55 protein-coding genes (2 of these 55 cut by a window edge) are annotated in these 57671 nt (G+C 49.5%); 48 read left to right on the top strand and 7 right to left on the bottom strand.

Features of this window, described 5'->3' with window-relative positions:
• From AC4EHB_RS10030 to AC4EHB_RS09975, 12 genes are all read left to right on the top strand, one after another.
• Positions 1 to 780, top strand: partial view of an ABC transporter ATP-binding protein gene (locus AC4EHB_RS10030; protein ID WP_490975410.1) — the 3' portion only. The gene continues 177 nt to the left of window position 1, outside the view; only the last 780 of its 957 coding nucleotides appear in the window; the start codon falls outside the window, past its left edge; its stop codon occupies positions 778 to 780.
• A 94-nt stretch (positions 781 to 874) separates the two neighbouring features.
• Positions 875 to 1888 carry an ABC transporter permease gene (locus AC4EHB_RS10025; protein ID WP_490975409.1) on the top strand — a complete coding sequence of 338 codons (1014 nt, stop codon included), beginning with the start codon at positions 875 to 877 and terminating at the stop codon, positions 1886 to 1888.
• A 17-nt stretch (positions 1889 to 1905) separates the two neighbouring features.
• Entirely contained in the window at positions 1906 to 2721 is an 816-nt protein-coding gene (gene nikC / locus AC4EHB_RS10020) for a nickel transporter permease (RefSeq protein WP_241666135.1), read from the top strand.
• Between the two features lie 90 nt (positions 2722 to 2811).
• Positions 2812 to 4443: an ABC transporter substrate-binding protein gene (locus tag AC4EHB_RS10015; RefSeq protein WP_490981365.1), complete on the top strand. Its 1632-nt coding sequence runs from the start codon at positions 2812 to 2814 to the stop codon at positions 4441 to 4443.
• A gap of 105 nt (positions 4444 to 4548) precedes the next feature.
• Complete coding sequence (locus AC4EHB_RS10010; protein WP_490981364.1) at positions 4549 to 5499, top strand: M14 family metallopeptidase; 951 nt, start codon at positions 4549 to 4551, stop codon at positions 5497 to 5499.
• 3 nt (positions 5500 to 5502) lie between these two features.
• Positions 5503 to 6873, top strand: coding sequence for an amidase (locus AC4EHB_RS10005; RefSeq protein WP_490981363.1), 1371 nt, complete (start codon positions 5503 to 5505; stop codon positions 6871 to 6873).
• Between the two features lie 43 nt (positions 6874 to 6916).
• Positions 6917 to 7654, top strand: coding sequence for a creatininase family protein (locus AC4EHB_RS10000; protein WP_490981362.1), 738 nt, complete (start codon positions 6917 to 6919; stop codon positions 7652 to 7654).
• Positions 7651 to 8919 (top strand): hypothetical protein, encoded by a 1269-nt coding sequence (locus AC4EHB_RS09995; protein ID WP_490981361.1) that lies wholly within the window; start codon positions 7651 to 7653, stop codon positions 8917 to 8919. The genes AC4EHB_RS10000 and AC4EHB_RS09995 overlap by 4 nt, the downstream gene beginning before the upstream one ends.
• Before the next feature lie 39 nt (positions 8920 to 8958).
• Positions 8959 to 10689, top strand: coding sequence for a M28 family peptidase (locus tag AC4EHB_RS09990; protein WP_490981360.1), 1731 nt, complete (start codon positions 8959 to 8961; stop codon positions 10687 to 10689).
• Positions 10690 to 10875: 186 nt separating this feature from the next.
• On the top strand, positions 10876 to 11532 hold the full coding sequence (locus AC4EHB_RS09985; RefSeq protein WP_490981359.1) for a potassium channel family protein: 657 nt from the start codon (positions 10876 to 10878) through the stop codon (positions 11530 to 11532).
• Positions 11533 to 11673: 141 nt separating this feature from the next.
• Positions 11674 to 12330: a GntR family transcriptional regulator gene (locus tag AC4EHB_RS09980; protein WP_490981358.1), complete on the top strand. Its 657-nt coding sequence runs from the start codon at positions 11674 to 11676 to the stop codon at positions 12328 to 12330.
• A 2-nt stretch (positions 12331 to 12332) separates the two neighbouring features.
• Complete coding sequence (locus AC4EHB_RS09975; RefSeq protein WP_490981357.1) at positions 12333 to 13679, top strand: MmgE/PrpD family protein; 1347 nt, start codon at positions 12333 to 12335, stop codon at positions 13677 to 13679.
• A gap of 49 nt (positions 13680 to 13728) precedes the next feature.
• Here AC4EHB_RS09975 and AC4EHB_RS09970 read toward each other — a convergent pair whose 3' ends face one another.
• Together AC4EHB_RS09970 and AC4EHB_RS09965 are read right to left on the bottom strand one after the other, a co-directional pair.
• Positions 13729 to 14061: a hypothetical protein gene (locus AC4EHB_RS09970; RefSeq protein ID WP_490981356.1), complete on the bottom strand. Its 333-nt coding sequence runs from the start codon at positions 14059 to 14061 to the stop codon at positions 13729 to 13731.
• A 119-nt stretch (positions 14062 to 14180) separates the two neighbouring features.
• Positions 14181 to 14537 (bottom strand): hypothetical protein, encoded by a 357-nt coding sequence (locus AC4EHB_RS09965; RefSeq protein ID WP_490981355.1) that lies wholly within the window; start codon positions 14535 to 14537, stop codon positions 14181 to 14183.
• Between the two features lie 131 nt (positions 14538 to 14668).
• Between AC4EHB_RS09965 and AC4EHB_RS09960 the strand changes: the two genes are divergently transcribed.
• The gene (locus AC4EHB_RS09960) at positions 14669 to 15046 is read left to right on the top strand and encodes a DUF2179 domain-containing protein (protein WP_490981354.1); all 378 of its coding nucleotides are present in this window, start codon (positions 14669 to 14671) and stop codon (positions 15044 to 15046) included.
• 138 nt (positions 15047 to 15184) lie between these two features.
• Complete coding sequence (locus AC4EHB_RS09955) at positions 15185 to 15421, top strand: hypothetical protein (RefSeq protein ID WP_490975396.1); 237 nt, start codon at positions 15185 to 15187, stop codon at positions 15419 to 15421.
• Between the two features lie 58 nt (positions 15422 to 15479).
• On the opposite strand, the gene AC4EHB_RS09950 is transcribed toward AC4EHB_RS09955, so the two are convergent.
• Positions 15480 to 16217: an IclR family transcriptional regulator gene (locus AC4EHB_RS09950; RefSeq protein WP_490981353.1), complete on the bottom strand. Its 738-nt coding sequence runs from the start codon at positions 16215 to 16217 to the stop codon at positions 15480 to 15482.
• A 140-nt stretch (positions 16218 to 16357) separates the two neighbouring features.
• Here AC4EHB_RS09950 and AC4EHB_RS09945 point away from each other — a divergent pair, with 140 nt between their 5' ends.
• The 12 genes from AC4EHB_RS09945 (at position 16358) to AC4EHB_RS09890 (ending at position 31204) form a co-directional block, all read left to right on the top strand.
• On the top strand, positions 16358 to 17263 hold the full coding sequence (locus AC4EHB_RS09945; protein ID WP_490981352.1) for a dimethylarginine dimethylaminohydrolase family protein: 906 nt from the start codon (positions 16358 to 16360) through the stop codon (positions 17261 to 17263).
• On the top strand, positions 17256 to 18017 hold the full coding sequence (locus AC4EHB_RS09940; RefSeq protein ID WP_490981351.1) for a dimethylarginine dimethylaminohydrolase family protein: 762 nt from the start codon (positions 17256 to 17258) through the stop codon (positions 18015 to 18017). The genes AC4EHB_RS09945 and AC4EHB_RS09940 overlap by 8 nt, the downstream gene beginning before the upstream one ends.
• Positions 18018 to 18063: 46 nt before the next feature.
• The gene (locus AC4EHB_RS09935; protein ID WP_490975392.1) at positions 18064 to 19482 is read left to right on the top strand and encodes an amino acid permease; all 1419 of its coding nucleotides are present in this window, start codon (positions 18064 to 18066) and stop codon (positions 19480 to 19482) included.
• 13 nt (positions 19483 to 19495) lie between these two features.
• The gene (locus AC4EHB_RS09930) at positions 19496 to 21115 is read left to right on the top strand and encodes a M20/M25/M40 family metallo-hydrolase (RefSeq protein WP_490981350.1); all 1620 of its coding nucleotides are present in this window, start codon (positions 19496 to 19498) and stop codon (positions 21113 to 21115) included.
• Positions 21116 to 21507: 392 nt separating this feature from the next.
• Positions 21508 to 23004 (top strand): amidase family protein, encoded by a 1497-nt coding sequence (locus AC4EHB_RS09925; protein ID WP_490981349.1) that lies wholly within the window; start codon positions 21508 to 21510, stop codon positions 23002 to 23004.
• 419 nt (positions 23005 to 23423) lie between these two features.
• The gene (locus tag AC4EHB_RS09920) at positions 23424 to 24677 is read left to right on the top strand and encodes an MFS transporter (protein WP_490981348.1); all 1254 of its coding nucleotides are present in this window, start codon (positions 23424 to 23426) and stop codon (positions 24675 to 24677) included.
• A gap of 54 nt (positions 24678 to 24731) precedes the next feature.
• On the top strand, positions 24732 to 25700 hold the full coding sequence (locus AC4EHB_RS09915) for an aldo/keto reductase (protein ID WP_490975388.1): 969 nt from the start codon (positions 24732 to 24734) through the stop codon (positions 25698 to 25700).
• Positions 25701 to 25875: 175 nt separating this feature from the next.
• Positions 25876 to 26604 (top strand): GntR family transcriptional regulator, encoded by a 729-nt coding sequence (locus tag AC4EHB_RS09910; protein ID WP_490981347.1) that lies wholly within the window; start codon positions 25876 to 25878, stop codon positions 26602 to 26604.
• Positions 26605 to 26833: 229 nt separating this feature from the next.
• Complete coding sequence (locus tag AC4EHB_RS09905; protein WP_490981346.1) at positions 26834 to 27934, top strand: tartrate dehydrogenase; 1101 nt, start codon at positions 26834 to 26836, stop codon at positions 27932 to 27934.
• 169 nt (positions 27935 to 28103) lie between these two features.
• A complete protein-coding gene (locus tag AC4EHB_RS09900) occupies positions 28104 to 29306 on the top strand; it encodes a CaiB/BaiF CoA transferase family protein (protein WP_490975384.1) in 1203 nt (400 codons plus the stop codon).
• A gap of 15 nt (positions 29307 to 29321) precedes the next feature.
• Positions 29322 to 30170, top strand: a complete 849-nt coding sequence (locus AC4EHB_RS09895) for an HpcH/HpaI aldolase/citrate lyase family protein (RefSeq protein WP_490981345.1) — start codon at positions 29322 to 29324, stop codon at positions 30168 to 30170.
• The gene (locus AC4EHB_RS09890; RefSeq protein ID WP_490981344.1) at positions 30167 to 31204 is read left to right on the top strand and encodes a LacI family DNA-binding transcriptional regulator; all 1038 of its coding nucleotides are present in this window, start codon (positions 30167 to 30169) and stop codon (positions 31202 to 31204) included. Before AC4EHB_RS09895 ends, AC4EHB_RS09890 begins: the two co-directional genes overlap by 4 nt.
• A 57-nt stretch (positions 31205 to 31261) precedes the next feature.
• On the opposite strand, the gene AC4EHB_RS09885 is transcribed toward AC4EHB_RS09890, so the two are convergent.
• The 3 genes from AC4EHB_RS09885 to AC4EHB_RS09875 form a co-directional block, all read right to left on the bottom strand.
• Positions 31262 to 31477 carry a helix-turn-helix domain-containing protein gene (locus tag AC4EHB_RS09885; RefSeq protein ID WP_490975381.1) on the bottom strand — a complete coding sequence of 72 codons (216 nt, stop codon included), beginning with the start codon at positions 31475 to 31477 and terminating at the stop codon, positions 31262 to 31264.
• 1 nt (position 31478) lies between these two features.
• Complete coding sequence (locus tag AC4EHB_RS09880; protein ID WP_490975380.1) at positions 31479 to 31958, bottom strand: DUF2975 domain-containing protein; 480 nt, start codon at positions 31956 to 31958, stop codon at positions 31479 to 31481.
• Between the two features lie 224 nt (positions 31959 to 32182).
• A complete protein-coding gene (locus tag AC4EHB_RS09875; protein ID WP_490975379.1) occupies positions 32183 to 32710 on the bottom strand; it encodes a DUF6241 domain-containing protein in 528 nt (175 codons plus the stop codon).
• A gap of 206 nt (positions 32711 to 32916) precedes the next feature.
• On the opposite strand from AC4EHB_RS09875, the gene AC4EHB_RS09870 reads away from it, so the two are divergent.
• A complete protein-coding gene (locus AC4EHB_RS09870) occupies positions 32917 to 33603 on the top strand; it encodes a FusB/FusC family EF-G-binding protein (RefSeq protein WP_490981343.1) in 687 nt (228 codons plus the stop codon).
• 45 nt (positions 33604 to 33648) lie between these two features.
• Here AC4EHB_RS09870 and AC4EHB_RS09865 read toward each other — a convergent pair whose 3' ends face one another.
• Positions 33649 to 34746, bottom strand: a complete 1098-nt coding sequence (locus AC4EHB_RS09865; RefSeq protein ID WP_490975377.1) for a CdaR family transcriptional regulator — start codon at positions 34744 to 34746, stop codon at positions 33649 to 33651.
• A 144-nt stretch (positions 34747 to 34890) separates the two neighbouring features.
• Here AC4EHB_RS09865 and AC4EHB_RS09860 point away from each other — a divergent pair, with 144 nt between their 5' ends.
• The 21 genes from AC4EHB_RS09860 to AC4EHB_RS09760 form a co-directional block, all read left to right on the top strand.
• Complete coding sequence (locus tag AC4EHB_RS09860; protein WP_490975376.1) at positions 34891 to 36051, top strand: glycerate kinase; 1161 nt, start codon at positions 34891 to 34893, stop codon at positions 36049 to 36051.
• Complete coding sequence (locus AC4EHB_RS09855; protein ID WP_490975375.1) at positions 36048 to 37172, top strand: 2-keto-3-deoxygluconate permease; 1125 nt, start codon at positions 36048 to 36050, stop codon at positions 37170 to 37172. Before AC4EHB_RS09860 ends, AC4EHB_RS09855 begins: the two co-directional genes overlap by 4 nt.
• 86 nt (positions 37173 to 37258) lie before the next feature.
• Positions 37259 to 38539, top strand: a complete 1281-nt coding sequence (gene larA, locus AC4EHB_RS09850; RefSeq protein ID WP_490975374.1) for a nickel-dependent lactate racemase — start codon at positions 37259 to 37261, stop codon at positions 38537 to 38539.
• 22 nt (positions 38540 to 38561) lie between these two features.
• Complete coding sequence (larE, locus tag AC4EHB_RS09845) at positions 38562 to 39395, top strand: ATP-dependent sacrificial sulfur transferase LarE (protein WP_490975373.1); 834 nt, start codon at positions 38562 to 38564, stop codon at positions 39393 to 39395.
• Between the two features lie 119 nt (positions 39396 to 39514).
• A complete protein-coding gene (gene larB, locus AC4EHB_RS09840) occupies positions 39515 to 40210 on the top strand; it encodes a nickel pincer cofactor biosynthesis protein LarB (RefSeq protein WP_490981342.1) in 696 nt (231 codons plus the stop codon).
• Entirely contained in the window at positions 40191 to 41564 is a 1374-nt protein-coding gene (larC, locus tag AC4EHB_RS09835; protein ID WP_490981341.1) for a nickel pincer cofactor biosynthesis protein LarC, read from the top strand. The genes larB and larC overlap by 20 nt, the downstream gene beginning before the upstream one ends.
• A gap of 21 nt (positions 41565 to 41585) precedes the next feature.
• Positions 41586 to 42245 (top strand): HoxN/HupN/NixA family nickel/cobalt transporter, encoded by a 660-nt coding sequence (locus AC4EHB_RS09830; protein WP_490981340.1) that lies wholly within the window; start codon positions 41586 to 41588, stop codon positions 42243 to 42245.
• Between the two features lie 237 nt (positions 42246 to 42482).
• Positions 42483 to 43448: a sugar kinase gene (locus AC4EHB_RS09825; protein ID WP_490975369.1), complete on the top strand. Its 966-nt coding sequence runs from the start codon at positions 42483 to 42485 to the stop codon at positions 43446 to 43448.
• 18 nt (positions 43449 to 43466) lie between these two features.
• Positions 43467 to 44117, top strand: coding sequence for a bifunctional 4-hydroxy-2-oxoglutarate aldolase/2-dehydro-3-deoxy-phosphogluconate aldolase (locus tag AC4EHB_RS09820; RefSeq protein ID WP_490981339.1), 651 nt, complete (start codon positions 43467 to 43469; stop codon positions 44115 to 44117).
• A 17-nt stretch (positions 44118 to 44134) separates the two neighbouring features.
• Positions 44135 to 45283, top strand: coding sequence for a galactonate dehydratase (gene dgoD, locus AC4EHB_RS09815; protein ID WP_490981338.1), 1149 nt, complete (start codon positions 44135 to 44137; stop codon positions 45281 to 45283).
• Positions 45284 to 45597: 314 nt separating this feature from the next.
• Entirely contained in the window at positions 45598 to 46635 is a 1038-nt protein-coding gene (locus AC4EHB_RS09810) for a TRAP transporter substrate-binding protein (protein WP_490975366.1), read from the top strand.
• A gap of 133 nt (positions 46636 to 46768) precedes the next feature.
• The gene (locus AC4EHB_RS09805; protein WP_490975365.1) at positions 46769 to 47293 is read left to right on the top strand and encodes a TRAP transporter small permease; all 525 of its coding nucleotides are present in this window, start codon (positions 46769 to 46771) and stop codon (positions 47291 to 47293) included.
• A gap of 12 nt (positions 47294 to 47305) precedes the next feature.
• Complete coding sequence (locus AC4EHB_RS09800; RefSeq protein ID WP_490975364.1) at positions 47306 to 48586, top strand: TRAP transporter large permease; 1281 nt, start codon at positions 47306 to 47308, stop codon at positions 48584 to 48586.
• Positions 48587 to 48636: 50 nt separating this feature from the next.
• Positions 48637 to 50871 (top strand): dihydroxy-acid dehydratase domain-containing protein, encoded by a 2235-nt coding sequence (locus tag AC4EHB_RS09795; protein ID WP_490981337.1) that lies wholly within the window; start codon positions 48637 to 48639, stop codon positions 50869 to 50871.
• Positions 50872 to 50887: 16 nt separating this feature from the next.
• Positions 50888 to 51838, top strand: a complete 951-nt coding sequence (locus AC4EHB_RS09790) for a U32 family peptidase (protein ID WP_490975362.1) — start codon at positions 50888 to 50890, stop codon at positions 51836 to 51838.
• Between the two features lie 81 nt (positions 51839 to 51919).
• Positions 51920 to 52696 carry an IclR family transcriptional regulator gene (locus AC4EHB_RS09785; protein ID WP_490975361.1) on the top strand — a complete coding sequence of 259 codons (777 nt, stop codon included), beginning with the start codon at positions 51920 to 51922 and terminating at the stop codon, positions 52694 to 52696.
• Positions 52697 to 52766: 70 nt separating this feature from the next.
• On the top strand, positions 52767 to 53657 hold the full coding sequence (locus tag AC4EHB_RS09780; protein WP_490981336.1) for a fumarylacetoacetate hydrolase family protein: 891 nt from the start codon (positions 52767 to 52769) through the stop codon (positions 53655 to 53657).
• An 86-nt stretch (positions 53658 to 53743) separates the two neighbouring features.
• Complete coding sequence (gene gucD / locus AC4EHB_RS09775; RefSeq protein WP_490981335.1) at positions 53744 to 55210, top strand: alpha-ketoglutaric semialdehyde dehydrogenase GucD; 1467 nt, start codon at positions 53744 to 53746, stop codon at positions 55208 to 55210.
• Between the two features lie 113 nt (positions 55211 to 55323).
• On the top strand, positions 55324 to 56187 hold the full coding sequence (locus AC4EHB_RS09770) for a fumarylacetoacetate hydrolase family protein (protein ID WP_490975358.1): 864 nt from the start codon (positions 55324 to 55326) through the stop codon (positions 56185 to 56187).
• 545 nt (positions 56188 to 56732) lie between these two features.
• Complete coding sequence (locus AC4EHB_RS09765; protein ID WP_490981334.1) at positions 56733 to 57491, top strand: SDR family NAD(P)-dependent oxidoreductase; 759 nt, start codon at positions 56733 to 56735, stop codon at positions 57489 to 57491.
• Positions 57492 to 57553: 62 nt separating this feature from the next.
• Positions 57554 to 57671, top strand: the start of a protein-coding gene (locus AC4EHB_RS09760) for a nickel pincer cofactor-dependent isomerase, group 22 (RefSeq protein ID WP_490975356.1). 1133 nt of this gene lie beyond the right edge of the window; the window shows 118 of its 1251 coding nt (coding positions 1-118); its start codon is at positions 57554 to 57556; its stop codon lies beyond the right edge, outside the window.

Raw genomic sequence — 57671 nt, 5'->3', positions numbered from 1 at the left:
CTGCGTTTGGTGGAACCGACGGAAGGCAGTATTAAATTCGAAGGGGAAGAAATCGTGGGCATGTCCGCTAAGCGGCTGAAGGAATTGCGAAAAGAAATGCAGATTGTCTTTCAGGACCCTTACGCTTCGCTCAATCCACGTCGGACGGTGCGCCAAATCCTCGAGGCGCCGCTGATCATCCATGGCATCGGAGATAAAAGGGAACGAAAAGAGCTGATTGAGAACTTGTCGGGCAAAATCGGTTTGCGGAAAGAGCAGCTCAGCAATTATCCCCATGAATTTTCAGGCGGCCAGCGTCAGCGCATCGGGATTGCCCGGGCATTGGCGCTCAATCCGAAATTAATCATCGCCGATGAGCCGGTTTCAGCGCTGGATGTCTCCGTTCAATCACAAGTGCTCAACCTCATGCTCGAATTACAGCAGGAGATGAATCTCAGTTATATGTTCATCTCCCACGATTTGTCCGTTGTGCAGCATATCTCGGATAAAGTTGCGGTGATGTATTTGGGCAAAGTTGTTGAAATCGCCGATGTCGGAAAGGTTTACGACACGCCGATGCATCCTTATACGCAGGCGCTGCTGTCTGCATTGCCGGTTCCGGATCCGACACGTGTAAGGAGCCGCATCATCCTGCAAGGCGATTTGCCGAGTCCGTCGAATCCGCCGACTGGCTGCACATTCCATACGAGATGCCCCATGGCGACAAAGGAATGCGCAGAGATTGTGCCGCCGCTGGAAGAAAAAGCACCCGGACATTTTGCGGCATGCATCCATGTTTAAATCTTCAATTCTCTGCTCGATAAGAAATAACAGTTTCATCAATTTGCTTGAGGAAACGTAAATAGCTTGAATGCGAATGGAGGGGGACAGCTTAATGGACGCCTTGCGGTTTATCGGTAAACGCTTGGTGCTGATGATTCCGATTCTGATCGGTATCAGCATCTTGACTTTCGCTATCTCAAATACCATCCCGGGAGATCCGGCGCGCCTGATCCTAGGCCCGAAAGCTACGCCGGAAGGACTCGAGGCGCTGCGGGAAGACATGGGGCTTAACGATCCGCTTTATGTGCAGTACGGAAATTACATGGCAGGAATTTTTCAAGGAGACCTTGGGGAAAGCACTTATTCCCAGCGCCCGGTTGTAGATGATCTGCTCAGATATTCACCTGCCACATTTGAACTGACTATGTTCGCGATGTTCATCACGCTGGTAGTCGGAATTCCGTTCGGCGTCATCAGTGCCAGCAGGAAAGACAGGATCGCCGATCAGTTCACCAGGATCTTCGCATTGATCGGCGTCGCGATGCCGGCGTTCTGGCTTGGGTTATTGCTGCTACTTTTCTTCTATCTGAAACTGGGCGTGCTGCCGGGTTCTGGAAGGCTGGACGGCGGCATGTCACCTCCAGAATATATAACCGGCATGTATACGATCGATGCGTTGTTGACTGGGAATTGGCCAGTACTTTATGCAGCGGTCATGCACATGATCCTGCCAGGCATCACGCTTGCGGCGGTGACAGTCGGAATGATTACTCGGATGACCCGTTCAAGCATGTTGACGGTGCTCCAAAGCGATTATATCCGAACGGCTTTTGCAAAAGGGGCTCCAGAGAACCGGGTGCTTTATGGCCATGCTTTACGAAATGGCATTATGCCGGTCATTACGCTCCTCGGAATGGCATTTGGCCATGCGCTGGGCGGAAGTGTCCTCGTAGAAGCGGTGTTTTCGTGGCCAGGCCTTGGCCAATACGCGGTCAACGCCATCAATTACTTGGATTTTCCCGCTGTCATGGGCGTCACTTTGCTTATAGCGGTCATGTTCATCATTGTCAATTTGATTGTTGATACCCTGTATTTTTTCATCGATCCGCGTTTGAAGCATAACTAAGGAGAGTGATCGAGTTGATGCGAAGAGTAACAAGCAGCCCGTTGACAATGCTCGGGCTCTTCATAGTAGTGATCATCCTGATAGCGGCATTATTTGCTCCGGCCATTGCGACGCACAGCCCGACCGAAGTAGATCTCGTAAGCAAATTGGAGGCGCCGAGTGCGGAGCATTATTTCGGTACCGATGAAGTAGGGAGGGATATTTTCAGCCGCATCATCTACGGCACACGAATTTCTCTTCGCATCGGCTTATTGGTGGTGCTGATCGCATTTCCCATCGGCACGATTCTCGGCGCGATTGCCGGCTATGCAGGCGGACGCATCGATCAAGTCATCATGAGGATTACCGATGTCTTTCTATCATTTCCCGGCATTATTTTGGCAATGTCCATTGCGGCTGCGCTCGGGCCGTCAATTGAAAACGTCATGCTGGCACTCGCCGCCACCTGGTGGCCATGGTATACGCGGATTGTCAGGTCATCGGTGATGTCGATCAAGCATTCAGAATTCATCGAAGCTTCGCGGGCGCTCGGCGCGAACCCTTTCCGGATTTTGTTCAAGGAAGTGATTCCGAACTCGATTGCTCCGGCAACCATCCAGGCTTCCCTCGATCTGGGATTTGTCATCTTGTCTGCAGCTGGACTCAGTTTCATCGGGCTTGGTGCACAGCCGCCTTCGCCTGAATGGGGCGCAATGTTGGCGAATAGCCGCGAGATATTGCGGGAAGCTTGGTGGGCGGCGACATTCCCAGGCTTGGCAATCTTGTTTACCGTACTCGGATTCAACCTGCTCGGTGACGGGCTGAATGACGTCATGGATCCAAAGCAACGTTAAGCCGTACGTGAATTCATTGAAAGGGGGATAGAGGTTGTCTGCTTATTTTGTGTCCGGAAATCAACCACACCAAATAAAGGGGGAAATACAGTGGAGTTCAAAACTCGTTGGGCAAAATTTTTCTTATTCCTTATTATTGCTGTGTTAGTGCTTGCAGGCTGCCAAAATTACAATGAAGAAACAGAAGGAGAAGGTGCGGCGTCACCTGAAGGCACAGCCGCTGAATCGAATGAAAACTTCGATGCCGAGGTCTTTAATTTTGCGACCAACCAGGACATACCGGGCTTGGATCCGCATGGTGCAGCGGCGAATACGACGTTTCGTGTAATTTACATGACGTACGACCGCTTGGTGACGTATGACGGGACATTGACAGAGCCACAGCCGCAGCTTGCGGAAAGCTGGGAAGTTTCAGATGACGGCAAGGAATATACCTTCAAATTAGTGGAAAATGCGAAATTCCATGACGGTTCGCCGGTGACCGCGGAAGCAGTCAAATATTCCTTCACCCGAGCGATCGATGTCGGAAAATCCGCAGCCGGAATCTTCAGCAAGGTGATTGATGAAAACAGCTTCGAAGTTATCGATGACCATACGATCAAGATTACACTGAAGCAGCCTTTTGCTCCATTTGTCAGCACTTTGGGGACGGCGTTCGGCAATATCATCAACCCGGCACTGGAAGAAAACCACGGCGATGATTTGGGCGAAAGCTTCCTGTCAGAAGAAGTGATGGGTTCAGGCCCTTACATGCTGGACAGCTGGGACCGCGGCGAAACGCTGGTCTTGAAAGCGAACCCGGATTATTGGGGAGAAGCCCCAACGATGGAAACGGTGAATATCCGTTTCATCACGGAAGCATCCACTGCACGTTTGATGCTTGAAAAAGGGGAAATCGACATGATCGACAATACCGTCATCTCTCCTGAAGTATTGGGGCAGATGGAAGGCACTGAAGGTGTGGAAATCCTGGAAGCGGATGGCTATCAAATTGATTATATGCCGATGAATACGGAAAAAGGCGCGCTTGCCGATGTTCGTGTACGCCAGGCGATTGCCCACAGCATCAATTACGATGCATTGTTGGAAAGCGTTTATCTGAACAAAGCGGAGCGCATCGTAGGAGCAGTTCCAAAAGGCATGTTCGGCTTTAATCCCGATGCGAAGCTTTACGAATACGATTTGGACAAAGCGAAAGAATTGTTGAAAGAGGCAGGCCATGAAAGTGGGCTGGAACTTGAAATCGCAATTTCAGAAGACAACGAAGTTCGCAGCAACACCGCATTGCTGCTGCAGTCCGATTTAGAGAAAGTTGGTGTTACGTTGAACATCAAAACCTACGCGTGGCCGACATTCCTGGATCTCGTAACAACGGGCAAACATGATTTCGGGCTAGTTTCCTGGACACCGGATTATCCGGATCCGGACTATAACCTATGGTACTTCGCACATTCATCAAGCAAAGGCCCGGGATTCAACTTGGCGTTCTATGAAAACAGCGAAATCGATGCGCTGCTTGAAGAAGGAAGAACTTCTACAGATGAAGCGCTGCGTGAAAAGAATTACATGGAAATCCAGAATATCATGGCAGAGGAAGTTCCATACATCTTTGTCGCCCAACCTAAGCTGCAGGCTCCTTTAAGAAGCTGGGTCAAAGGCTATGAATTGAATCCAATGAATTCCTGGTATGTACCGTTCCATAAGATCACGAAAGAAGAATAGGATACGAGGGTGGGAGCGGCTGTTGCACAACAGTTGCCTCCCTCTTTTTTAGAAAAATGGCAGGTCCGGAGGATTCATAAAATCACATAAGGTGGGAATACGGACATGGAGAAAGAATGGAAGGTCTCAAATGTATCCGCTGCTAAAGGAGAAAAAGTGAAATCTTACCTTGAATTGCCATCTATAGAAGAAAAACTGCCGGTTTTTCTGGTCAACGGTTCGCAAGGAGGCCCAACAGTTCTGGTCATGGGCGGCATTCATGGCTGTGAATATACCTCAATCGACGCGGCTCTAAAGATAGGCGCAGCGCTTGACCCTGAAGAGATGAAGGGAAAGGTAATCGTTTTGCCGATTGCAAATCCTGCCTCATTTTATGCCCGCAGCATTTACGTCCATCCAAAAGACCATAAAAACCTGAACCGCATGTTTCCTGGAAATCAACAAGGAAGTGACGCGGAAAGGCTAGCTTATTGGCTCAATGAAGCAGTGCTGAAGAAGGTCGATTACATCATTGATCTCCACGGCGGCGATATGATCGAAGCGCTGGTGCCGTTCACTATTTACCATGCCGCTGAAAATCAGAAAGTGCTCGAAACTTCAAAGGACATGGCATCGTTATTTGAAATCAGCTATGTGATCGGCAGCAGCGGCCAAGTGCCGGGATCTACTTATGGCTGCGCAGCTGAACAGGGCATCCCTGCAATAATTGCAGAGGCCGGGCAGCAAGGGATTATGAGTGAACAGGACTCTCAAATGCTGCAGCGGGGCGTCCGCAATGTTTTGGCATCTTTAGGCATCCTGAATGATGAAGTTCGGAAAGCTGATTCTGTTTATATCTCTGTTTTTGACTGGTACCGCTCCGATAGACGCGGGCTTTGGTATCCGTACATCAGAGTAGGTGAAGAAGTCACCAAAGGCCAGCTATTGGGAAAGCTGGCAGACGAGTTCGGCGATACCCTTCAGGAAATCCGCTCGCATACGGATGGCATCGTGTTATTTTTGGTCAGTTCCCTTGCCATAAATGACGGCGATCCTTTGCTGGCAATAGGAGCGTGAACTATGGAGAATGTGCTGAACCTTTCAATTACCGAGCTTGCTGCTTTGTATCGCCAGAAAAAAGTGTCTCCGGTGGAAGTGGTGAAACTGTCCTTTGAACGCCAGGAAAAAATCGGGAAGGCATTGAATGCGTTTATAACGGTGACTGAGGAAACTGCGCTGCGCCAGGCAAAAAAAGCGGAAGAGGGATTTTTGGCGAACAAGCCAAGCCATCCGCTTGCGGGGATTCCGTATTCCGCTAAAGACTTATTTTATACGGAGGGAATCCGTACTACTTGTGCTTCCCATATCCTGAAAGATTTTGTGCCGGATTACAGTGCGACAGCCATCAGCAAGCTGGACGCAGCCGGTGCTGTCATGCTTGGAAAAACCAATATGCTTGAATTCGCTTATGGAATCGTCCACCCGGAATTCGGCAAGACGAACAATCCGTGGGGCCTTTCGAAAACGTCCGGTGGTTCATCTGGTGGATCGGCGGCTGCCGTTGCAAGCGGCATCGGTTATTTTTCACTTGGCTCGGATACCGGCGGATCTATCCGCATCCCCGCTTCCTATTGCGGGGTTGCCGGACTCAAACCGACGCGAGGGCTGGTGAGCGTGCACGGGGTCTTTCCATTAAGCGGGTCGCTCGACCACGCTGGGCCACTTGCCCGCAATGCGCTTGATGCGGCGCTGGTGCTAGAGGTGATTGCGGGCTTTGACCCGCAAGATCCCCATTCATTAACGGGTGGCTCCGGTGAAGTGGACATCAGCAATTTCAGTGCGTTGGACGCTAAGCACGTCGGCGTTCTGCCGGAGCGGCTTCTACGCGGACTTGCGCCTGAAGTGGCTCGCGTTTATCAGGAAACGCTGCAGCATGTCCGGTCGCTTGGCTGGCATATCGATGAGGTGGAAATTGAAGGATGGGCGCGGATGGAGGAAATCATCATGGCGGTGCTGCTGCCGGAAGCGGCGCAGATTCATCAGCAATGGCTTGGCCGAAAAGAGGAATACGCAAGTATGACGTATCGTCAGATCGAGCAGGGTATGGCTTCGAAAGCTGTTGATTACTTGAACGGCCAACGGGATCTGAAAGGTTTCACATCAGCCGTCTCAACCCTTTTCAACACATTTGACCTGTTATTGATGCCGACGGTGTCGTTTGCAGCCCTTGCGGAAGATCCGGTTATCGGCAGCGAAGAAGACGAGATGCTGTTCACAGGGCCTTTCAATATCAGCGGCCATCCGGCAGTATCAGTGAATATGGGTTTCACGGCCGATGGCTTGCCAGTAGGCATGCAGCTTGCCGCTCCGCATTTTCAGGACATTGAATTGCTGCGCGCCGCGCATCAGCTTGAAACGATGCGGAGCGCTCGGACGCCTAGCTTTGATTAAGAAATAGATCGAATGGCACAGAATGAAAGAAAGGAAGCGGCCTATGGATATGATGACAATGAATTTAAACGATTTTAAAGAACTTCAGAAAAGCATCAATACGGTGCTGATTCCGATTGGCATGATTGAAGCGCATGGACCACATTGTGCACTTGGCACGGATGTACTGATTCCAAGGGAATTCGTCAGGCGGCTCGAAGAAGAGGCTGGCGACAGGATTTTAATGGCGCCTGAAGTTGCGTATGGCCATTCCTGGGGGCTTGCGCCGTTTGCCGGAACGATTGATGTTCCTGGAGAAGTTTTCGGAAATTACGTTCTTGAAATTTGCAAAGGCTTTTACCAGAACGGATTCAGCAACATCATCTTGTTCAATGGCCACGGCGGCAATATTTCAAGCCTCGATCTTGTCACTGAAAAATTGGCGGACTTCGGGATCCGAACACTGACCATCAATTGGTATATCGATTATCGAGAAGACATCAAAGGGATTGCTCCGGATCCGGGCCATGCAGGCGAAGACGAAACGTCGATGGTCTTGGCGATCGATGAGCGGTATGCGTATACAGAAGGCGTCGGCAGCCATGAAATTCCCCTGGCCAAACGCTTCCGGTTTAAAGATGGCGGCGCCACGCTGTACCCGGAGGCCTTTTCTGGAAATGCTGGGGCAGCAACGGCTGATAAAGGGGAAAAACTTTACGCAATGATGGTGAAGTTAGTGCTCGAAGACATTAGCACATTATGGGACATTGAAATGCAGTACGAAAGGGGAAATGAAAGATGACCTTACGTTGGACTTCAGAACCGGTCGGAGAAGCGATAGTGGATATCGTTTTAAGCCTCAACGAACAGACCTTGAAAATGCATGATACGGAAACGGCGTCAGCCAGCTACAGCAGCGTCAAGCCTTCACTCCGGAACTTTGATGACATTGGACGCAAAATCGATGAGGTGGAGAAGGAAATCCAGGGGCTTGCAGGCCATCCGGGAAGGTATTTGCGGTCTATGGTCAATGCTTACCGCTATTTTGGCCGCAGCCTTCAAGGCGACGATTTGCCATATGCAGAATACATTGCCAATATCCAGGAATTGCCGGCCACACTTATCCCGGAAGAGACGATGGCTGGGCATCGCGAGCTTGTGGAAAAAGGGTTGGGGGAGCTCGGCTATAAAGGCAGCCTGCAAGAAAAAGCGCAAAGCTGGCTCGCAGAGACATTGATTGCGCCTGATAAAGTAATCGAAGTGGCAGAGTCGATGAAAGACAAAAGCAAAGAAGGAACATTAAAGCGGGTCATCGACTTGCCCGAAGGAGACGGATTGGATTACATCAAGTCGATCCAAGGAGTGTTCTGGAGCGGGTATTCCAAATATACTGGGAATTTTCGCGGCAATCTGACGTTCAATATTGACCGGCCATGGACAGAACCGGTGCTGGCGCAGATCATGGCGCATGAAGGCTATCCGGGCCATCAGGCATTTTACTGTCGCTGGGATTATCTGTTTCAGCAAGGCAAGCTGCCGATCGAAGCTTCTTATTACCTGATCAACAGCCCGACGAACGCGCTATTTGAAGGGGGGCCTGAAAGTGCGCTGCATTTCCTTGGATGGGATCGGGACGAAGAAGAAACCGAAGGGATCAGCCTCCAAACGAAGCGCCATTACAAGCTGGGGCGCGATTGGATCGACATGCAGCGAATGGCCATGACCAATGCCTGTTATCTGTTCAATGAAGGGAACATGAACAAAGAAGAAGCTATCGCTTATATGATGGAAAAAGGGATGCTAGGCCCCATCGAAGCGAATAATTGCTACCGGTTTTTCTCGCATCCCATTCAGAAAACCTATTATCCTTCCTATTATTACGGCCGTTGGATGGTAGGAAAAGGCTATGATTCGGTTGCAAAAGAACAGCGGGCGGAGTTTTTCAAGATTCTTTATGATACGCCGCATACAACCAATACGTTTATCGATGCCGTCAGTGATTTGAGCGGCAACCGCTTTCAGCCGTTTGAACAAGTTAAGACTGCGGCAAAGGATTTTGTCCTATAGCAAAACGAGGCATGTCACCGCCGGAAAAGGAGGTTTTCTATGGTTGTCGAGTTGAATAAAACACACCTGGATTTGAGTAGTGCGGTATCGGCCGCAAAATTGATGGCGTTTACGGCAGAAATTGCCAAAGAAGTTCGGCTCTCCGGTTCGCCAGAAGAGCTGCGCGCGTTCCAATACGTAAAGGGCGAGCTGGATGCTCTGGGGATTGAAACCGCTTTGAGCTTTCATGACGGCTTTATCAGTTTGCCGTTGTCGGCAGAATTGCAGGCAGGCGGCATGGAGTTTCCATGCATCACCCATTCGATGTCCACATCGACCGGAAACGAGGGGCTTAGCGGAGAGCTGCTTTATGTGAAAGAGCTCGCCTCTGGCATGGAGACAGCCGGAAAAGTGGTTCTGACGGAAGGAATTGCAACGCCGGGTGGGGTGGAAATGCTGGAGCAAGCAGGAGCGATTGCCGGAGTTTTCATCAACGGGTCCATCACCCACGAAATGACGGTATCCCGGGTCTGGGGCAATCCGACACCGGAGACGAAAAAAGAGTTTCCGAAAATTCCGGTGCTTTCCATCACGGAAAAAGAAGGATCCCAATTGCTCGGGCAACTGGCCCGATCCGGTGAACCGGTGAAAGTCTGGCTAAAAACGGAAGTCGATACCGGCTGGCGTAAAATTCCTACGTTAATAGCAGACATCAAAGGTGAAATAGAACCGGAAAAATTCGTGTTGTTCAGCAGCCATATCGATTCCTGGCATTATGGCGCAATGGACAACGCCAGCGCCAATGCAGCATTGCTTGAAACGGCAAGGGTTCTAATGAGCCAGCCATTGCCGCTGCGCCGGACTCTGCGCTTGGCGTTTTGGTCAGGGCATTCCCACGGCCGCTATTCAGGATCAGCCTATTATTGCGACAGCCACTGGGAAGAGCTGCATGAACATTGCCTGTTGCATGTCTATGCAGATTCTTTGGGGGGAAAGGGGGCGCAAATCCTTGGCGAAAGCAACTGCATGGCCGAAACACGCGATTACGGCGGCTCGTTCGTCGAAGCACTGACAGGCGAAGCTTTTATCGGCAAGCGCTTTGGAAGGGGGGGCGATCAATCTTTCTGGGGGCCGGGAGTTCCCGCGGTGTTCATGGGTCTTTCCGAACAGCCTCAAACTGACGATGCAGCGTCGCGAACGTTAGTGAAGCTTTTCGGCGGAATCAAATCCGGAGGCTTCGGCTGGTGGTGGCATACTGTGGAAGATACGCTCGACAAGCTCGACCCTGAAAACCTGCGCCGAGATTGCCAAGTTTACGTGTCACTGATCTACGATTCCTGTTCGCGCAAAGTGATGGCGCTCAATCATGCCGCAGGCGCCGCTGAAATCGCAGCGGCATTGGAGGGCTATGCAGGGATGGCGAAAGGGCAGCTGGATTTGTCGATAGCCTTGGAACGTGCTAAAAAGCTCCAAGCACTGGGGGCACAGCTCAACAAACTAGCTGACCGGAAAGAATGGGAAGACGGCGAAGCAAAAAAATTCAATCAATCAATGCTCACGATTTCCCATGAATTGATTCCGCTGAGTTACGTCAGCGGCGATCTTTTCGAGCAGGACCTGGCGGTGAATCTGCCAACCGTGCCGTTGTTGAAAGATATCCGGCGGCTGTCGGAAACCGATCCGGGGAGCCCGGAAGCACTTGAATGGCAGACTTTGCTGAAAAGGCGGCTCAATAAAGTCGAATTCGCTCTTTTAAAAGCAATGCGGATTGCCGAATCGCTGTTGGAATAATGGGCGCAAAGAGAGGATGTCTGCGCATAGGCGCGAACATCCTCTCTTTAACTGTGTATTGGCAAAATTAACTGTGTTTCACCCTTGGTGTGCAAAGAATAGATGCCATTTGACAATAGAGGCTCGCAGGGGTAGATTTTAGCTATTAGGCATGATTGAAGGATAGCGCAGAAAGAGGGAATTAAAGTGAAAAAACAAGTCGTGGTAATTGGCCTTGGCCGTTTTGGCAGCAGTGTGTGCCAAGAGCTTTATAAAATGGGCCATGAAGTGCTGGCAATCGATTCGAAAATGGAGAGAGTGGATGCGAACCGTGATCATTCTTCCCATGCTGTCATTGCCAACGCGACGGATGAAAGCGAATTGAAAGCGCTTGGTGTGCGGAATTTCGACAACGCCATTGTCGCCATCGGGGATGATCTTCAGGCGAGCGTGCTTTGCACATTGATGTTGAAAGAGATTGGCGTTTCGAAGGTATGGGTGAAGGCCCGCGACCTGCAGCATCAGAAAATCCTTGAAAAAGTAGGTGCTGACCGGGTCATCCAGCCGGAATATGAAATGGGTGTCCGCGTCGCGCATCATATGGATTCGGAAAAAATCATCGACTATATCGATTTGTCGAAGGATTACAGCATCCAGGAATTGACTGCATCAGGCAAAATTGCGAACCGTACATTGGCGAAGCTTAATTTGCGGGAGCGCTACAAGATCATTGTACTTGCGATTAAACGCCAAGAAGATGTCAATATTGCTCCTGTGCCGAATGATGAGGTGCAAGAAAACGACGTTCTTATTGTCATGGGGCATCGGGATGACCTGAAGCGCTTCGAAGAAAAAGGCATTTAACTGAACTACTCAACCACCGTTCCCGTGAACGGTGGTTTTTTATTTGGTATACAATATAGATTATTTATTGCTAAATAATAATTAAAAGTCTATAATTCTGTTAATATGGTATACCATTTGAATGGGAGGTAGGACCGCGCAATGATGGAAATGACCAATGTGAAAAAGAATTTCGTTTATGAATATCTCTATAATGCCATTCGGACCGGCGACATCCTGCCCGGACAGACGCTGACGGAACGGGGCTTGGCCGAAAAAATTGGCGTCAGCCGCACACCGGTGCGGGAAGCGATTCGTAAGCTTGAAGAGCAGGGCATCGTTACGCATGAGCCGCATAAAGGCGTCAAGGTCATCACGCTGTCGGTCGACAAAGTGGCGCAGCTGTATGATGTGCGCGAATTGCTGGAAGGGCTCGCGGCACGGAAACTGGCGGAACGCCATACGCCGGAAGGGATCAGCGAACTGAGTGGGCTTATCGATGAAGCGGAAAAGAGAGCAGTGGCGAACCATGTGCATGAACTGGCGCGCATCAATTCGGAGTTTCACCTGTCTCTGGCGCGGTTGTCGGGCAATGTCTATCTCGAAGCCATTATGAACATGCTGCAGACGCAGATCGGTTTGATGATGTCGGCTTCGCTGTCGACATCCGGCCGGCCGCTGCAGAATATCAGCGAGCATAAGATGCTGATTGACGCGATTCGTTCAGGGGACGGAGAGTTTGCCGAAAGCATCGCCAAACACCACGTACGGAATGCGCGCGAACACGCAATGCAAAAATTGACAGAGGGCGGGGAATAGAAATGGTGACAAAACAATTGGTGGAAAATATCCTGAAGACGAAAATGGAGGATATCCCGGAAGAAGTCAAAATTCATGGCAAAAAAAGTTTGTACAATTGGATGGGCGTGGCAATCGGCGCTGCTCATCATCCATCGGTCGATATGGTGCTTGGCTTGAAAGAAGACATCCAATCGGCGGAACAAGTCTCGATTTTCGGCCGTACGGAAAAAACCGATTTGCTGCTGGCCTCTTTGATCAATGGCATGTCTTCCCATATTTTCGATTACGACGACACGCATCTCGATACAATCCACCATCCGAGCGGACCGGTGGCGCCTGTCGTTTTGGTGCTTGCTGAAAAAATGAAACTGTCCGGCGAAGAGGTGCTGCATGCGTTCATTTTAGGATGCGAAGCGGAACTGCGCATCGCGAACGCCGTGTACCCAAGCCATTATCATTTGGGCTACCACATCACCAGTTCGACAGGTGTCTTTGGTGCTGCAGCGGCGGCGGGAATCTTGCTGGAGCTGGATGCCGAACAGATGGCATGGGCGCTTGGCATCGCCGGCACCCAATCGTTCGGCTTGCGCGAGATGTTCGGCACGATGACAAAGCCGTTCCATCCCGGAAAGGCTGCACAGAATGGGCTGATGGCGGCATTGCTCGCCAAGAAGAACTTCACTAGCTCTACAGAAGTGCTGGAAGCGAAACGCGGGTTTGCCAACGTCTTGGCGCCAAAGCATGATTTATCGAAAGTGAATGTGGCATGGGGCACTGAATGGGAATTGCTGAAAAACGCATTCAAGCCGTATGCGTGCGGTATCGTGCTCCATCCTTCGATTGATGCTTGTATCGCACTCGGCAAACAAGTGAAAGCGGAAGAAGTCGAGCGCATCGAGCTGACCGTCAATCCGTACGTTTTGGAGCTGACAGGGAAACCGACGCCGCCGACAGGGCTCGCCGGCAAATTCAGTATTTACCACACTGCTGCTGTCGCGTTCTTGGAAGGCGATGCAGGGGAAGCGCAATATTCGGACGCCAGTGTCCACAATCCGGAAGTCGTGGCGTTCCGCAGCAAAATCCAGCCGCAGGTTGATGCCGCTGTGAAAGAAGAGGAAGTGCATGCGGTAGCTTACCTGAAGGATGGGAGAACAATCGCCCATACGGTGAAAAACGCTACAGGCAGCATTGAAAATCCGATGGACGACACTGCATTGGAGCGTAAATTCAATCGATTGGTCCACGCCATCATTGGCGAAGAAGCGGCGAAAGCTTTGCGGGAAGCGATGTACAGTCTGGACGAACTGGAAAATCTGGATGACTTGATCGCATTGACGAAAGGGAAAGCGGAGAGAATATTGAATTGATAAACAAAGCCGGTTCCCAGGATGGAGAACCGGCTTTGTTTATGAACCCTTAAAAATCGAAGTCCACTTCGACGAAATATTCATTTACCCCGACGCCTCCTTCATAAAAGGGCAAAGTAATCCCTTCGTTGTCCCCGTGGAACGACAATGTTCCGATAGGCTCCGGGAGCTCCCACGTATGGGTTTCTTCACGGTTGGCATTGTTAATCAAATCAACGAACGCCTCAATTTCACGGGCTTCACTTGCTTCATGAACAAGCTCGCCGCCTTGGGTAATTTCCATACGGCTATACTCGCCTTCAAGCAAAGGAGGTCCATTGCAGCCGGAAAGCAGCGGCAGCAGAACCAATAGTAACAATGTATATAAAATAATCTTTTTCACGCAATCGCCTCTTCCCCCTGGTATTCCCATCATATTCCAATTGGAATTCACTTACAAACATAAATTAAATTCTTTGGGAAAAAGGAAAAGGGCTTCCCGATAAAGGGAGCCCTTTTTGATTAAAATGCGTATTGGAACAAGCCGTAATACAGAGGCCCTAAGAAAAGGGCGGTCGACAGCGCGACGAAAAACGTGCCGGTCGGACCCGCGACTTCCTCGCGCTCATGCTCAAACTGCTTTTTCAGTTTGAATGCAAAAATGATATCCCAGGCGAGGCCGCCGAAAAAGACGAACTTCCAGACGATCGGTTCGAAAATCTGGTTTTGGGTGACAAAGCCGAACAAGCCGATCCACGTGATTACGGAAACAACTAGGTCAAACTTGACCGGAAAATTCAACGGTCCGCTGTGTATGATGAAGCCGACAGTCGCAGTGCCGAGAAAAGCTGCATAGATAAACCAAAAAATTTGTTCCATTCATTAAAACCTACTTTTTTCAGACTCTCCCCATTATAAAAGAAATAGAAGGAGAAAGAAAAGCTTTTACCGAAATCCAGCCGGATAAAACAAGAAATCAGCGCCCTTACGCTTGCTGGGCAGATTCGGTTTTGCTGAGGCTGATGATCGTCCTTGATAACCTGGATGACCCTGTGAACATTGCCGCCTATTGTGCCGGCTGGGGCCTCGGGGTCTACCTTGGAGGAATCATTGAAAATCGTATGGTGCTCGGCTATATCGTCTTCGACATCATTGTGGATGCCCATGAATCCAATCTGCCCGTGCTGATAAGAGAGAAAGGCTACGGCGTCACTGCATGGCCGGCTGAAGGGAAAGACGGGCTGCGGATGTGCATGAAGGTATTGGCCAAACGGAAAAACGAGCAGAAACTGCGCGATTTTGTGACCGGACAATCGCCAAAAGCCTTTATCATTTCCTACGAGCCAAACCGATATAACGGCGGATTTCTCACGAATCCTATCAAATAAAGTGGCTGGATCAATAAAAGAGCATGAAATTTTGGAACAGGCGCGATTGTGCCTGCTCTTTTCATTGGCCAGCCGCTATAATGGAGGAAACGAGACGAAAAACCATTCGCCGTTTAGAATCTGTCAGGGGGTGCAGTTATGGGGACAAAAAGCCACGGCCTGAAACACGGATGGACATTGATCGCGGACAAATCATTCAAACTGTTCTCCAACGCCAATGCCTATATCCTAGTTGATTTTGAGCACGACACAGTGCTCCATTTCAATGTCACCGATTCCGAGCTGGAAGTGGTTTCCGCAAACTGGGGGCTGCGCTTTAAAGTGATCCTCGGCTTCAAGACGATTAAGATCCTGGAAGTTTCAGAAGAAGAATAAAATCAAAAAAGGGCTTTCCGGAAAACCGGAGAGCCCTTTTTCTATGATTTAGTGAAACTTATCCTCTATAGCCAAGTTTAATGGAAATCCGCTGGCCGGTTTCTTTCGCCTGGGTAATCAGGTAATCTAGCCGTTCCTCAGTAAGCGTGTAACTGACAACCCCGATGCTGAGTGCTCCCTGGACTTTGCCAAAACGATTCAGAATCGGCACCCCGACAGAAGAAGTTCCTTCCGTCCGCTCGCTATGGCTGATAGCATAACCTTGTTCCAGGATTTGTTCCAACAGGTGCCGGAATGCGGACTGCTCTTCCTTCGGAATACATGCGTTGAGAATTTTCTTCGTATCGCCATTTGGCATATACGCGAGCATGGATTTATTGGCCGCTCCGATGTGCATGGGAATGCGGGAGCCGAGCTTGTCGTAGACCCGGATGGCATGGTTCTCATTGTCGATCCGTTCAGTGATGAGCGATTCATTCCCCATTGGCTGGCTCAAGTAGACACTTTCACCGGTCAATTCCGCCAGGTGCACCAATTCCGGCCGGATGGTGCTGACGTAATCGATTGTATCGTACATATGTAAGCCGTATTCCAGCCAGATGTTGCCGAGGTTATATCGCTTTGTCCTGTCATCCTGATGGATCATTCCATGAACCGCCATCGCTTTTAAGATACGGTGCATCGAGCTTACCGGAAGCCCGCATTCATTGGCAAGTTCCGTGATGGATAAGCCATCTTCCGAGGAGCTTGCTACCAATAATTTTACAATACCCATAGCCCGGTCAATTGACTGCATAATTCACACCAATCCTTTAGAAAATAAAGTTGTTGGAACATTTAAAACTTATTGACATTATACCATGGTTATCTTATATTACTAAAAATATCTTTTCGTAATGTGGAATGCTTTTCCACTATGCGGAAAAGGAGGCAATCATGAAATACAGTTCATCTATGTACCAGCCGCTCGAAAAAGTTATTGTCAAACATCCTGAAGATGCGTTCATCAGTCAGAAGCATATTCAAGAAGAATGGCAAAAACTCAATTATCTCTCCGAACCTGATTTCGAAGAAGCCAGGAAAGAGTATGCCGAGTTTATAGCGCTGCTGGAGCAGCATGTGGCGTCCATCGAGTACTTGCCGAAGTCAGAGGACGTCAGCATGGATTCCATCTACGCACACGACCCGGTGAAATTCACGCCGGATGGGGCGATCCTCCTGAAATCCGGTAAAGCCTTGCGGCAGCCGGAAGCGGAGGTCTATAAGAAGTTCCTCGCAGAAAAAGAAATTCCGATCATTGGGGAACTGACCGGGGAAGCGACATCGGACGGCGGCGACATTGTCTGGTTCGATGACCGGGTGCTGGCAATTGGAAACGGTTACAGAACCAATGCGGAAGCGATCCGCCAGATCAAAGAAATGACGGCGCATCTCGTCGATGAGTTTATTGAAGTCCAGCTACCGCATGCAGACGGGGAGGAGGAATGCCTCCATTTGATGTCATTCATCAGCATGGTCGATAAAGACCTGGCCGTCGTCTACTCGCCGCTCATGCCAGTCGCATTTCGAAAGCTGCTGCTGTCGCGGGGCATAGAACTCATTGAAGTGCCGAAAATGGAATACGACCTTCTAGGCTGCAATGTGCTGGCGGTGGCGCCGCGCGTCTGCATCATGGTGGCAGGCAATGAATCCACCAAACAACAGCTGCAAAGAGCAGGCGCAACGGTATACGAATACAAAGGCGAAGAAATCAGCATCAAAGGAACCGGCGGGCCTACCTGCTTGACAAGCCCAGCAGTAAGAATGCCGATAAAAGAGAAAAGGGGATTGACGCATGTTTAAAAATGTCATCGTAAAAACACCAGGAAAAAGCTATGTCAACGGATTAACCACTTCAGATCTTGGCAAACCGGACTATGGGCGCCTGCTTGAACAGCATGCCGCTTACGTCGAAGCGCTGAAAGCCTGCGGCGTCGAAGTTACGCACTTGGCTGAAAGCGAAGAATATCCCGATTCGACGTTCGTCGAAGATGCAGCGGTTGTGACGCCGGAATTTGCGATTATCACAAATCCGGGGGCGGAGAGCCGCAATGGCGAAAAAGAGGAAATCGAAACAGTGCTGAAAAATTTCTACTCGAAATTCCACTACATCACATCACCCGGAACGCTTGATGGAGGCGATGTTTTGCAGGTGGACAAGCATTTTTATGTCGGCATTTCAGAACGCACCAACCGCGAGGGGGCAGAGCAATTCAAAAACCTTGTCGAAACGGAAGGTTACACGGCCACAGTGGTAGAGTTGCAGGAATTTTTCCACTTGAAAACAGGTATCGCTTACCTTGGCAACAATACGATTGCCGCGGCTGGGGAATTTTTAGGCAATCCGGATTTTGCAAAGTATGAAAAAGTGGAAATTCCTGATGCAGACGAATATTCTGCGAACTGCATCAAAGTCAATGAGTACGTCATCATTCCAAAAGGCTTTGAAGACACGAAGCGGAAACTTGAAGAACGCGGTCTGGAGACCATCGAACTTGAAATGTCGGAATTCCAGAAGCATGACGGCGGCCTGAGCTGCTTGTCGCTGCGGTTTTAAGAATCAATAAGGGGTGCAAGAAAACATTGGGGGAAGGGGAATGTAAATGATTAAAACACCGGAAGTGCCGGCTGCAAACCAGTTGAACCGTTCCATGAAAAGCCGCCATCTGTTCATGCTTTCGCTTGGAGGCGTCATCGGCACAGGATTGTTTTTAAATGTAGGGTATACGATCAACCAGTCCGGAGCAGGAGGGGCGTTGATCGGCTATCTGATCGGCGGCCTGATTTTGTACATGGTCATGGTCTGCTTAGGGGAATTGGCCGTCCACATGCCAGTCACCGGTTCTTTTCAGACATATGCATCGAAATATATCAGTCCGTCTGCCGGCTTTTCATTAGGCTGGATGTACTTTGTCGGATCAGCTGCCACAGCGGGGGTTGAATTCACCGCTGCCGGCATTTTGATGAAATACTGGTTCCCGGAAACACCGGTCTGGATCTGGTGTGCCATCTTCGTGGTTCTCCTATTCATGCTGAACGCTTTGACGACAAGAGGGTTCGCTGAAGCGGAATTCTGGTTTGCCGGCATTAAAGTAGTAGCGCTTCTGCTGTTTATCGTGATTGGCGCAGCCGCTATTTTCGGGCTCATTCCGCTTGCGGACCGACCGGCGCCGTTCATGGAAAACCTGGCTCCGACAGGTTTGTTCCCCGCTGGCATCGCCATTATTTTTGTCACGATGATGAACGTCATTTTCTCCTATCAAGGATCAGAGCTGGTAGGAATTGCTGCAGGGGAAACGGAAAATCCGGAAAAGAACATCCCGAAAGCTATCCGCAATATCCTGTTCCGCATCATTGTCTTCTATATCGCTTCCATCATTATCCTATCGGCTATTTTCCCTGCTTCAGAGCTTGGGCTATTGGCCAGCCCGTTCGTTACGCTGATGGAAGTGGTGGGGATTCCGTATGCAGGAGGCATCATGAACTTTGTCATCCTGACAGCTATCCTATCTGTCGGCAACTCCTGCCTGTATGCTTCGACCCGTCTGCTATGGGCGATGGCCAATGAAGGCATGGCGCCGCGGATTTTCAGTACGCTGACCAAGCGGAAAGTCCCGCTTGCGGCATTGATTTTCACTATGCTGTTTTCACTGCTGTCGCTTTTGACCAGCGTCATGGAGGCGGATACGGTGTTCATCCTGCTGATGTCGATCGCCGGCATTTCAGTAACGATTTCTTGGATGGGGATTGCGGCTTCCCAATTGATGTTCCGCTACCGCTATGTAAAAGCGGGAGGGAATACAGCGGATCTAAAATACAAAGTGCCGTTCTATCCATTCGTACCGATCTTCTGCATCGCTTTTTGCCTGCTCATTCTCGGGTTTCTGGCTTTTGATCCAACGCAGAGAATCGGACTGCTATACGGCGTCGGCTTTTTCGTCGCCTGCATGATCTTCTATAAAGTGAAACTTGAAAAAAGAAACACTGCTCAGGCAGAAGTGGAATTGGAACCGGTCAAATAAGGAGGAATATTAAGTGGAAAAATTGCTGTGGGGATCACCAGCCAGCCTTCGGTCGCTCCTGTGCGAAGTGGTGAGCTGGGAAAGCCGGACATTGACGGAAGGAGAGAAGGAATTTCCTTTTAAAGTGAAAGAGAAGCTGCGGAAGCTGGATTATTTCCAGCGGCATCCTGATTTTTTGTCCCTCCATGAAGCCGACCCGGGACGGAATCTTCTGATAGCGCTCTACGAACACCCTGAAGCCGTGGACACCATTGTGCTTATCAGCCATTTCGACACTGTCCAGACGGAAGAATACGGCGATCTGGAAGTGCTGGCGTGCCGCCCAGAAGAACTTACGCAAAAGCTTTCCGAACGAAAGCATGAGCTGCCCGATGAAGCGCGGCTTGATCTTGAGTCAGGCAACTACCTGTTCGGCCGCGGCACGATGGACATGAAAATGGGACTGGTTCTCCACATGGCGCTCCTTGAAAAAGCGAGCACAGAAGAGTGGCCGCTCAATTTGGTGCTGCTGACAGTGCCGGATGAAGAAGTCAATTCGACTGGCATGCGGGCAGCAGTTGATGAACTGGTGAAACTGCGAGATGCTCGCGGCTTGTCCTATAAAATGTTCTTCAACAGCGAACCAGCATTTTCGCAGAAGCCGGGCGATGAAAAGCATTACATCTATTCGGGGACGCTCGGGAAGATTATGCCGGCTGCATTGTTTTACGGCAAAGAGACACACGTCGGTGAACCGCTGAAAGGCATGACCGCCAATTTCATCGCTTCGTTTTTGACACAGGCGATGGAATGGAATGCATTATTCCATGAAAACGATCTGGGAGAGAGCACGCCGCTGCCAGTGTCGCTTCAGCAAAAAGACTTGAAAATGCAGTATTCGACCCAAACACCATACCGGGCCACCGCCTTGTACAATATTTTCCTAATGAAACGGAATGCCGCAGAAGTTATGGAACTGTTCGAACAGACAGCGAAACAGGCGGCCACAATGTGCAACACGGCGTACGGGGAACTATGCAAGCGCGAAGGCATTGACGGAATCGGCGAAGTGCGGGTCCTGCGCTACGAACAGCTATTGGCCTATGCAGAAGCCAAACGCGGCAACGGCTTTGTCGCTGCATTAAAAGCAGAGGTGCTGGAACATACAGAATGGGATGAACGCGAAAAATCGCTGCGCATTGCTGATAAACTGATGATCCAATGCCACGAACTGTCACCGGCAATCGTCCTGCTGTTTGCACCTCCATATTATCCGGCAGTCAATTCGTCAGAGGATCCATTGATTATGGAATGCGTTGCGACTGTCCAAGAAGCTGCTGCGGAGTTTGGCGTTGAAGTTGACCAGATCCATTACTTTAACGGGCTCTGCGATTTGAGCTATGTGAATTACAGCGACAGTGGAAACGGGTGGAGCTCTTATGAACGCAATACGCCGGTATGGGGTAGCACCTACAGCATCCCGTTTTCTGGCATGCTGGAGCTGCAGGCGCCTGTACTGAATGTCGGACCGTTCGGGAAAGACGCCCATCAGTATACGGAGCGGCTTCATATCGAAAGTGCGTTTGTCCAAACGCCACATATGCTCGAAAGTCTGATGAAGAGCTTATGCAAGCAAGTGGTTGAAACAGTATAAGGTTCTTGAAAAAACCGATGTGCAAGAAATCCTTAAAGGGGCTGTCGAGAATTTCTCGACAGCCCCTTTAAGGATTTCACATATTCAATAATTCCTTGTCTTCGGAGCAGCTTTCGCTTCCTGGCGGTAAACGTCCAGCAGATCGCATGGACGGCCCATGAAATCGGTGCAGCCGTCCTTGATTTTGACGATGCGGTCTGCCGGGTTGCTGAACGGTTCATCAAGCAGCAGGGGGTGGGATTCGGGGCAAGAGCCAGGGCAATGTCCACGCGCTGCTGCTGGCAGCTGCCGCGAAAGCTTTCCGTTTATGCGGAAAGCTTTTTTTAATAATGGTATGATTTTTTACAGGGATTGATAAAAATGCGGCCTGAAGCGCCGGAACGGGGGAAACAATGGATTTACAAACATATTTAACATTGGATGGCACAGCAATGGCGCAATTGGTGCGCAGCAAGGAAGTAACACCGGCGGAATTGCTGATGCTTTCCTTTGAACGCCTAGAGCAGCTTGGACCGGAATTGAATGCTTTCACTTCGGTGCGCAAAGAACAAGCTTTTGCAGCATTAGAAAAAAGTCCGAGCGGCCTTTTTGGCGGCGTCCCGATGGCGCTGAAGAACATTTCGCAGTCGCTGGCAGGAGAACCGCTGACGGCCGGCTCGAAATTATTGGAAGGATCTTTTGCTCAGCGTGACTCCCATTTCGTCTCCAGTCTGGGAGCAGCGGGGATCTCATTCATCGGCCATACGAATACGCCGGAATTCGGATTGAAGAATATCAGCGAACCGGAACTTTACGGTCCTTCGCGCAATCCGTGGAACCCGGACTTTTCGCCAGGCGGTTCAAGCGGCGGCGCCGCTGCAGCTGTGGCGGCGGGGATTGTCCCGATGGCGGGCGCAAGTGACGGCGGCGGATCAATCCGTATCCCTGCTTCTTTCACCGGGCTTTTTGGTTTGAAGCCGACGCGCGGCCGGACACCGGTCGGACCTGGCGCAGGCCGGCAATGGCAAGGTGCTTCCATCGATTTCGCATTAACTCGGACGGTACGTGATAGTTGTGCACTGCTCGATGTACTGCAGACGATTCAGCCAGAAGCCGCATTTCAGACGCCTTTATTTCCCGGGAAATATAGAGACGCCTTCAACTATAATACAGAGGGCAAACTGCGCATTGCAGTTGCCGCCGATTCGCCAGTCGGAACGGAAGTGTCACAGGATGCGAAAGACGCGCTTCAAAAAACGGTCCAATGGCTGCTGCAGGAAGGCCATGAAGTGGAAGAAACATCCAATGGCATCGACGGACTTCGCTTGATGCAGGATTATTATTTGATGAACAGCGGCGAGATGGCGTTGCTTGCACGCAATCTTGGCCGCATGTCTGGGCGCACACTGAACGCGAAAGATATGGAAATAGAATCGTGGCTCTTGAGTGAAGCTGGCAAAGGAGTCTCTGCTGCCGATTATTCGGCAAGCCTTGCTTCCTGGGATGCGGCAGCTGCTAATATGGCCGAGCTCCATCAGCGCTATGATTTTTACTTGACGCCGGCTACGGCTTTTACCGCGCCGAGAATTGGCGAGCTGACGCATTCTGCTGCATCGCGCACGGATTTCTTGGAGCGCTTTTCGACGGCACAGACGATGAATGCGCAGCAGGACTTAATCTATGAGATGTTTTTGCCAAGCCTGACCTACACGCCTTATACACAACTCGCTAATCTGACGGGCCAGCCGGCGATGTCAGTTCCAGTGCATGTTTCTGACAACGGCTTGCCGATTGGTGTCCAGTTCATGGCTGCGAAAGGGCAGGAGCACCGGTTGCTTGGTTTGGCACTGCAGATGGAAGGGACAGATTTGTGGGTTGGTCAAAAAGGAAATCCGATGTTTTCCCAGTGAAGCTGAACTGGGATTGAGCCGGAAACGTTGTTCTCTTCTATTATGGAAGAGACCAATAGAAGTATACGTATTGCAATTCATATCTTAATCTAAGGCATTAGCTAAAATGAAGATTGAAAAAAATTCTATTATTTTCTGTTTAAGCAGCCAATACGGCTGCTTTTTTCTGTCCTAAAAATCAGAAATAAAAAGAAAAATAATAATTAATCAGAATAATTAAACAACGGAATTGACTCCAATTGGGATGTCCGCAATAATGGACGTACACTGACGATAAGTTGGCATCGAAAACATGGGGCGTTGTTGAAGCCCGAATGTCCACGCCAAAACATGGCCGTCCAGTGGAGCCAGTCCAAAATAACCGCCGACAAGATAGGAGGGGATTCCCGCCAGAGCCGGCAAAAAGAGATGAGCCTAACATGAACAAAACCATTCGCGACGATGCATTATTCGCTATCAATCCTTGGCGCATGCTGACGTGGCTGCTGATTGCGCAGATCATGGTGGCTTTTATCGGGAGGAGCCTAGCCCCTCTGGGTGTACTGATTGGGGAGGATTTGTCACTGACTAAAGCGCAGATCGGCATGCTTCCGGCCGCGCTCTTCTTGGGGCAATCGGCAATTGCGATTCCCGCCGGGTTCCTCGTAGACCGCATCGGCTCGAAAAAGCTGCTGTTTCTGTTGTCGTTATGCCTGGGCGCGTCCTTTATCCTGATGACGCTGACTTCCCACTATGCTGTGGTCCTGTTCATGGTGGTGCTGGGCGGCGTCGGATATGGAGCCATGCACCCGACTTCGAATAAAGGCATCATCCACTGGTTTTCTGAAAAGCGGGGAACCGCTATGGGCATCAAGCAGATGGGCGTCACGCTGGGGTCGGCACTAGCGGCGCTGCTGCTGCTTCCCGCTGCGACTGTCTGGGGGTGGCGGCCGGTGCTTTTTGGCGCATGCCTGCTATTAATCCTCACAGGCATCCTCGCCTGGCGGTTCTATTCCGATCCGCCGGAAGATGATGTGAAAGTGGAATCCGCAGAGGAGCCGGCGCGTTTGCTGGCTTCGATTCTCCAAATGTTCAAAGAAAAGCCGCTGGTGCTGGTCAGCATTGCCGCTATGGGACTGAGCGGAAGCCAACTGATCTTGAATACATACTTGGTGCTGTTCGCTTATGAATACATCGGCCTCGGCCTCGTGTCAGCGGGAATGCTGCTGGTGATTTCCGAAGTGAGCGGCTCTTTTGGACGCGTCGCGTGGGGAATGATCAGCGATCATGTCTTTCAAGGGAAGCGAATCATCGTCATGGCCATCATCGCGGCCTTGTCGATTGTCATTTCGCTAGGGATCAGCCAGCTTCCGCCGGGGACGCTGTTTTGGGTGATAGTGCCCATCACCGTCGTTTTCGGTTTCTGCATTTCCGGTTTCAATGGGGTCTGGATGAACGCCGCCACTGAACTGGTTCCAGTGAAGCAGGCTGGAATCGCCAGCGGCTTCAGCCTGATGCTGGGCTCTTGGGGCGTCATCCTGGGGCCTCCGCTGTTCGGCTTTATTGTGGATGTGACTGGTTCGTTCACGTTCGGCTGGCTGTTTCTTGCTGCTGTCCTCGCAGTAGTCATTGTCCTGCTGCTATGGGCGATGGCAATTGTGAAAAGAGAAGGGAAGGAATATACGAAAGGGTAAGCCGGCATTGAAAAGTGGAATTCGATTTCATTAATTTAAAATGGAGGAAAGCCTATGGAATACCAAACGCTTGGGAAAACGGGCATCAAAGTATCGAGCCTTTGTTTTGGGACGATGTCATTTGGCGGCAACGCGGATGAAGAAACTTCGCGGGCGATGTTCAATCGCTGCCGGGAGTCAGGCATCAATTTTTTCGACTGCGCGAATGTCTATAACAAAGGGGCAGCGGAAGAAATCTTGGGAAGGTGCATCGCGGACAGCCGGGATGACTTGGTATTGACGACCAAAGTGAATGGACCGACCGGAAAAGGCGTCAATGACCGTGGCTTGTCACGCCGCCACATCATAAAGGAAGTCGAGAAAAGCCTGAAGCGGCTGAATACCGACCGCATTGAATTTTACTTTGTGCATGCGTTCGATCCGGAGACACCGATCGAGGAAACGCTGCGGGCAATGGATGATCTCCAGCGCCAAGGGAAAATTTTGTATCCGGCGGTCAGTAACTGGGCTGCCTGGCAAATCGCTACAGCACTTGGCATTTCCTATAAAGAAAGCCTGGCACGCTTCGAATGCGTCCAGCCGATGTACAATCTTGTGAAGCGCCAGGCAGAAGTGGAAATCCTGCCGCTCGCCGCTGCTGAAAACATGGGCGTAATCACTTACAGTCCGCTCGGCGGAGGCTTGCTTACCGGCAAATACGGCAACGGTAAAAAGCCGGAGCAGGGCAGGCTGGTTGACCAGAAAAACTATGAAAAGCGCTATGCCGAAGAGGCTTATTACCGTATCGCTGACCGTTTTACGCAACATGCGGACGAATTGGGCCACCATCCGGCATCACTGGCCGTGGCATGGACGATGGCGAATCCAGCGGTCACCGCCCCGATTATCGGAGCACGCAATTTGGAACAGCTTGAGCCGTCGCTCGCGGCGCTCGACATCGACATGACACCGGAATGGCGAAAGGAAATTACCGATCTCTCCATCACCCCGCCGCCGGCAACGGATCGGTTGGAAGAGGTATAAGTCCATTGGATTTCGCAAAGAGACACTTCTGGCTTTAGGCGGGGAGTGTTTTTTTTCGCATCCCATCGTCCGCAGTATTCACAAATGCCGTTGTCACAAAATTTCATTGTCGTTATAATAGATGAACATTGCTTAATGCCAAGACGGCTTAAAGGTGAATCTGGGATAGTTTGGAGTGAAGCAACGCATGAATATGGAAGAAGAACTTCAGCTATTTATTCGGAATTTAAGCGGAATGGAGGAATACCGTCTTCCTCAACGGGCCTATCACACGATACGGCTTGCCATTCGGGATTTAATCCTGCCGCCGGGCACAGCCCTCCTGGAACGCGAAATCAGCGAAGCACTGCAGATGAGCCGCACGCCTGTCAGGGAAGCACTGGTGCGATTGGAAATCGAAGGCGTCGTCCGGCTGGTTCCGCGGAGAGGTTTTATCGTGGAGCCGATTGAGCAGGAAGATTTGAAAGAAGTGTATGAAATCATTACGACGCTGGACAGTTTGGCCATCGAAACCGCAACCTCAAACGCCACTGACGCGGAGTTGGACCATTTGGATGCAATCATCGAGAAACAACAAGCGGCTTTGCTGAAAGAAGATTTGAAAAAATGGTCATTGCTGGATGATTTGTTTCACACGGCGATTATTGACTATGCCCATAATAAGCGCCTGAAAGCCGTCATTGACAGCTTTGCGGATCAATCGTACCGGGCGAGGCTGTTTACAATCGACAAGCGGCCGATTCTGCTGCGTTCGATTACTGAGCATAAAGCGATCGTTTTCTGCATGCGTGCAAAAGATGGCAAAGCTGCAAGCATGCTGATCGAATCCCACCGAAGACGCGCACAGAAGGAAATTCTTGAAGTGCTTGATGAAATCAATAATACTGAAATCGTGAATAAATAACGGCCTGCCCTTTACAGGAGCAGGCCGTTATTTTTGGATTCTTACGGAATTATGTATACGTTATTTTAAAATCAGCTATTTAAAAGATAATTTTAATCTGTAAAATTGATTTATAGACTTTATTTTCATAAAATTTAAAATATTGTTGACATTAACGTATGCATTAAACTAATATACTCTGTAACACATACCAAAGCGCCAGCGATGGCGACTACAGGGGGAATTGAAAATGGGCGAAACGAAAACATTTCGGTTAGCGGTTATTCCAGGCGATGGCATTGGAAAAGAAGTGGTTCGGGAAGGCATGCGCGTACTGGAGCATATGGCTGAAGAATCGGAAGGCAAGTTTTCTTTTGATAGCGATTACTTTCCGTGGGGCTGCGAATACTATCTCGAAAACGGCAAAATGATGGATGAAGACGGCTTGGAACAGATCCGCAATCATGATGCGATTTACTTTGGTGCTGTCGGTTTCCCAGGGGTGCCGGACCACATCAGTTTATGGGGCTTGCGCTTGGCGATCTGCCAAGGATTTGATCAATGGGCGAATATCCGGCCGGTTGAATTTTTGCCGGGAGTGCCGAGAAGGCTGAACCATCCGGATGTAGATAATTTGAATTGGGTGCTGGTGCGCGAGAATTCAGAAGGAGAATATTCCGGAATCGGCGGACGCAATTTCGCCGGCCGCGGAACGGGCAATGAAGTCGCAGTCCAATCGGCGTTGTTCACGGAAAAAGGCTGCGAACGGATTATCCGTTTTGCATTCGATTTGGCGCGGACCCGCGACCGGAAAAAAGTGACGAGCGTAACGAAGAGCAACGCGCAACAATACGGCATGGTGTTATGGGACGAAGTTTTTGCGCGTGTCAGCAAAGACTACCCGGATGTTGAAACAGATCAGCGGCTCGTTGACGCGATGGCTGCAGAATTTGTCTTGCATCCTGAAGAGTTGGAAGTTGTGGTAGCGTCTAATCTGTTTGCTGACATTTTGTCGGATCTCGGAAGCGCGCTTGCCGGAAGCCTTGGTGTCGCTGCCAGCGCCAACCTAAACCCGGAACGGCGGACGCCAAGCATGTTTGAATCGGTCCACGGATCGGCTCCGGATATCGCTGGAAAAGGGATCGCGAATCCGATCGGCACCATCGGAAGCGCAGCACTGATGCTGGATCATCTTGGATTAAAGGACGAAGCGGCCCAGTTGAACAAAGCGATTGCAGAAACAACGAGGCAGGGCATCCTGACCCGCGACCTCGGCGGGACATACGATACGGCAGCAGTGACAGACGCGATCATTCAGAATTTGGCAAAAGTGAAAGAACAAGCACGCTGAATCCTATAGGGAAGAAATTTTAATAGCGCAGCCGGTTGAAAGTGAACCGGCTGCGCTATTTTTAATTGACGATGAAAGTATTTACATTTTTCTGAATAGAATATATGATGGACTAAACTTTCTGAAAACGTTTTCAGAGATATGACAGAACGCATAAGGAGCTGAAAAAATGGAGGATAAGAAAAAGCTGCCGCTCGAAGGGTTGCGCGTCATTGATGCATCAACTGTGCTGGCTGGCCCAATGCTAGCTACATACCTAGGCGATTTTGGTGCTGAAGTGATCAAGGTTGAACATCCTGCAGGCGACCCGTTGCGCAACGCCGGCAGCCACAAGGACGGTGAATCACTTGAATGGAAGCTCGTGTCGCGAAACAAAAAGCCGATTACGCTGAACTTCAGCACTCCGAGAGGACAGGAGCTGTTCCATAGATTGGCAGGGACGGCAGACGTCGTGATTACCAATTTCAGGCCGCAGACGCTTGAAAAATGGAACATCACTTACGAATCGCTGGCGCAAAAGAACCCAGGCCTCATTTTAGTGAAAGTGTCCGGTTTTGGCGAAGACGGCCCTTATAAAGAACGTCCGGGATTCGGCACGCTCGCTGAAGCGATGTCGGGTTTTGCGCAGGTCAACGGATTTCCGGACCGCGGACCGGTGCTGCCAAGCTTTGCACTTGCCGATTACGCCACGGCGATGATGGGGGCATATGCCACGATGGTGGCCGTCTATGAACGCGACCATTCGGAAGACGGCAAAGGGCAATCGATCGACCTGCCGATATACGAAGCGTTGATGGGCATGCTCGGCAACCAAGTGATGGAATATGACCAATTGGGCGTGATTCCCGGAAGGAAAGGCAATCGCACTGGCTGGACGGCGCCGCGGAATTTGTATGAGACACAGGACGGCAAATGGCTGGCCATCTCAGGCACATCACCGGCGATTGTCGAACGGATCTTCAAAGCGATCGGGCGTGAAGAGCTGCTCGCCGACCCGAAATTCGCCACGAACCAGGCGCGGCTGCAGCATGCCGATGAACTGGAAGCAATTATCGCGGAATGGATGAAAAAATATCCGCAGGAAGAAATCCTGGAGCGCTTTATCCGTTTTGAAGCGACAATTGCGCCTGTCTACAACGTTCAGGAAATTATGGAGGATCCGCATTTCATCCACCGCAAAAATATTGTGGAAGTGCCCGATGAGCATTTCGGTAAAGTGAAGATGCTCAACGCGGCGCCGAAGCTTTCCCGGACGCCGGGCGAAATCCGCCATGCGGGATTGGAATTGGGTTCGTCCAACGATGCGGTCTACGAAGAATTGGGATTAACGCCGGCGGAAGTCGAAGAGCTGCGCAATGGCGGGATCATTTGATGAGGGGGATGGAAGATGATTTATAGAAGTTTATTGTTTACACCGGGAACGAAGAAAGAGCGTTTATTGAAATCAATCGACAGTGGGGCGGACGCGCTGTTATGGGATTTGGAAGATGCCGTTCATCCGGACGAAAAAGTCGACGCGCGGAACATCATCGCTGAGGCGCTCGACGAAATGGGCGAAAAGCCTGCGACGCCGATTTTCTTGCGGATCAATCAATTCGGCACGGAATGGTATCGCGACGACGCCGCGCTTGCGCAGCACAAATACGTAACGGGCATTATGCTGCCGAAAACGGAAAGTCCAGAACAAGTGGCTGAAACGTGGCAGCGCATGGGCAGCGAAGGCGAGCTGATCGTACTGATTGAAACCGCGGTGGGCGTCATCCGCCTCGAAGACATTTTCAGCAGCTCATATATCAGCGGCGTCGCGTTCGGCGCTATCGATTATGCGGTGGACCTGGATTTGACACTGACCGAACCGGGGTTAGAGGTGCTGTATGCACGCTCACGAATCGTCACTTACGCGAAAGCGGCAGGCATCCCGGGCGTCTACGATACCGTCTTTCCGGATGTCCATAACGACGAAAGCCTGCAGAAACGGGCAACTTCCACACGCGCGCTCGGCTTTAACGGCCAAATGGCGATTCATCCGAAGCAGTTGGAAACGATCCATGAAGTCTACAGCCCTTCGCGTGAACAAATCGAGTGGGCAGTGAAAGTGTTGTGGCATGCCGATAACGAAGCGAAAGGCGCGGGCGTATTCATGCTCGATGGCAAAATGGTTGACCGTCCGGTAATCGAGAAAGCCAAGCAGATTTACTCAGCCGCCGAGCGTTACGGGCTGGTGGTCGGCGGATGACGGACCCACCGGCAAAACGCAAGCTGACGATCGAAGACGTTGCCAGGCAGGCGGGCGTATCGATTTCAACTGTCTCCCGCGTGATGAACAATACCGATTACATTGCTGACGCCACGAGGCTGAAAGTGCAGGAGGCCATCAACGCGCTCGATTACCGGCCGAATGCGCTCGCGCGCGGCTTGAAACAAATGAAGACCGACTCGATCGGGCTGATTTTGTCCGATCTGCAAAATCCGTTTTGGCTGATGGTGCTCGAAGGGATCGAGGATGTTTGCCAGGAAGCGGGCTATAGCCTGCTGATCTTGAATTCACGGGACGATCCGGAGAAAGAAGGCAAGAACATCAAGGAATTTTTGATGCGGCAGCTCGATGGCATTATCATCAATCCGGCGTCCGAGCACAATCCGTTGTTCCCAGCGCTCGTTGCAGAAGAGTTCCCGTTCGTCTTTTTGAACAGAAGGGTAAAGGGCGTGGAGGTCGACACAGTCGTTGCCGACAACATTAAAGGAACGATGCTCGCCGTTTCCCACCTCACCGCGCTCTCTAAAAAACGCATCGCCATTTTCCTGTATCCGGTAAACGGCATCAGCCCAAGGCAGGAGCGGCTCCAAGGCTATAAGCAGGCGTTAGCGGCCCATGGACTTGAAATTGAAGCGGACTTGATCAAGGTTGTCGAAACCAAAGAGGATTGCCTGGCGGCGCTGGAGCAATTGCTTGATGGGAGCGGCAAGCCGGATGCCATTCTGTCAACCAATAATCGGCTGACGCTGGAAATCCTTGACGCCCTCGGCATACTGAACATGGCTGTGCCGCAGGACATCGCGCTGCTCGGCTACGATGAAACCGAATGGTCGAAGCACTTGAATCCTCCGCTCACCACTATCCGGCAGCCGGCCTATGAAATGGGCCGTGAAGCGGCGGATCAGCTCATCCTAGCGATTGTTGCGAAAAGGCAAGGCATCAAGCGGCAGCCTGAAACGGTTCAGCTTGAGCCATCGCTGGTCGTCCGCCAATCGTGCGGCGAAACGCTTTAACGAATGAACACAGGAAAAGGCCCGATCTGTGCCGATCGGGCCTTTTCCTGTGTTCATTCAACCTTTTTTGTATTCCAAAATATCACCGGGCTGGCAATCCAAGGCCTCGCAAATGGCTTCCAAAGTGGAGAAGCGAATCGCTTTCGCTTTGCCGTTTTTTAGAATGGACAGGTTGGCCATTGTGATTCCGACCCGCTCCGACAGCTCGGTCACACTCATTTTTCTCTTGGCCAGCATCACGTCAATGTTTATTATTATCGCCATATCATTCACCTCAGACCGTCAAATCATTTTCAGATTTTATATCGATGGCATTTTGCAGCAGCTTCTGGAGCACCGCTGCGAAAACCGCGATGACCAATGCACCGAATGTGATGACGAGGCCAAGTCCGCCAAGGCCCGGAGCGTCATCGACTTGCGCCACATAAAGAATAATCGGCAGGCACAATAGATACAAGACAGTAATGGCCAGTGCGCAGCGCTTGATGTTCTTTAGGGCTTTGATCGAAAGCTCTGAGAAAGCAATGTTGCGATCAATATAGCCGAGCAGCTTCAAAGTCTGGTATAACGCCACAAAATAGGCTGCGGCCGTTGCGTAAAGCGCCGCCATAAAGAAGTATTGAACAAAAGGCACGCGGACGATCAATTCGCCGGCGAACTCCGACATCGGAGGCACGACGAAAATGCACACCGCCAGTACTGGCAGCGCCATTAAGACGATTACTGCCTTCAAAAAAAGTGTTTCCCGTTTCATTTAAAGCACCTCATTTCCAATAATTTTAAGAAGGGTGGATGGTGATTTAACAGGTGGTTCCACATCATCTGCACGAATGGCCAGATCCTTCCCTTTCAGGTTATTGATATGATTATATCTTACAATATATCGTTTATCAATAAATAAATGTTGTTTATAGACAAAAATATCGCTTTTTCAAATAAAAAGCATCTCCCATCAATCGGGAAATGCTTCACAAATGCCTAAGAATTCATATCAATATAATCTTGTTCTTCCTGTGGCGTCATGAGCCGGGTGGCCTTGCCGATTGTTCCGCTATGCCAGCCCCAGATGGTGTTGTGGACTTCAACCGCATTGGAGAAATTGCCTTCCTGCCATGCGTCCAGTGTTTCCAGATAGAATTTTTCATCGGGATAGCTGTTTTTCTCCACGATTTCAATCAGCCTGGCAATGCTTTCGCTCGTTAAAGGCCGGGAGCCGAATTTAATGTCGGCGTAAACTTTGTGATGCGTCATTTCATGAAGGTATAATTGCACATCGTAATTGCTCATGCCGTCAGACAGATTGATGTGGCTGCTCGAACTGCCGGTGAATTCCTCCTGCGGAGCTTGGACATTTGCCGGCTGCGCGGCTGGCTTCTCGCTCACGATGATCGTTGCGGGCGTTTGCTCTTTACTAGTAGAGCCGTTCTGGATTAGCAGAAATCCGCCAACACCGAGCAATGCCAAGACGCCGAGACTAATAAATGCCGCGAATGCTATTTGTTTCATTAAATCGCTCCTTCACATGAAATTCCATTTTCTCAATTATCACCTGTAAATTACTGGATGGCAACAATCTTCCATTAAAAGGGTGAGGTTTGCGCAAATGGAAATTGACAGTCAATTCAAGTATGATGAATGAAAAGGAAGAGCTTCCGTTCTGATCCTTGGCTTCCTTTATAGACACCATTCAAAGTGATAAGGAGTGGCTTATAATGATACATGTCAGAGAAACGACCAATAAAACCGGCGGCGCATCGGACCGTCTTGAAGCGTTCATCCGAAACGATCAATTCAATTTCATCAAAGACCAGGCCGCGATCCTTGTCACAGGACAGGCAACAGGCAACGACGCCGAAGTGCTCAGCGTGCTGCGGCATCTGGCGCACGAGAAAGTTTTCAGAACGTTCCCTGCGCTGACCGAAGAACAGAAAAAAGTGTTGAATCCGCTGTCCGCAGTAAAAGAAGCGGCGGACGCCGAAGTGTTCCTCAAAGGGCTCGAGCAGTACATCATTCCGTTCCCTGCAGTCACCAGCGAAGCGCTTGCCAAGCTGTTCCCGAAAGCGAAAAAGTTCAAAGGGCCAAAGCCCGATACCGTCGACTTCAGCAAGATGTCATATTTAGCGTGGACCGAAAGTTCGAATTTGATGTACCTCGTGACCCAGAAAGACGGTAGGCTTGAAGGCGTCTCCGGGACGCTGTCGAGCAGCCAGAAAAAAGGCGTCTGCGCCGTCTGCAACCGCCACAGCGAAGTCGGCTTGTTCACCGCCCGCACGAAAAGTTCCGGACAGGACCAATTCGTCAAACGGGGAAATTACATTTGCACGGACAACGCAGTATGCAACCGCAACATCAATACGCTTGAGCGCCTCACGAATTTCGTGGCGCGCCTGCAAAAGTAAAGACAAAAAAGGCTTTCCAAAAACGGAAAGCCTTTTTTGTGCGTTTTAGGACATGGATTTGCGTTCCCATTTCTGGAAAATCCACAGCGCTGCCTGCAAAATCAGTGCGTCTTTGAAATTCTTTGGGTCGTAGCCGGTGTCGTCAACAATTTTTTTCAGGCGGTAAATGAGCGTATTGCGGTGCAGAAACAAATCATCCGCCGTCTTTTGGATGTTGAGGTTATTGGCGAAGAACGATTCCAGCGTTTCGGCTTTGGTCTTGTCCAAGTTTTTCAGGACGCGGTGAGCAAAACGTTCAGCGACGGTTTCATCCACTTGGTAGAACAGCGATTTCAGTTCGATGTAAGCGAACGACGTCAGTTCTTTGCCCGAGCCGCTGATTTCCAGCGTAATCTCGCAGTCTTCGTATGACTGGCTGAATTTGCGCAGATGGTTATAGGGCAGGCTGTACGACATCCGGAACTGGATATCGAGTTTTTTCAGCAGCGCGTGCAGCGTTTGGACTTGGCCGTCGACATCTTCTTCCTCGAAACCGCTGAGAATGATCACGAGGCGATTGACGTTGATAAAGCTGGCGATGCCTTTGCCGATGGCTTTTTCCACTTGCTGGATGAGGATGCGATTGGCTGTCGCGCGTTCTGTAAACTGGACGATGATGGAAGTGAACGGCGGGTCGAGGCGCAGCCCCAATAACGCCAGGTTTTCTTCGACAGTTGCAATCGACGGATCTTTCTTCAGCAATTGGTCGATGATCATTTCTTTTGTGCGCTGCTGCCATTCCATTTGGGAGTCGAGGAAAGCTTGGCGGATCATCAATTCGGTCGTCATCTTCACCAGTTCGCCGATGTCTTCGAGTTCCTCAGGGGCTCCCGTAATTCCGATGACGCCGATCAGTTCTCCCATAAAGACGATGGGCAAGTTAACGCCGGGCTGCGCGCCTTCCCATTCCTGGCCTTCGGCAATCGCCAGCGACTGTCCCGTAGCAAGCACTTGGCGAGCGCCTTCATGGACCGCGCCGATGCGGGATTTGTCCAGCGCAGCGATGATGCGGCCTTCCGTATTCATGATATTAACGTTGCGGTGCAAGCGCACGGAAGTCTCTCTGACAATGTCGTTTGCCATTTTTTGGTTGAGCATTTGCATAATTTATCCACCTCTTTGGTTGATCTGTACAATTTATTCGAATGAAAACGTTTTATTTTTATAGCTTATAGCCATAGACGAATGGAGTCAATATTCATATAATTTAGACTAAGTTAGTGAAAGCGCTTTCGGAAGGGGGATTTGATGAGGATCATAATTGCTCCAGACTCATTCAAAGGAAGTTTGACAGCGGTCGAAGCGGCACAGGCAATCGATAAAGGCATCAAAAAAGCCTTTGCGGGAGCCGTAACCGTGCTGCTGCCGATAGGAGACGGCGGTGAAGGGACCATGGAAACACTAGTCGCGGCAACCGGCGGCCGGATACAGAAAGTCACGGTAACCGGACCGCTGCAAGATCAAGTCGAGGCGGCTTATGGCATATTGGGCGATGGCAAGACCTGCGTTGTCGAAATGGCGTCGGCGTCGGGCCTGCACCTCGTGCCGGAAGGGCAATTGGCGCCATTGACAGCGACAACTTACGGCACTGGCGAATTGATTCGCAGCGCACTTGATGACGGCTTCAGGTCGTTCATCATCGGACTCGGAGGATCGGCGACCAATGACGGCGGTGCCGGGATGCTGCAGGCGCTTGGCATGCGTCTGCTTGACGGCGAAGGCCATAATATTGGCTTCGGAGGCGGTTCGTTGAATGAGGTAGCGGCTATTGATGTTGCGACTTTTGATAAACGCATCTCTCAAAGCCAATTCATCATCGCTTCAGATGTTCAGAATCCGCTGATCGGACCCGAAGGCGCTTCACATGTTTTTGGGCCACAAAAAGGCGCATCTCCAGAAGAAGTGGAAATGCTCGACTGCCACATGGCCCATTGGGCGGACCAAATTTATAAAACGACCGGCACGTCGCTTCACGGACAGGCGGGAGCAGGCGCGGCGGGCGGTATCGGCGGCGCGTTCCAGGCCTTCTTCCCGAGCAAGATGAAGCGCGGGGTTGACGTCGTATTGGATTACATCGGCTTGAACGAACAATTGAAAAATACGGACCTCGTCATTACGGGCGAAGGGCAAGTGGACAGCCAGACGACCTTCGGCAAAACGCCGATGGGGGTTGCGGAACGTGCAAAAGACCAAGGGGTGCCAACGATTATCCTCGCTGGTTCGGTCGGAAAAGGTGCAGAAGCGCTGCACGATTTCGGTGTCGTTAGCATCCACAGCATTGTCAATGGCCCGATGTCGCTGAAACAGGCGATCGAAGGGGCCGCAGAATTGATTGAAACCGCCACAGAGCAAGTCGTGCGGGCTTATTTTCACCAAAGTGTTACACAAAAAGGGAGGCTATTAGTATGAGAATAAAAGATACGATGGAGAAAGTACCAGGCGGCTTGATGATTGTGCCGTTATTGCTTGGCGCTACACTGAACACGATTGACCAGCTTCATTTGCCTTTTGTTCAAAATATCTTGAAGTGGCTTGGTGCCGCACCAACGGATGAAGGCTTTTACGAGTTTCTGCGCATCGGCGGATTCTCCCAGGAATTATTCAAAGACGGCGCGCTGGTGCTGATCGCTTTGTTCCTTTTCTCTATCGGCAGCCAGATGAACATGAAAGTTGGTGCCAAAGCACTGAAAAAAGGAGCAATTTTAACGGGCTCTAAATACCTTGGCGGCGTTGTCGTCGGGGTGGCATTCGGATTCTTCTTTGATCCATGGCACGGCCTTCTCGGCCTCTCGACACTTGCCATCATTGCCGGTATGACAAATAGCAACGGCGGACTCTATGCGGCATTGACTGGCCAATACGGCAACCGTTCGGACGTCGGTGGTTTGTCAATCCTGTCGCTTAATGATGGCCCGTTCTTCACCTTGGTGGCACTTGGCCTGATGGGGACTGCGTTCCCGGTCATCTCCTTTATCGCGGTCCTTTTGCCGCTTGCAATCGGCATGATTTTAGGGAATCTGGATCCGAAAATCCGCGAGTTCCTGAAACCGGGTGAAATCCTGCCGATTCCGTTCTTCGCATTCGCTCTGGGAGCGGGCATGAACCTAGCCAACTTCTTTAATCCAGAAGTACTTGCCGGCGGACTCGCACTTGCGTTCTTAACGTTTTTCGTCACCGCAGCACTTGGCATCCTGGCATTCAAGATTTTCAAAGAGAAAAGCTTTATCGCACCAATCGCGGAATCGTCGACGGCAGGAAACGCTGCGGCCACTCCTGCGGCAATATTGGCAGCTGCTGCAGTAGCTGTAAGTTCAGGGGCTATGTCAGTGGCGGAATACGCTCAGCTTGAAAGCATCGTACCGATTGCGACTGCTCAAATCTCTATTTCAACAATCACCACTGCATTGCTGTGCCCGCTCGGGGTTATCCTGATGGACAGATACCAGCGCAAACGGGGCATCGACGGTACGCTTGACGAAGTTGATACTGACCGCAAGAAAACCAAAACTAAAGAAGCCACAGAACTTTAAGCATAGAATTATCCCCCTATTTTCCGATAGGGGGATAACGTGTTATCTGCACCTGCAACAAATCTGACGAAAAGTGAGGGTTTCCCATGAAAACAGAGCTGCTTTACGGACAAGACGGGCTGGTCCTGGATCTGCCCGACCATGCATTCATCATCGAACCGAAAAACCTGCCAGAGCTGGAAGACCATAAAGAAGCGATTCGCCAGGCATTGCGCAATCCCATCAATTCCGCGCCGCTGCGCGATTCGGTGAAGGCGACCGATACCGTGTCAATTGTTATTTCAGACATCACGCGCCCGACGCCGAACCACATCCTGGTGCCGGCATTGATCGAGGAATTAAATCACGTACCGCTTGAGAATTTCGTCGTCATCAACGGCACGGGCACGCACCGCGACCAGACGCGCGAAGAATTCGTCGGTATGCTCGGCGAATGGGTGGTCGACAATATCCGCATCGTCAACAATCATTGCCACGACAAAGAAACGCTTGTCAACGTCGGCCACAGCCGCTTCGGCTGCGATGTTTACCTCAACAAGGATTATGTCGAATCAGATTTCAAAATTGTCACCGGTTTTATCGAACCCCATTTCTTCGCCGGCTTTTCCGGCGGGCCGAAAGGCATGATGCCGGGCATCGCCGGGATCGAAACCATCATGACGTTCCATAACGCTCGAATGATCGGCGACCCACTCGCGACTTGGGGCAATATGGTCGACAACCCGGTACAGGACATGACACGCGAGATCAACGGCATGTGCAAGCCGGATTTCATGCTCAACGTGACACTCAACCGGGACAAGGACATCACGGCAATCTTTGCCGGCGAGCTTTATGAAGCGCACGACCAGGGCTGTGCATTTGCTAAAGAGCATGCCATGCTCCGCTGCGATGAGCGCTTTGACGTGGTCATTACTTCGAATTCAGGCTACCCGCTCGACCAGAATCTCTACCAGGCGGTCAAAGGGATGAGCGCGGCGCATAAAATCGTTAAAGAAGGCGGTTCGATCATCATCGCGTCCGAATGTTCGGATGGGCTGCCGGACCATGGCAATTATAAAGGAATCTTCGGCATGGCAAAATCGCCGCAAGAGCTGCTCGATATGATTAACAATCCGGAATTCAAAGTGTTTGACCAGTGGCAGGTGCAAAAGCAGGCCGTCATCCAGGTGTGGGCGGACGTCTTCGTCTACTCGAAACTGACCGACGAACAAGTGGAAAGCGCCATGCTGAAGCCGACTCATAATATTGAAGCGACAATCGAAGAATTGAAACAGAAATACGGTGAAAGCATGACGATTGCAGTGCTTCCGCTCGGCCCATTGACGATTCCGTATGTAGAAGAACAAGCATTGATACAAAAATAAAACCACAAAGGAGCAATTCCCTATGAGCTTAACTACTGAAAAAAACAACAAACTCGGTGACATCTTATCCAGCATGAACCGCGTTATCGTAGCATTCTCAGGCGGCGTCGACAGCACATTGGTGCTAAAGCGCGCGCAGCAGGTACTTGGAGGGGACAACGTCCTCGCCGTTGTCGTCGGTTCTGAACTGTTCCGCAAAGAAGAATTCGCAGGAGCTGTCAAATTGGCAGAAGACATGGGCGCGAAAGTGCTGAAAACCGAAATCAAGGAACTTGAAGACGAAGGCGTTGCGGCAAACACGCCAGAAAGCTGGTATTTCAGCAAGAAATTATTGTACGGCCACTTGAATGATTTAGCGCAAGAACTTGGCTACGGCCATGTCCTCGATGGCATGATCATGGACGACCTGGACGACTTCCGCCCAGGCCTGCGCGCCCGCACAGAAGCCGGCGCACGCAGCGTGCTGCAGGAAGCGGACCTTTACAAGCGCGAAGTGCGTGAATTGTCGAAAGAGCTCGGACTCCCGGTTTGGGACAAGCCGGCATCGTGCAGCCTGTCTTCCCGCATTCCGTACGGCGAACGCCTCGACAAAGAGAAAATCCGCCAAGTCGACGAAGCGGAGAAATTCATTGCGAAACTCGGCATTAATATGGTGCGCGTTCGCCATCACGGCAACACGGCGCGCATCGAAGTTGCGCCTGCTGATATAGCGAAATTAGCCGGATTCCGCGACCAAATCCTGTTGAAACTGACAACGCTCGGCTTCCAGTACATCTCCATCGACCTTCGCGGCTACCGCACCGGCAGCATGAATGAAGTGTTGACCGAAGAAGAAATGGCCGATAAAGTAAATTGATAAACACATAACAGGCGGACCCGGTCTTTTCAGACGGGTTCGTTTCTTTGCAAGACAACAGTATTCTGGATTAAAAGCCAAGCGCTTTTATTGCCAAGACTAAGACAGCAGGTGAGCATATGGAGAACTTTGAAGACTTGGGATTCAGCAAAGTGGATTACGACCGGGAGCAGCGGCAAGGCTTTCCGGAAGTCATTTACGGCGAAGGGAAAGCGGTTGAACACATTGAACCGATTATGGGCAAGCTGATCGAACGCCACGGTAAAGTCATGGTGACGCGGGTCGCCAAAGAAAAAGCGGAGATCCTGTTGGAGCGCTTTCCGGAAGCGGTGTATGACAGCACATCGCGCATCCTGCTTTACGGCAAGCCCGTCCTGAACTTCGGCGGCGAAGTGATGGTGCTGGCAGCCGGCACGTCCGATTTGTTCGTAGCGGAAGAAGCGGCAATCACCGCCGAGTGGATGGGATGCAAAGTGAGGCGCTTGTATGACGTCGGCGTCGCAGGCATCGACCGCCTGCTCGCTTACCGCGACGACATCACCAAAGCGAGCGTCCTCATCGTCGTCGCTGGCATGGAGGGCGCATTGCCAAGCGTTGTCGGCGGGCTCGTGCAGCGGCCGGTCATCGCTGTCCCGACATCGGTCGGGTATGGCGTACATCTCGAAGGCATCACGCCGTTGCTCGCCATGATGAGCTCCTGCGCATCCGGCCTGAGCGTCGTCAATATTGATAACGGCTTCGGTGCAGCTTACCAAGCCGCCATGATCATGAAACTAGCGTCTGAGGGGGTCCACCATGAAACTTCTATATCTTGATTGCCAGTCCGGCATTTCCGGCGATATGACGCTGTCTGCGCTGATCGATCTGGGCGCCGACATCGATTACATCAGCGAACACCTGAAAAAAATGCCGATCGATCCATTCACACTGAATGTCAAACAAGTCGACAAGCGCGGCATTTCGGCAAAACTCTTGGATCTGCAGTTTCAGGACGCAGGAGAAGCGGCGCACAGCCATTCCCATGACAATCCGCATGAACATAGCCATTCACACAGTGAAGCGCATAGCCACTCGCATACGCACGACGATGGGCATACGCATTCCCACGGCGAAACCCATAGCGACTCACATTCACACAGCCATTCCCATGATCACGAACATAGCCATGAACATGCCCATGACGACGGCCACCATTCGCATTCCCATCGCAAAGCGTCGACGATTCTCGGTATGATTGCGGACAGTGATTTGCCGGCGCGCGTCAAACAGCGCAGTCTGGCGGTATTCGAAGTCATCGCACAAGCCGAAGGCAAAATCCACGGTATGGACCCGGCAGAGGTGCATTTCCACGAAGTCGGCGCAATGGATTCCATCATCGACATCATCGGCGTGTGTCTGGCGCTCGAAAGCCTCAGCGTCGACCGCATCGTGTCGTCGCCTGTGCCAACCGGCCACGGCAAAATTATGATTGCCCACGGCCTGTATCCGATTCCAGCACCGGCCACGGCAGAAATCCTGAAAGGTGTCCCGCTCGCGGATTTCCACGTGCGCGGCGAACTGACCACACCGACTGGAGCGGCGTTCCTGAAAGCCCTCGCGGACGACTATGGCCATTTGCCGGCACTCGCCATCGAGAACATCGGCTACGGCGCGGGCAAGAAGAATTTCGAACACCCGAACGTCATCCGGGCGTTGCTGTTCAATGAAGAAACAGCCGCTGCGCGTGAAACCATCACTGTGCTCGAATGCCAGCTCGACGACTCGACGGGCGAAACGCTCGGCTATGTCATGGAGAAACTGCTCACTGAAGGCGCACTTGACGTCTATTACACGCCGGTTACCATGAAGAAAAGCCGCCCGGGCACGCTCATCACCGTTCTCGCGAAGCCACAGAACGCTTTTTTGCTGGAAGACATCCTGCTGCGCGAAACGAGCACATTCGGTGTCCGCAAAGCCCAGTGGACGAGGCACATCCTCGACCGTGAATTCAAAACCGTCGATACCCCTTACGGCAGCATCACCGTCAAAGTGGGAAGCTTAGATGGCGAAATCATCAAAGTGTCACCGGAGTTCGAAGAAGTGAAAACCGCGGCTGCCGCCCACAACGTGCCTTTGCGCGACGTCTTCCAGGAAGTCCAGCAAGCAGCAGGCATACTAGCAAAAGTCTAAAGAAGATATGAGGTCATTATTTTGGAGCAAATCAGCTTATTGTCCATCTTAACCATCGGATTCCTTCTCGGCATCAAGCATGCGCTCGAGCCGGACCACATCATCGGCGTGTCGACGATTGCGAGCCAAAGCAAGAAACTATGGAAGTCGTCGCTCGTGGGCGTGTTCTGGGGCATCGGCCACACCAGCACGCTTTTCGTCGTCGGCATGCTGCTGATCGTCTTGAAAATCAGCATCTCTGACAAATGGGCAATGAGCCTCGAATTTCTCGTTGGCATCATGCTCGTCTATTTCGGCGTAACGGCCATGGCTTCTCACCGGAAAAACGGTCACTACGATGCACAAACGGCGGGCACGGACGGCAAATTTTCATACCGAAAGCCATTAATCATGGGCTTTATCCATGGCCTTGCCGGCAGCGCAGCAATCATTTTGCTGACGCTCGGCACTGTCGACAGCGTTTGGCAGGGAGCGGCCTATATTTTGGTATTCGGGCTCGGCACCATCGTCTCAATGCTGTTTTTCAACACCATAATCGGCATTCCGTTTGTCATGAGCAAGAACAAGCGCAGCATCAACAAACCGCTCATCCAGTTCGCCGGCCTCCTCAGCGCCGCGTTCGGCCTTTATTATATGTACAATCTCGGGATCAATGAAGGGCTGTTCAAGCTGTGGATCTAAAATTGAATTAAATCGAAAGGGCTTTCCACATAACGTGGAAAGCCCTTTTTAGTTGCAGTGAATTAAATAGAAATTCAAAAAAAAAAGCATGTAAGAATCCCATCTAAAGTTGTTGGATAATTTAAATAATTGTTGAACTACAACAATTAAAAGTGTAGAATAATTACAAAACCGAGTGCTATAATATAAAACTAATTAGAAAAGACTTCATTTTCTAACATGATAAGGATGTGTAGGATGAGTCAATCAGAAGTATTTACTTTCGGGGAAACAATGGTTCTTTTTCAACCGGAGATGATGATGCCGTTAGAATATATCCATCAGTTTCCAATGAGGATTGGCGGTGCAGAGTCGAATGTTGCAATTGGATTGACGCGGCTGGGCCATACTGTCAGCTGGTTCAGCAAACTTGGCGACGATCCATTTGGGCAATTTATCTTGAAAAGTATACGCGGTGAAGGAGTGGATACAGCTTCATGCATTTTTACTGGTGAGGCACCAACGGGAATATTCTTCAAAGAACAATTGTCTCCAGAAAATATGAATGTTTATTATTACCGAAAAAATTCTGCTGCAAGCTTGATGATGCCTGAAGATTTGGATGAACAAGCTATTGCCAATTCAAAAATTCTTCATATCACCGGAATTACTCCAGCGCTGAGCGAAACGAGTTATCAAACGATTAAAAAGGCGATTGAAATTGCTAAAAAAAATAATACACTGGTGGTTTTTGATCCGAATCTCCGTTTGAAGCTGTGGCCAAAAGAGGTGGCAAAGAAAGTATTAAATGAAATAGCTGACAGCGCAGACGTTATTCTGCCGGGCCTTGATGAAGGGCAATTAATGACAGGAGAAAGGGATGTTGAAGCTGTAGCAACGGCTCTGCTAAAGGATAAGAACAAAATAATCATTCTAAAACTAGGCAGCAAAGGCGCTTATTTGCATACCAAAGATGAAAAAATCTTCGTTGACGGTTTTCCAGTCAATCAAATAGTCGATCCTGTAGGTGCTGGAGACGGCTTTGCTGCGGGCATCATCAGCGGTCTGCTGCGCAGCAAGCCCCTGCCTGAAACGGTCCGGCAGGCTAACGCAATCGGGTCGATGGTTGTGAGAGTGAAAGGGGATATCGAAGGTTTGCCGACCCTTCGGGATTTAGAAAACTTCATGGCAAATGCTGAAAACAAACAAGATGTAAATCGCTGAACCAGGGAGGCTATAAAAGTGAAAAAGTGGGAAGATTTAATTCGGTTAAAAGAATCTGGACTTGTGGCAGTAATCCGCAGGCCTGAAAGGAGCCAAATCCATCATATAGCGGAAGCGCTTGTTGAAGGCGGTACCGGAGCGTTGGAAATCACGCTTGATACACAAGGAGCTCTTGGAATGATCAATGACTTGAAAAAAAAGTACGATGATCGGGTTTTAGTGGGGGCCGGGACGGTTTTGGATGCGGTATCTGCAAAACTTGCCATTGATGCGGGGGCAGATTTTATCTTTAGCCCGACATTTGATGTTGAAACAATCCAAATGACCAATCGGTACGGAAAAATTTCAATTCCAGGGGTCATGACGCCGACTGAAGTGCTGAATGCCTACGCAGCAGGAGCGGATCTGCTGAAAATTTTTCCTGGAGGGGCGTTCAACGAAAATTACATAAAAGATTTACGGGGGCCGCTTAGCCACATTCCCATGATGCCGACTGGCGGCGTCAACCTGGAGAATGTTGAAGCATTTATAAAAAATGGTGCTGTAGCTGTAGGTGTGGGAGGTTCTTTGGTGGACAGCAAAGCTATTGCAGAGGGACGCTACGACGATCTGGCAAGCATTGCCAAGCAATTTGTTGAGAAAATACAAAACGCTAAAAAGATGAATTAAAAAAGGGGGATTTTTTAATGAAAATTACGAAGCTGGAAACGTTTATCGTCCCGCCAAGATGGCTGTTCTTGAAAATCGAGACTGATGAAGGCATATCAGGCTGGGGCGAACCGATTGTCGAAGGAAGAGCTGCGACTGTTAAAGCTGCTGTTGAAGAACTAAGTTCTTATTTGATCGGCCAAGATCCAAGGCGGATTGAAGACCTGTGGCAAATGATGTACCGCTCAGGTTTTTACCGGGGAGGCCCAATTTTGATGAGTGCGATTTCAGGCATTGACCAAGCGTTGTGGGATATCAAAGGGAAATATCACAATGCCCCTATTTCTGAGCTGATGGGTGGAGCATGCCGAGATTCTGTCCGTGTGTATTCCTGGATTGGCGGCGATCGTCCGAGTGATGTTGGCAAAGCAGCATTGGAAAAAGTAGCTGCAGGATTCACCGCTGTGAAAATGAACGGAACGGAAGAGCTTCAGTATATCGATTCATACGAGAAAGTAGACCAGGCAGTTGCAAGGATTGCTGCAGTCCGGGAAGCTGTCGGTAAAAATATTGGCATCGGCATTGATTTTCATGGCCGCGTACATAAGCCGATGGCCAAAATTTTGGTCAAAGAGCTGGAGCAATTCCGTCCGATGTTTATCGAAGAACCTGTATTGCCTGAAAATAACGAAGCCCTCCGTGATATTGCGCGCATCACCAACATTCCAATCGCCACAGGTGAGAGAATGTATTCAAAATGGGATTTTAAAAAGCTGCTGCACGATGGATATGTGGATATCATCCAGCCGGACTTGTCCCACGCGGGAGGCATTACGGAATGTAAAAAAATCTTTGCCATGGCAGAAGCTTATGACGTCGCAGTGGCGCCTCATTGTCCGTTAGGCCCGATTGCGTTGGCTTCATGCCTGCAAGTGGATGCGACTTCCCATAATGTGTTTATCCAGGAACAGAGTTTAGGCATTCACTACAACCAAGGCAGCGACTTGCTGGATTACTTGAATGATCCGACTGTTTTTGAATACAAAGAAGGCTATGTGGAGATGCTGCAAAAGCCTGGCCTGGGGATTTCCATAAACGAAGAATTCGTCCGTGTGCAAGCAGAAATCGGCCACGAGTGGAAAAATCCGGTGTGGCGCCATAAGGATGGCACCATTGCGGAATGGTAATAAAAAAGTATTTATTTAATTCTGAATAATTAATTCTAAAAACAATTGACAATTCTGAAATTTAAACCTTATAATCAATTTAGTTCTAATAAACAGAAACGCGGTTTTATAATGTAAAACAAAGTGATTTGTAAAATTTGTTTATTACTAAAAAAATTTCGCAACCATGTAAGCGCTATCTTTAGCGGAAAAAGTATTTATTAGTAAAAACTTAGTTTTATAATGTAAAACAAATGAGGGGTGGTGAGCTCGCTTCCAGCTCGGATCGGGTCGAACTAATAACGTGGAAAATAATCATAAGAGGGGGATTTTAAATGAAAAAGAAGTTTTTCAGTTTAGTAATGGTTTCTGCATTATTTTTGGGGGCTTGTGGCAATGAGGCGGGTTCAGGTTCTGGTGACGGTGGTTCTTCTGAAGGCTCGGGCGAAAAACAAACACTGCGTATAAGCATCGGGGTAAATGATTCGCATCCTGAATATGAAGGTGCCATGAAATTTAAGGAATTAGTGGAAGAACAAACAGAAGACTTTGAAATTGAAGTTTACCACTCAGGGCAGATCGCTGATGACCGTTCGGCTATTGAAATGCTGCAGCTTGGATCGTTGGATATTACGATTCCTTCAACATCACCGCTAGTTAACTTTGTACCTGAATTTGGCGTATTCGATCTTCCATTCACAATTCCGAACGAAGAAGTAGCGGATGAGTTGCTTGATGGCGAATTCGGAGACAAGATGTTGGCGATGGTTGAAGAGCAAAGCCTAGTAGGCGTAGCTTGGTGGGAAAATGGTTTCCGCAACCTGACAAACGATGTTCAGCCAGTTGCAAAGGTTGACGATCTTAAAGGATTGAAAATCCGTACGATGGAAAACGAAATCCACTTGGATGCTTGGAAAGCGCTTGGAGCTAACCCGACACCAATGGCATTTACGGAGTTGTTCACAGCGATGCAGCAAGGAACAGTTGACGGCCAGGAAAATCCGTATCCGACAATTGAGTTAAGCCAGTACGCAGAGGTACAAAAACATGTTTCAAACACAGCCCATGTTTACACGCCATTCATCTTCTTGTTCAGTAAACAAATTTGGGATGAGTTCTCAGCTGACCAACAAAAAATCCTTCAAGAGGCTGCAGTTGAAGCAGGTAAATTCAACCGTGACCGCAACCGCGAAGTGGCAGAAGAAAGTTTAGCGAAATTGAAAGAAAACATGACGTATACGGAAGTTACGGCAGAAGAGCAAGAACGCTTTGCTGAAACTGTTAAACCGGTCATTGAAAAGCACTCAGAAGCAATCGGAAAAGAAATAGTTGATGAATACTTGAGCACCATCGATGAAATCGTAGCTAAATAAACTGCTCCTCCTTTAAGGGGAAAAGTTAATGAGTTTAAAACAGGCAGGGAGTGAATGATCTGACATTCCTCCTTGTCTATTCTTTTAATAGCTTGAATGGCAAGATTCCTGAGATCGACGAGGTGGTTGAGAAATGAAAATAGTGCGCTGGATTGATGAAAACTTCGAAAAAGTATTTCTCGTTATTTTATCCGCATTAATGGTTTTTCTGATATTTTTACAAGTCTTTATGCGATATGTAATGCAAAATTCTTTATCTTGGACTGAAGAACTCGCCAGATACAGTTTTATTTGGCTGATTTATATTGGCATTAGCTTTGCCGTAAAAGAGCAAAGGCACATCAAAATAGACGTTGTTTTGCTGCTTTTCAAAGAGAGAGGCAAATTGATCTTTGGCATCATCGCCAACCTTTTGTTCTTAGCATTTGCTATAGCTGTTGTAATTTATGGGTACAATATCTCTCAACAATTACTGGCTTTTGGCCAAAAATCACCCGCCAACCAAATTCCGATGGGGCTTGTCTACCTTGCCACTCCGGTAGGGATGGGACTAACAGCCATCCGCTTAATCCAGCAATTAATTAAGGAATTTAAAACCTTGATGGGCAAAGGTGATTTTCACGTGAAAACGGAATTCGATAGAATAACAGAAGAGTAAGGGGGGAGGAATATGATAACAGCAATTCTATTCGGCACATTTGCATTATTCTTGTTTTTAAGTGTTCCAATTGGTATTTCTCTAGGTTTAGCAACGCTTGTTACTATTACGTATTCAGGAATGCCAATAGACTTTTTGATGAAAGAGCTGGTAACTTCCGTAGATACATTTCCATTAATGGCGGTTCCCTTCTTTATTTTAGCGGGGGAGATCATGGGGAAAGGCGGGATTACAGATCGCCTCTTTAACGTTGCCAACTCGCTTGTGGGCAACAAAACGGGCGGATTCGCCATCGCGACTGTTATCACCTGCATGTTTTTTGCAGCCATTTCCGGTTCGGGCCCTGCTACAGTAGCTGCAATCGGAGGCATTATGATTCCGGCGATGGTGCGCCAAGGTTACGATAAAAAATTTGCGACTGCGCTTGTTGCCGCTGCGGGTTCGCTCGGCGTAATTATTCCACCGAGTATTCCGATGGTCATCTACGGTGTGGTGGGAAGCACTTCTATCGGCGACTTGTTTATCGCCGGCATCATCCCCGGCATATTAGTCGGTATTGGATTGATGCTCTACGCATATTATTATTCGCGTAAACAAGGCTATACAGGAACTGACGAAAAAACCACTGCCGCGGCCATTGGGAAAGCTTTCTGGAATGCCAAATGGGCTTTATTGATTCCTGTCATTATTTTAGGCGGTATTTACGGAGGTGTTTTCACTCCGACAGAAGCAGCCGTTGTAGCAGTAGTGTACGGCCTGCTTGCAGGATTGGTATTTTACCGTGAATTGAAAATTACCGATCTGCCAAAAGTAATAACGGACTCAGCCATAACAACAGCCACCATTTTAATTATCGTGGGTACCGCTACTGCGTTCGGAAAGCTGTTGACGATTGAACAGATTCCCAATCAAATTGCGCAATGGATGTTGTCAATCTCGAGCAATTCAATCGTCATTATTTTATTGATCACGGTCTTGTTGCTGATTGTAGGCTGCTTCATGGATACATTAGCCGCAATTATCATTTTGACTCCTATCCTTCTTCCTATTGCTGTAAGTCTCGGATACGATCCAATTCATTTCGGCATTATCATGGTGGTGAATTTGGCCATCGGCTTCATTACACCGCCTTTGGGAGTCAACTTGTTTGTCGCTTCCGGCATTTCCGGGCTGTCAATGGAAGAATTAACGAAAGCGGTGCTCCCTTTCTTCTACGCGATGGTGATCACGTTATTGCTGATCACGTTCTTGCCTCAATTATCAATGTTTTTGGTGGAAATCGGCGGAGAATAATGGGCTCAGCGCAAAATCAGCACTGAGTAAAAAGAATGGAGGTTTTTGTTTTGGCTCTTTACCCGAATATCAGCAACCATGTGAACCCATATAGAGACAATGTGCAGGGAAAAGCGAATGAACCCATCACAGTTGCAGGGCTGCTTGACCGGTCGAAGCAAACTTTGGGTTCTGAATACGAAGGGCCGGCGCCCGACTGGACATTGGAAGAAATCTACAATCGTTTAGAGGAAAATGCGCCAAGGATAGCTATCATCGGCGGATCTTCTGATCATCCAGCTCATATTATGGATTTCAAAACTTCATCGCATGCCGCAATCCGAATTTGGCAAAATGGCGGAGTGCCATTCTACTTTTCTACACCGGTAATGTGCGACGGCACCGCACAAAGTAACCAGGGCATGAGTTATTCGCTTCAAAGCCGGAATGCAGTGGCTCAAATGGTCATCAACCAAATGGAAGCGCATAGCTATCACGGTGCGTTCGTCATTCAGGGATGTGATAAACAGCCTTTGGGCGTGGTGAGTGCGTTGGTCCATCTTGACCGGATTCGGCGCTACCGCGGAGAAGCTCCTTTCTTCGCGACATTCGCTCCGGCACATGTGCTGCAAGGCGGCACCATCCCAACGGCATTATTTGCAGAATTGGAAGAAGTGGCGAAAAAAGCGGAGCAAAACGGAGTTCCGGACGTGGCAGATGATTTAAGGGACGCTATGGCTTATATCCTCCAATGTTCTTCAAATACCGCTTTCCAAGGAGTCCTTGAAAGAGCGACAGACAGAGGCATCATTACAAAAGAAGTCCATAAAGATTATGAAAAAAGGCTGGCGGTAGCGACATGCGACGGCAGCGGAGGTGTTTGCGCCTTTAATGGAACAGGAAACAGCTCCCGCCACTTAGTGGCAGGAATGGGGCTGGTCCATCCAGCGCTCGAATTGCTGACTTCTTCCCCTAACCAATCTCAAGTGAATGAAGCGCTGGATAGCCTAGCGACGATGATCAACGATCCGGTTTATGGAGCTGCCAACATCATGGCAACGAATATCCGCAACGCAATCCGCATCCACAGCGCGTCAGGCGGATCCACTAATTTAATGATGCACATTGTGGCCGGCATGTTGTACGGCGGCTTTAAATTCAGCCTGCAAGACCTGGATGAAATTCATCATTCCCATCCGATTCCGGATTTGTTCAATTACAGCTTGACTGAAGGAAGAGATATATTTTCTCTGGCAATGCAATGCTGCGACAGCGAAAGCAGAGGGATGGAGAGCCTGTTCTACGAATTGATGGAAAATGGCGTCCCTATGGACATAGATGCACCGACTGTTACAGGCAGCCCTTGGCGGAACCGTTTAACAAAAACGGAAAGCCTGCCAGCTGACAACGTAAAAGAGAACCAGGTGATTTTGTCGACTCCTAAACGCCCATACAGCGGCGTTGATGTATTAACGGGCAACTTCTTTGAAACAGCTGTCGTGAAAATCAGCGGAATGACGACACCTCAATTAGATCAATTCGATAAAAAAGTGGCTTTCGTACTTTATTTCGAAAATGAAGATTTGGCTATCCGAAATTTGCTTGACCCGAATCTCGTTCCAAAACTCAAAGAAAATAGAAGTTTCAGCCATGAAAATATGATTGCGTTGTTAAGAGAAAATGCGCCAAGCCATTACGAAGAGTGGCAAAGCGATGATTACGATACCCTTTTCGACAAAATGGTTGATGAAGGTGTATTGAAAATCGCGATTATTATTTCCGGCCAAGGCCCTGTGGCATTCGGAATGCCTGAAATGTTCACTTCCATGCAGCACATTAACGCGAACCGGAAACTGAAACGATTGGCAACGCTGATCAGCGACGGCCGATATTCCGGGGTCACTTACGGAGCAGCTATTGGCCATATGACGCCGGAAGCGATGGAAGATGGCGGAATCTTATACCTTCAAACAGGCGACTTGCTGTACTTGGATTTACGCGACCGCAAGATCCAGTTTATTGATGAAGAGGCTCTCCGCAGTGGCACATTGCAGTTTGAATTCGATAAAGTCCGCGCAGCCAGAACTGAACTTGCAGCGGTGAGGCTGGCTTCTATCAGAAAACGCCAGAAGCTAGTAGCCGCTGCTAACCGAATGATTGGCCACACCGATGCAGCGAATGGGGTAGTGCCGATCGCCGTTGTTGAAGAAGCGGAGTTCGATTACCGGACGGATATTGAATTTCCGATTCAAAAAGAAGAGGAATTTTCAATCGTAAACCAACTGAATAAGATAAGCAGAAGTTAATGAAGGAGTGGAAAGTATGGAAAAAACACGTGATTTCATAAAGAAACTAGGTTACCCGGCGGGCGGAACCCAGGATTTGCCCACTTCTACCAAAAGATTCCCTGATGGCGCCCAGTACCGCGTCGAGATTCCAAGTGTTGAAGGCCCCGCGTCTTTTAGAGCGGTCATCGAAGCTTGCGAAACCTATAACGTGGATATTCACCGGATTTCACAGGGAAGCGGCATTATGCTTTTGACGGATGACGAAATTGAACAAATGGCCGAAATCGGCCGAACAGAAAATTTAGAGGTCAGCCTGTTTGTAGGTCCGCGGGGAACATATGATATTACGCCGATGCAATTAGCCAGCAACGGGAAAATTGCGGGGCTTCGTTCGCAAGGGATGGATCAGCTGGTCTACGCTATTGAAGATATCAAAAGAGCGTGCCATTTTGGAATTCGCAGCATCCTCGTATCAGATGAAGGTTTACTGGCTCTTGTAAATGAATTCAAAAAAGCAGGAGAGCTGCCCGCAGACCTTGTTGTTAAAATCTCTGTGCAAATGGCGCAGTCCAATCCGGTATCCATCAAATTGATTCAGGACGCTGGAGCAGACACTTATAATGTTCCAACGGATCTGACTTTGGCGAAACTCTCGGAAATCCGCCAGGCGATTGATATCCCGATTGATATTTATATTGAAGCGCCGGATGACGTAGGCGGGTTTATCCGCCATTACGAAATTGCGGAAATCATTCGGGTTTCGGCTCCGGTATATATTAAATTCGGTTTAAGAAATTCACCGAATATCTATCCGTCGGGCACGCACCTTGAAAGTGTTTCAATTGCACTGTGCAAAGAACGGGTGCGCAGAGCGAAAATCGGGCTGGATCTTTTGAAGCGGTATGCACCGGATTTGACCACATCTGACAAAGGGGGCAAAGGGTTAGGGGTGCCGGTTTCGAAAGAAGCAGTTATTTCCAAATAGTAAGTTATACCTCCTGCGATTTGTGTATATCTTAAGGTGAGGATATAATTGCCCTTAAGAAATAAGAAAAGGGTGAACAATATGCCGATTATACAATCCGTTGACCGGGCGCTTAGTATTTTGGATTTGTTTGATGAATACGACAAAGAATTGAAGTTGATTGAAATTACCGAACGGATGGGCCTCCACAAAAGCACCGTCCATTCCTTGCTGAAAACGTTACAGAAACATCATTATATTGAGCAAAATCCAGAAAACGGAAAGTATTTTCTTGGGCTTAAACTTTTTGAAAGAGGCAATTATGTTATCCAAAGCCTTGATCTTCGGACGGCTGCCAGAAATGAATTAGTGGAACTTTCGAAAAAGACTGGAAGAACGGTCCATTTAGTAGTCCAGGACGGCAAAGAAGGCATCTACATCGATAAAGTGGAAAGTCCAAAAGCCACAATCCTTTATTCACGGATAGGCAGACGAGTGCCGATCCACAGCAGCGGCGTAGGGAAAGCCCTTATGGCATTCAAAGATCCTGCTGAAGTGAGCAAAGTGCTCGATGGATATGAATTTACGAAGCAAACAAAAAAAACGATCACTGACGAAGCCACATACCTGCAAGAATTAGAGACGATCCGTAAACAAGGATATGCAGTGGATAATGAGGAAAACGAGCCAGGCGTATACTGTGTAGCGCTGCCTATCCGAAATCATACAGGCCAAGTTGTTGCGGCTATCAGCAGTTCGACTACTGTAAACCAAGTGACAAATTCTGAGCAGCGAAAAATGGTTGAAAACCTTAAAGTAACTGCCGCAAAAATTTCCGAGAAGCTTGGATACGGCTATCAATCATCAATAGTAGATTGATTGCCGCTAAGCGGCCGTTTGCTTTTAAAATTATGAGGATTTAATTATTCTAATAAGAGGAAGTGACACAATGAGGATTATCCGTTATTTAAAAGAAGACGTGAAACAACTCGCCGCTATTGTCAATGAACATGAAGTTATCGATTTGCCCTTTACAGATTTTATGGCATTGATTGCTTTTGCACGTGCTAATGACAAAACTCCGTTTGACATTATAGTACAAATGGCCGAGAGCGAAGAGAAGAAATTGCTTGAAGGGCTGCAATTGACAACGCCGATCGATGCTCCGGAAGTATGGGCAGCGGGCGTGACGTATAAAAAGAGCAGAGAAGCGCGCAATTACGAAGCCACGCAAGGAAAATTGGATGTAGAAACGTTTTATGACAAAGTTTATGAAGCCGTGCGCCCTGAAATCTTTTTCAAATCGACAGCTGACAGAACAGTCGGCCCGAATGATCCGGTTTATTTGCGCTCAGACTCCAATTGGCAGATTCCCGAACCCGAGCTAGGGCTGGTTATTGATAAGGATGGCACAGTGCTGGGCTACACAGCCGGCAATGACATGAGCTGCCGGGACATTGAAGGGGAAAATCCTTTGTATCTGCCGCAAGCGAAAGTGTGGAGAAACTCCTGTTCGATCGGCCCGTCCATCGTGTTGAAAGAGACCGTTTCCGATCCATACGAGTTCAGTATCATCTGCCGCATCTACCGGGATAATGAGATGGTCTTTAATGGCGAAGCGCAAGTAAACCAATTAAAGCGAAAACTTGAAGAACTCGTTCATTACTTGACGCTGGATAACGAAATTTTTGACGGCACCATCTTGCTGACTGGGACGTGTGTCGTGCCTCCGAACGAATTTACGCTGCAGGAAAATGATGTTATCGAAATTGAAATCCCAGGTATTGGAATTTTGAAAAATCCAGTCCTGCAAAGTAAAAAAACGGCTAAAGTAAACTGAACCGATTCAACTGAAATCTTACTTTTCGATCACGGCCGATTTATTAAAATTAGCACCAAAATTGCTGAAAAAGGAGTTGCTGATAAATGACCACAACGACAAATACGGAAACTTACAACAACTATATTAATAACGAATGGGTTGAAACGGAGTCCGAAAAACTGATAACGAGCATCAACCCCGCAACAAAAGAGGCTATGGGCTATGTCCAAAGCTCAACTGAACGAGAGTTGAACCTGGCGGTGGATGCTGCGCATAATGCGAAGAAAGTATGGCGCAAGCTCGGCCAAGCAGCACGCGGGCAGCTCTTGTTCAAAACGGCAAATCTTCTGGAAGAAAACCTTAACGACATCGCTGAATCGATGACGAAAGAAATGGGCAAAACACTTCCGGAGGCGAAAGGTGAAACAGCACGAGGAATCGCGATTCTTCGTTATTACGCAGCTGAAGGCATGCGCAAAGAAGGCGATGTGATTCCGTCTTCAGACAGTGAAGCACTGATGTTCACTAAACGCACACCGCTTGGAGTCGTGGGCGTCATTACCCCTTGGAATTTCCCGGTAGCTATTCCGATCTGGAAAATTGCTCCAGCTTTAGTTTATGGAAACACGATTGTCTTTAAACCGGCAAGTGAAGCTGCTGTTACTGCCGCTAAAGTTGTGGAATGTTTTGCAAAAGCAGGATTCCCTGAAGGCGTCTTTAACTTTGTAACCGGTTCAGGTTCAACAATCGGCCAAAACTTGATCGACCACCCGAAATTGAATGCGATTACGTTCACCGGCTCTGAACAAGTAGGGCAAAACGTGGCAAAATCAGCTGCAGCCCGCGGCATTAAATTCCAGCTTGAAATGGGCGGTAAAAACCCTGTGATTGTCACTAAAAATGCCAATATCGCCCAAGCGGTTGAAGCAGTCATCAGCGGAGCTTTTAAATCGTCAGGCCAAAAATGTACTGCAACGAGCCGAGTGGTTGTAGAAGAAGCGGTATATGAAGAATTTAAACAAAAACTTGTTGAAGCTACCAAAAAAATCACGGTAGGAAACAGCCTCGAAGAAGACGTCTGGATGGGGCCATCTGCGAGTGAAGGCCAATTCAACACATTTAACGAGTATGTTGAAAAAGGCAAGCAAGAAGGAGCTAAACTTATTCATGGCGGCGAAGTGCTGACAGGCGGCAGCTATGATAATGGTTTCTTCGTTACACCGGCCATTTTCGATGAAGCAACTGCTGATATGGCGATTTCCCAAGAGGAAATCTTCGGGCCTTTTATTGCTTTAATTAAGGCGGCGGATTTTGAAGAAGCGATTAAACTGGCAAACAATACAAAATACGGCTTGTCTGCTTCCATCTTTACTTCGGACATCAATTCGATTCTTGAATTCATTGACGAAATCGAGGTTGGCCTTGTCCGCATCAATGCTGAAAGTGCAGGAGTGGAACTTCAAGCGCCTTTCGGCGGCATGAAAGGTTCAAGTTCAGGTTCACGCGAGCAAGGGGAAGCGGCAAAAGAATTTTATACAGCAATTAAAACTGTCTTTATCAAAGGCACTTGAGCTAAAAGAAAAGGAGATTTCTGCAATTGGAAATCTCCTTTTCTGACTGCTGTTTTACGCTTGGCTCGAATTGGAGCGCCTTTGAAGAATGGGAAGAAAAGGAGAAACCGAAAATGAAAATTGCATCTTTTTCTGTGGACGCCGAACACCACATCGGCGTCGTTGTGGAAGATAAAGTCATGAGCTTGACTGCGTTCGATCCAGAAAAGTATCGTCCATGCCTGAAAACGTTCATCGCTGGCGGACAAGAGCTGCACGAAGAAGCAGAGGAGTTGGCGAACGGAACTGGCAATGAGCGGTTTATGCACAAAATTTCCCTTGTGAAATTTGAGGCGCCGCTCGCTCAACCGGAAAAAATAATCTGTGTCGGCTTGAATTACATCGATCATTGCGAAGAGCTTGGAATAGAACCGCCTAGGTCACCTGTGATTTTTGCGAAGTTCGCCAACGCCATAATCGGGGATGGAGATGCAGTAGAGCTTCCCGGCAATTCAAAAGAGGTCGACTTTGAAGCGGAGCTGGTAGTTGTTATCGGAAAAGAAGCAAAAAAAGTTTCCGAAGAAACTGCGGAACAATATATCTTCGGCTATACGATCATGAATGATATCAGCGCACGGGACGTGCAATTCGCCGATGGCCAATGGACACGCGGAAAAACAGCCGATACCTTTGCACCGCTCGGGCCGGTGATCGTTACCCGAGACGAAGTAGGGGATCCGCACGGATTGTCCATATCGCTGGAGCTGAACGGCCAAATTATGCAGAACTCCAACACGAAAAACCTGATTTTTTCAGTACCGCAAATCATTTCGTTTTTGTCCCAATCCATGACATTAAAGCCAGGCGATATTATCGCGACAGGAACCCCGCCAGGCGTCGGGGCCGGACGGAATCCAAAAGTATGGCTTAAAGATGGCGATACGCTGGAAATAAAAATCGATAAAATCGGTACTTTGTCGAATCACGTAACTATGTAAGTTGAACTAAAGAAGTAACATATTGAAAATCGCTCCGGTCGCTTTGGGTGAAGCAAAGACGATTGCTCCTGCGCAAGCTCGTCGCAAAGGAGTTGCCAAAAGTTCCTGGCACCCCCTTGGCTCTCGCATTGAGCCGAGAAGAACACTCGTCTCATTGCTAAAAACATCTGCTTCTGTCCCTGCAACGCTTCGCTAGCTTCGGGACATGAAAAACCGCTGCATCGCTGCACTAGCTTCGAAGCAAAGGAAATGGTCCAAATTCCATTTGGCCATCTCCTTGCCTAGCCCTTTGACGTGCCGTCGCCAAGAAATTTCTTGATATGGAGCAACACAGCGGAGACTTGGCGCTCGCCCGCGGAAAAAAGATGTGCTCCTGCAGTGCTGCGCACTTCGTCGCAAAGGCATTGTCCCAATCACTTGGGTCCATACCTTCGCAGCTGTTTTGCGGAATATCGATTGTGAATATTTATTAGTTCAACATATATAGCAGTGCAGCCCAATAAGCACAGGGGCAAAACTTCTAAAGAATTGGAAGGGGTCGGGATATGTTCACGTTTAACGGAAAAGTAGTGTGGGTGACCGGGAGCAGCACCGGGATTGGCCGGGCGATTGCCGTGAAATTTGCTGAAAACGGAGCCGCTGTCGTCGTCCATGGCAACACAAACAAGGAAGAAGCGGAAAAGACGCTCGCTGAAGTGCGAAGCACAGGGGCGGAAGGCCTTTTGGTGATGGGTGATGTATCGGACAGAGAGCAAGTGGACAAGATGGCCGCCGAAGTAAAAGAACGTTTTGGCCAGCTTGATGTATTGATCAACAACGCCGGAACGATGATCAAACGCGCCAAGATAGAGGACATAGATATCGAGACGCTCGACCGAATCCTGAACGTTAACTTTAAATCCATCATTCACGTCATCCAAGCATCTCTGCCGCTCATGAAGCAGCAGGAAAAAGGCGTCATCCTCAATATGACTTCCGTTGCAGCCAGAAACGGCGGCAGCAATGGGGCCGTTGGATATGCCGCAGCTAAAGGCGCCGTCAGTACGCTGACGAGAGGGCTCGCAAAAGAATTGATCGGAAATAACATTCGGGTCAATGGAATCGCGCCAGGCATAATCGCGACGCCTTTTCATGACCGCTATTCTGCTCCAGCACACCGGGTGAAAATGGCTGCCCAAATTCCAGTGGGACGCGAGGGCACGGCAGATGAAGTGGCAGGCGCCGCTTTGTACCTGGCTTCAGACTATGCCAGCTACGTGACCGGCGAAATCATTGAAGTGAACGGCGGACTGTTAATGGACTAAGGAATTTGAAGAGCGATGCTTGTGAAAGCGCGGCTCAGAGATTGGCAGAAGAGGTGAAACAAGTGACGATTATCAATGAGATATTGAAGGATATCCCGCTGCCGAAAATGGTGCAAGTGAAACAGAAATTCAATGCCCCGGCATTGGCGGATACCGCAGCAGCGGTGTGGCAAACGTTTG

This window comes from Planococcus sp. TJ-302 (genome assembly GCF_058268455.1).
Note: the sequence above shows the minus strand (reverse complement) of the source record. Positions and strands in the feature narration are given on the sequence as shown.

Excerpts from the sequence above, each read along its gene's own strand:
- AC4EHB_RS10025 (WP_490975409.1), top strand. The coding sequence starts at position 875 with ATGGACGCCTTGCGGTTTATCGGTAAACGCTTGGTGCTGATGATTCCG.
- nikC (WP_241666135.1), top strand. The coding sequence starts at position 1,906 with ATGCGAAGAGTAACAAGCAGCCCGTTGACAATGCTCGGGCTCTTCATA.
- AC4EHB_RS10010 (WP_490981364.1), top strand. The coding sequence starts at position 4,549 with ATGGAGAAAGAATGGAAGGTCTCAAATGTATCCGCTGCTAAAGGAGAA.
- AC4EHB_RS10005 (WP_490981363.1), top strand. The coding sequence starts at position 5,503 with ATGGAGAATGTGCTGAACCTTTCAATTACCGAGCTTGCTGCTTTGTAT.
- AC4EHB_RS10000 (WP_490981362.1), top strand. The coding sequence starts at position 6,917 with ATGGATATGATGACAATGAATTTAAACGATTTTAAAGAACTTCAGAAA.
- AC4EHB_RS09995 (WP_490981361.1), top strand. The coding sequence starts at position 7,651 with ATGACCTTACGTTGGACTTCAGAACCGGTCGGAGAAGCGATAGTGGAT.
- AC4EHB_RS09990 (WP_490981360.1), top strand. The coding sequence starts at position 8,959 with ATGGTTGTCGAGTTGAATAAAACACACCTGGATTTGAGTAGTGCGGTA.
- AC4EHB_RS09980 (WP_490981358.1), top strand. The coding sequence starts at position 11,674 with ATGATGGAAATGACCAATGTGAAAAAGAATTTCGTTTATGAATATCTC.
- AC4EHB_RS09975 (WP_490981357.1), top strand. The coding sequence starts at position 12,333 with ATGGTGACAAAACAATTGGTGGAAAATATCCTGAAGACGAAAATGGAG.
- AC4EHB_RS09965 (WP_490981355.1), bottom strand. The coding sequence starts at position 14,537 with ATGGAACAAATTTTTTGGTTTATCTATGCAGCTTTTCTCGGCACTGCG.
- AC4EHB_RS09955 (WP_490975396.1), top strand. The coding sequence starts at position 15,185 with ATGGGGACAAAAAGCCACGGCCTGAAACACGGATGGACATTGATCGCG.
- AC4EHB_RS09950 (WP_490981353.1), bottom strand. The coding sequence starts at position 16,217 with ATGCAGTCAATTGACCGGGCTATGGGTATTGTAAAATTATTGGTAGCA.
- AC4EHB_RS09945 (WP_490981352.1), top strand. The coding sequence starts at position 16,358 with ATGAAATACAGTTCATCTATGTACCAGCCGCTCGAAAAAGTTATTGTC.
- AC4EHB_RS09940 (WP_490981351.1), top strand. The coding sequence starts at position 17,256 with ATGTTTAAAAATGTCATCGTAAAAACACCAGGAAAAAGCTATGTCAAC.
- AC4EHB_RS09935 (WP_490975392.1), top strand. The coding sequence starts at position 18,064 with ATGATTAAAACACCGGAAGTGCCGGCTGCAAACCAGTTGAACCGTTCC.
- AC4EHB_RS09925 (WP_490981349.1), top strand. The coding sequence starts at position 21,508 with ATGGATTTACAAACATATTTAACATTGGATGGCACAGCAATGGCGCAA.
- AC4EHB_RS09920 (WP_490981348.1), top strand. The coding sequence starts at position 23,424 with ATGAACAAAACCATTCGCGACGATGCATTATTCGCTATCAATCCTTGG.
- AC4EHB_RS09915 (WP_490975388.1), top strand. The coding sequence starts at position 24,732 with ATGGAATACCAAACGCTTGGGAAAACGGGCATCAAAGTATCGAGCCTT.
- AC4EHB_RS09905 (WP_490981346.1), top strand. The coding sequence starts at position 26,834 with ATGGGCGAAACGAAAACATTTCGGTTAGCGGTTATTCCAGGCGATGGC.
- AC4EHB_RS09900 (WP_490975384.1), top strand. The coding sequence starts at position 28,104 with ATGGAGGATAAGAAAAAGCTGCCGCTCGAAGGGTTGCGCGTCATTGAT.
- AC4EHB_RS09895 (WP_490981345.1), top strand. The coding sequence starts at position 29,322 with ATGATTTATAGAAGTTTATTGTTTACACCGGGAACGAAGAAAGAGCGT.
- AC4EHB_RS09890 (WP_490981344.1), top strand. The coding sequence starts at position 30,167 with ATGACGGACCCACCGGCAAAACGCAAGCTGACGATCGAAGACGTTGCC.
- AC4EHB_RS09880 (WP_490975380.1), bottom strand. The coding sequence starts at position 31,958 with ATGAAACGGGAAACACTTTTTTTGAAGGCAGTAATCGTCTTAATGGCG.
- AC4EHB_RS09875 (WP_490975379.1), bottom strand. The coding sequence starts at position 32,710 with ATGAAACAAATAGCATTCGCGGCATTTATTAGTCTCGGCGTCTTGGCA.
- AC4EHB_RS09870 (WP_490981343.1), top strand. The coding sequence starts at position 32,917 with ATGATACATGTCAGAGAAACGACCAATAAAACCGGCGGCGCATCGGAC.
- AC4EHB_RS09865 (WP_490975377.1), bottom strand. The coding sequence starts at position 34,746 with ATGCAAATGCTCAACCAAAAAATGGCAAACGACATTGTCAGAGAGACT.
- AC4EHB_RS09860 (WP_490975376.1), top strand. The coding sequence starts at position 34,891 with ATGAGGATCATAATTGCTCCAGACTCATTCAAAGGAAGTTTGACAGCG.
- AC4EHB_RS09855 (WP_490975375.1), top strand. The coding sequence starts at position 36,048 with ATGAGAATAAAAGATACGATGGAGAAAGTACCAGGCGGCTTGATGATT.
- larA (WP_490975374.1), top strand. The coding sequence starts at position 37,259 with ATGAAAACAGAGCTGCTTTACGGACAAGACGGGCTGGTCCTGGATCTG.
- larE (WP_490975373.1), top strand. The coding sequence starts at position 38,562 with ATGAGCTTAACTACTGAAAAAAACAACAAACTCGGTGACATCTTATCC.
- larB (WP_490981342.1), top strand. The coding sequence starts at position 39,515 with ATGGAGAACTTTGAAGACTTGGGATTCAGCAAAGTGGATTACGACCGG.
- larC (WP_490981341.1), top strand. The coding sequence starts at position 40,191 with ATGAAACTTCTATATCTTGATTGCCAGTCCGGCATTTCCGGCGATATG.
- AC4EHB_RS09825 (WP_490975369.1), top strand. The coding sequence starts at position 42,483 with ATGAGTCAATCAGAAGTATTTACTTTCGGGGAAACAATGGTTCTTTTT.
- dgoD (WP_490981338.1), top strand. The coding sequence starts at position 44,135 with ATGAAAATTACGAAGCTGGAAACGTTTATCGTCCCGCCAAGATGGCTG.
- AC4EHB_RS09810 (WP_490975366.1), top strand. The coding sequence starts at position 45,598 with ATGAAAAAGAAGTTTTTCAGTTTAGTAATGGTTTCTGCATTATTTTTG.
- AC4EHB_RS09805 (WP_490975365.1), top strand. The coding sequence starts at position 46,769 with ATGAAAATAGTGCGCTGGATTGATGAAAACTTCGAAAAAGTATTTCTC.
- AC4EHB_RS09800 (WP_490975364.1), top strand. The coding sequence starts at position 47,306 with ATGATAACAGCAATTCTATTCGGCACATTTGCATTATTCTTGTTTTTA.
- AC4EHB_RS09790 (WP_490975362.1), top strand. The coding sequence starts at position 50,888 with ATGGAAAAAACACGTGATTTCATAAAGAAACTAGGTTACCCGGCGGGC.
- AC4EHB_RS09785 (WP_490975361.1), top strand. The coding sequence starts at position 51,920 with ATGCCGATTATACAATCCGTTGACCGGGCGCTTAGTATTTTGGATTTG.
- AC4EHB_RS09780 (WP_490981336.1), top strand. The coding sequence starts at position 52,767 with ATGAGGATTATCCGTTATTTAAAAGAAGACGTGAAACAACTCGCCGCT.
- gucD (WP_490981335.1), top strand. The coding sequence starts at position 53,744 with ATGACCACAACGACAAATACGGAAACTTACAACAACTATATTAATAAC.
- AC4EHB_RS09770 (WP_490975358.1), top strand. The coding sequence starts at position 55,324 with ATGAAAATTGCATCTTTTTCTGTGGACGCCGAACACCACATCGGCGTC.
- AC4EHB_RS09765 (WP_490981334.1), top strand. The coding sequence starts at position 56,733 with ATGTTCACGTTTAACGGAAAAGTAGTGTGGGTGACCGGGAGCAGCACC.